The following is a 47385-nucleotide window of genomic DNA, read 5'->3' on the forward strand; positions in this document are numbered from 1 at the left end:
CGGTGAAGGTGTTGGTGATGATCGAGATGGCGACGGGGTTGAGCATCGCGGCGCCGACGGCCTGGACCATCCGGAAGGTGATGAGCCAGCCGAGGCCGGGGGCGAGCGAACACAGCAGGGAGCCCAGGGTGAACAGGATCAGACCGGCGACGAACACCTTGCGGCGCCCGATCCGGTCGGCGGTGGAGCCGGCGAGCATCAGCAGCGAGGCCATCACGAGGGTGTAGGCGTCGATGGTCCACTGCATGCCGGCGACGGAGGCGCCCAGGTCCTGGCGCATCGAGGGGAGCGCCACGTTCAGGACGGTGTTGTCGAGGCTGACGATGAGCAGGCTGATGCAGCAGACCGCCAGGACGAGCGTGCGTTGCCGGTGACTCGGCTCGATCATGGGGCCGATCGTACGTCCGCACCCGCGACCCGGCATGCGGGACAATGGGCGGATGACCACGCTTCCCCCGCCCCTCGCGATCGGCCCGCACACCGTGCAGCCCCCGGTGGTGCTCGCGCCGATGGCAGGCATCACCAACGCCCCCTTCCGTACGCTCTGCCGCGAGTTCTCCGGTGGCAAGGGGCTGTTCGTGAGCGAGATGATCACGACGCGCGCCCTGGTCGAGCGCAACGACAAGACCATGCAGCTGATCCACTTCGACGAGACGGAGAAGCCCCGCTCGATCCAGCTGTACGGGGTGGATCCCGCGACGGTCGGCAAGGCCGTCCGGATGATCGTCGAGGAGGACCGCGCCGATCACATCGACCTGAACTTCGGCTGCCCGGTCCCCAAGGTGACGCGCAAGGGCGGCGGCTCGGCCCTCCCGTACAAGCGGAACCTGCTGCGCGCCATCCTGCGCGAGGCCGTCGCGGGCGCCGGCGGCCTGCCGGTGACCATGAAGATGCGCAAGGGCATCAACGACGAGCACCTCACGTACCTCGACGCGGGCCGGATCGCCGTGGAGGAGGGCGTCACCGCCATAGCCCTGCACGGCCGCACCACCGCCCAGCACTACGGCGGCACCGCCGACTGGGACGCGATCGCGCGGCTCAAGGAGCACGTGCCGGAGATCCCGGTCCTCGGCAACGGCGACATCTGGTGCGCCGAGGACGCGCTGCGCATGGTCCGCGAGACCGGCTGCGACGGCGTCGTGGTCGGGCGCGGCTGTCTGGGGCGGCCGTGGCTGTTCAACGACCTGGTCGCGGCCTTCGAGGGCCGCCCCGAGGACTTCCACAAGCCGGCCCTGCGCGAGGTCGCGGCCACCATGCACCGCCACGCGCAACTGCTGGGGGAGTGGATCGGTGACGAGGCGCGCGGGGTGATCGACTTCCGTAAGCACGTGGCCTGGTACCTCAAGGGCTTCGCGGTCGGCTCCGAGATGCGCCAGAAGCTGGCGGTCACCTCCTCCCTGGACGAACTGGACGCTCATCTGAGCGAGCTCGATCTGGATCAGTCGTGGCCCGAGAGCGCGGACGGTCCCCGGGGCCGGACGTCCGGAAACAACCGAGTTGTCCTGCCTGAGGGCTGGCTGAAGGATCCGTACGACTGCGCGGGTGTGAGCGAGGACGCGGAGCTGGACACTTCCGGAGGCTGACAAATCGCCCTCCGTGTCGCGTGATATACGCCACGCATGGGAGAGGTTTCGCTCAGATGAGCAGAAAGGTCACGGGTAAGACTTCCAAAGGGTGGCACTGGGTGCCACCCTTTGTGCGTTCAAGACTTGAACGCAAATGTATCGATGATCGCTCATCCGAGCGTGATCTAGCCCCTGTAGGGCCCTCTGCCTTCGGGAGGTGAACGATCTAGGCGCCCTCTGACTACCGATGAGTTACTTTCGATCTGCTGGCGCACGGGTGGTTACAGCCGCATGACGACCAAGTGGACGTACCCATAAGCCTTCGATCTGGGTATGTTCCTGGCCGTCAGGGCAGCCACCCGAGTCCTCGAGGAGTCGAGACCCGTGTCGGAAAACAAAGATCAGAAGTTCGTCTACGACTTCACCGAGGGAAACCGGGACCTCAAGGACCTTCTCGGCGGCAAGGGGGCCAACCTCGCCGAGATGACCAACCTGGGTCTCCCCGTCCCTCCCGGCTTCACCATCACCACCGAGGCCTGCAAGGTCTACCTCGAAAGCGGCGAGGCTCCGGCCGAGCTGCGCGACGAGGTCAGCGCACACCTTGCCGCCCTCGAGGCGCAGATGGGCAAGAAGCTCGGCCAGTCGGACGACCCGCTGCTGGTCTCCGTGCGTTCCGGCGCCAAGTTCTCGATGCCCGGCATGATGGACACCGTCCTCAACATCGGCCTGTCGGACGAGTCGGTCGCCGGTCTCGCCGCGCAGTCCGGTGACGAGCGCTTCGCGTGGGACTCCTACCGCCGCCTCATCCAGATGTTCGGCAAGACCGTCCTCGGGGTCGAGGGCGAGCTCTTCGAGGACGCCCTCGACGACGCCAAGGCCGCCAAGAAGGTCACCGTCGACACCGACCTCGACGCCGCCGACCTCAAGAAGCTGGTCAAGGGCTTCAAGAAGATCGTCGCGAAGGAGGCCGGCCGCGAGTTCCCGCAGGACGCCCGCGAGCAGATGGACCTCGCCGTCGAGGCCGTCTTCAACTCCTGGAACACCGACCGCGCCAAGCTCTACCGCCGCCAGGAGCGCATCCCCGGCGACCTGGGCACCGCCGTCAACATCTGTTCCATGGTCTTCGGCAACCTCGGCCCCGACTCCGGCACCGGCGTCGCCTTCACCCGCGACCCCGCCAGCGGCCACCAGGGCGTCTACGGCGACTACCTGCAGAACGCCCAGGGCGAGGACGTCGTCGCGGGCATCCGCAACACCGTGCCGCTCGCGGACCTGGAGGCCATCGACAAGGCCTCGTACGACCAGCTCATGACGATCATGGAGACGCTGGAGACCCACTACAAGGATCTCTGCGACATCGAGTTCACCATCGAGCGCGGCCAGCTGTGGATGCTCCAGACCCGCGTCGGCAAGCGCACCGCCGGCGCCGCGTTCCGCATCGCCACCCAGCTCGTCGACCAGGGCCTCATCGACGAGGCGGAGGCCCTCCAGCGCGTCACCGGGCACCAGCTGGCGCAGCTGATGTTCCCGCGGTTCGACGAGGACGCCAAGACGACCCTGCTGGGCCGCGGCATCGCCGCCTCCCCGGGCGCGGCCGTCGGCAAGGCCGTCTTCGACTCCTACACGGCCGTCAAGTGGTCCCGCTCCGGCGAGAAGGTCATCCTGATCCGCCGCGAGACCAACCCCGACGACCTCGACGGCATGATCGCCTCCGAGGGCATCCTGACCTCGCGCGGCGGCAAGACCTCGCACGCCGCCGTCGTCGCCCGCGGCATGGGCAAGACCTGCGTCTGCGGCGCCGAGGAACTCGACGTCGACACCAAGCGCCGCCGCATGACGGTCGGCGAGACGGTCATCGAAGAGGGCGACGTCGTCTCCATCGACGGCTCCACCGGCAAGGTCTACCTCGGTGAGGTACCCGTCGTACCGTCCCCGGTCGTCGAGTACTTCGAGGGCCGCATGCACGCCGGCGCCGACGACGCCGACGAGCTCGTCGCCGCCGTGCACCGGATCATGGCGTACGCGGACCGCGTCCGCCGCCTGCGGGTGCGCGCCAACGCCGACAACGCCGAGGACGCGCTGCGCGCCCGCCGCTTCGGCGCCCAGGGCATCGGCCTGTGCCGCACCGAGCACATGTTCCTCGGCGAGCGCCGCGAACTGGTGGAGCGGCTGATCCTCGCGGACACCGACGAAGAGCGCGAGGCGGCACTCAGTGCCCTCCTGCCGCTGCAGAAGAAGGACTTCGTCGAGCTGTTCGAGGCGATGGACGGCCTGCCCGTCACGGTCCGCCTGCTCGACCCGCCGCTGCACGAGTTCCTGCCCGACATCACCGAGCTGTCGGTGCGCGTCGCCCTCGCCGAGTCCCGCAAGGACGCCAACGAGAACGACCTGCGCCTGCTCCAGGCCGTGCACAAGCTGCACGAGCAGAACCCGATGCTGGGTCTGCGCGGCGTCCGCCTCGGCCTGGTCATCCCCGGGCTGTTCAAGATGCAGGTCCGGGCGATCGCCGAGGCCGCGGCCGAGCGCAAGAACGCCAAGGGCGACCCGCGCGCCGAGATCATGGTCCCGCTCGTCGGTACCGTGCAGGAGCTGGAGATCGTCCGCGACGAGGCCGACCAGGTCATCGCCGAGGTCGAGGCCGCCACCGGCACGAACCTCAAGCTGACGATCGGCACGATGATCGAGCTGCCGCGCGCCGCGCTGACCGCCGGCCAGATCGCCGAGGCCGCGCAGTTCTTCTCCTTCGGCACGAACGACCTGACCCAGACGGTGTGGGGCTTCTCCCGCGACGACGTCGAGGCCAGCTTCTTCACCGCGTACCTGGAGAAGGGCATCTTCGGGGTCTCGCCGTTCGAGACCATCGACAAGGACGGCGTCGGCGCCCTCGTCCGCAGCGCCGTCCAGGCCGGCCGGGCCACCCGCCCGGACCTCAAGCTCGGCATCTGCGGCGAGCACGGCGGCGACCCGGAGTCGGTGCACTTCTTCCACGAGGTCGGCCTCGACTACGTCTCCTGCTCGCCCTTCCGGATCCCGGTGGCGCGCCTGGAGGCGGGCCGCGCGGCCGCCGAGTCGAAGGGCTCCGACAGCCGCTGATCCCGGGCCGTCACCGGCCCCCGAGACCGCGCCCTCCCCGGGTTCCCTGACTGCCCGGGGCGGGCGCGTCCTTCTATTCGAAGGTCCCGTTCCGCAAAGTATTCAACAAAGTTTTACGGCGCCAGGCGGCGGACGGATCCCCACCCGTCCGCCGCCTGGCGCCTATCTGCCAGGCACGTCGGCGCTTCCCTGTGCGACCGACCGCCAGGCCCCGCAAAGCCCCCCACGGCCTTCACGGAGCGTTTCGGTCGCACCGGAGTGTGCCTGGCGGAGTACAGGATTTCGCTTGTCACGCCCCTGCCGAAAGGGGTTTCAACTGTGGCCGAAAGGGCGTGGTGACCACGTGTGACGGCATGCATACTCATGGGGCGGGGGGATTGCGGTTGCACAGCTGGGGGTTCGGTGCTTCGTATCCATTTCACTGGAGTGGACCTGGCACGCGTACGGATGGCAGGGCGTCCCGATGCGTTGTGGGAAACGATTCTTAGTTTTCATCGCTTAAGAGACCGGCGCGATGCCCGGCTCTTCGGCGAATGGCGGACGGAAACCCGTAGCCGGTTGAATAGTGAAACAAGGCTGCTCGGTGCCTTGATACCGGCGCGCGGCTATTTCCCGGATTTCCTGACGCCCGCCGAGGGACAGTACGGCTGGGACGTCGGCCTCGACGCGCTGCGCGGGCTGCGCCCCGAACGGCTGCGGCGCGAGCTGTCCCTCGTCGGCGCGGGCGCCGGAGCGGGCTTCGGCGCCGCCTTCGGGACGCCGCCGCCGACACGGCTGCGGGAGTTCATGGACGGCGGCACCAAACACATGCCCCGGCTGCTGAACGAACTGCGCGGATACCACCGGGCGGCCGTGGAGCCCTACTGGACGCACATCCAGGCCCAGATCGAGGCCGAGCGGGCCGCACGCGGACGGGCCCTGCTCGACGGCGGCGCGGACGAACTCCTCGCCTCACTGCCGCCGATGCTGCGCTGGCGGGCGCCCGTCCTGGAATGCGAGTACCCCGTGGACCGGGACGTACGGCTGCGCGGGCGCGGGCTGCTGCTCCAGCCGTCCTTCTTCTGCCGGCGCACCGCCGTGACCCTGCACGACCCGGAGCTGCCGCCGGTGCTGGTCTACCCGGCCGCCGCCCAGCTGGCCTCCGCCTCGGGCGGGGGCGAGTCCGCCCGGCCGGAGGAACAGCGCCAGCGCACCCTGGGCAAGCTGGTGGGCCACACCCGGTCGGTGGTGCTGCGGGCCATAGGGGACGGGGCCACCACCAGCGAACTGGCCCGCCGGGCCGGGGTCTCCCTGGCCTCGGCGAGCCAGCACGCCTGCGTCATGCGCGAAGCGGGCCTGGTCACCACCCTGCGCCACGGCAACGCGGTCCTGCACACGGTGACCCCGCTGGGCGCGGCCCTCCTCAAGGGCGGCGCCGTGGCCTCCTGACGGGGCTCCCGCGCCTCCGGGGCGCCGGCGGCGCGCCCTTCGGCCCGGGAGCCCCGCGGAGGGCCCGGGCGGGGGCGTCAGGTCCGGAAGGGGCCCGTCACCTCGTAGGTGATGCCGTTGGCGGAGCTGCCGGTCGTGCCGCGCTGGCTGCTGAAGTACAGGCGGTTGCCGGCGGGGGAGAAGGCCGGGCCGGTGATCTCCGAGGAGGACTGGCCGGTGATCCGCAGGAACGGGGCCACCACGTCGTCCGGGGTGATCACGCAGATCTCCATGGTGCCGCCGTCCTCGGCGACGTACAGGTCGCCGTACGAGGACCCGGTCACGTTGTCGACCCCCGTCAGCGGGGCCGCGCCGCCGGGGACGAGGGAGTCGTCGTAGGCCAGCTCGTACGTGCTGGTGGCGAGGTTGAGCTGCCAGACCCGGTTGTCGCCCTTGGTGGTGAACCAGACGGTGTCGTTCGCGTAGTGGCAGCCCTCGCCGCCGTTGAACTTCTTCGACCCCGAGACCTGGCTGCGGGTGACCGTCGGCGAGCCGTCCGGGTCGGGCACGTTGGCCCAGGTGAAGGAGCCCGAGGAGGCCGTGCCGGCCTTGAGGACCTGGAGGGTGCCGGAGGACAGGTCGCCCCAGGTGGTGGGGACGAACCGGTAGAAGCAGCCGTTCGTCTCGTCCTCGGTCAGGTAGACCACCTTGCGCACGGGGTCGGCGGCGGCCGCCTCGTGCTTGAAGCGGCCCATCGCGGGGCGCTGGACGGAGGCGGTGATCCCGTACGGGTCCGTCTCGTAGACGAAGCCGCGGTCCACCTCCTCGCACGACAGCCAGGTGTTCCAGGGGGTCTTGCCGCCCGCGCAGTTCTGGCGGGTGTTCGACAGGATCCGGTAGGCGCCGGTGACGGTGCCGGAGGAGTTGAACTTCACCGCGCCGGCCCCGCCGGACGGGTTGACCTCCGAGTTGGATACGTAGATCCAGCCGGTGCCGTCGGGGAAGCAGGCACCGCCGTCGGGGGCGCTGTGCCAGGTGTACGAGGTGCCGGAGACGGTCTGGCCGGAGCGGGCGATCACCCGGCTGGTGAACCCGGCGGGCAGCATGATGCCGTTCGCGTCGGCCGCGCCGAGCGCCCCGTAGGGGCCGGCGCCGGGCTGGGCGGGTGCCGCGTAGGCGGCCCCCCGCATCAACGTGCCCCCGAAGGCGGCGGCGGACGAACCGATGACAGCACCGCGCAGGAAGGTACGACGTTCCACGGTCACTCCTGTGGGAGGAAGGCCCCGCGTCCGGTCGGGCGCGAGGTCGCATGCGTCGAGGAACCTAGAGGCGTCGAGTTGACGTGACGTCAATTCCTCATGACGCAGGAGCGACCGGCACGCGGTCAATCCTCCGGCGGCGACTTCCGTACACCCGGCCGTTCCCTCCGCGGCGCCCCGCGGCGGCCCCGCGGCCCCCGGAGCCGCCCGCCCCGGGCGGAAACGGCGGACAGCGCGCCCGGGCCGGAGCGCTGGGCGGGGCGGCCGGGGCAGCGCTCTGACCTGCGGTTTCGTGAAGCGGCCGGAATCGTCGAAAAAACTTCGCCGGGCGCCGATGAGTTTTCCCGGCGGCCCCCGTCTACCTCTCGAACCGCACGGAACGGCGCTGCGGGACCACACGAGAGAAGAGGGACCGAGATGTCGGCCACCGCCCGCACCATGATCTTCGTCAACCTGCCGGTCAAGGACCTGGACGCCAGCAAGGCCTTCTGGGGGAAGCTCGGCTACTCCTTCAACGCCCAGTTCAGCGACGAGAACTGCGCCTCCATGGTGATCAGCGACACGATCGTCGCGATGCTGCTGACCGAGGCCCGCTACAAGGACTTCACCCACAAGGAGATCGCCGACGCCACCCGCACCTCCGAGGTGCTGCTGTGTCTGAGCTCCCCGAGCCGCACCGCGGTCGACGAGCTCGTCGACGGGGCCGTGGCGGCCGGGGCCACCGAGCCCCGCCCGGCCCAGGACCACGGCTTCATGTACGGGCGGGCCTTCGACGACCTCGACGGCCACACCTGGGAGATCATGTGGATGGACCCGGCCGCCGTCCAGGGCTGAGCACCGCACCGCTCACGAGGTCGCGGCGGTCCGCACCGGGTAGGTCCGGACCGCCACCTCCCCGTCGTCCAGGCAGCGGCCCGACTCCAGGTCGAAGCGCTGCTTCAGCAGCGGCGAGGCCACGAACGGCCGCCCCGCCTCGCAGCCCACCAGACCCCGCGACAGCACGTGCGCCCCGGTGAAGGGGTCCCGGTTGCCGATGGCGTACGGGCGCCCCGAGCGGTCGACGAACACCGCGGCCTGGCTCCCGTCGGGCAGCAGGGCCGCGACCCCGCGCCCGGGGACCAGCGCGGACAGTTCGCACACCGTCAGCCAGCCTTCGGCCACCCGCAGTTCGACGGTCATCGGACGGCTCCTCCTATGGTCAGGACGGCCAGGTCGGGCTTGACCTGGTCGCGTTCGGGGACGAACTTCACGGTCGGGTCCGGGGCGCCGGGCGCGTTGACGAACGACACGAACCGGCTCAGCCGCACCGGATCCCGGAGCGTCTCGGCCCATTCGTCCCGGTAGTGCGCCACGTGCGCGGCCATCAGCGACTCCAGCTCGGCGCACAGTCCGAGGGAGTCGTGCACGATCACGTCCCGCAGGTGGGACAGCCCGCCCTCCAGCCGGTCCAGCCAGGTGGAGGTCCGCTCCAGCCGGTCGGCGGTGCGGATGTAGAACATCAGGAACCGGTCGATCAGCCGGACCAGTTCGGCGTCCGACAGGTCCTGGGCGAGGAGGTCCGCGTGGCGCGGGGTGGCCCCGCCGTTGCCGCCGACGTAGAGGTTCCAGCCGCTCGCCGTCGCGATGACCCCGAAGTCCTTGCTCTGCGCCTCCGCGCACTCGCGGGCGCACCCCGAGACCGCCGACTTCAGCTTGTGCGGGGCGCGCAGGCCCCGGTAGCGCAGCTCCAGGTCGATGGCCATCCGCACGCTGTCCTGGACCCCGTAGCGGCACCAGGTCTGCCCCACGCAGGACTTCACGGTCCGCAGGGCCTTCCCGTACGCGTGCCCGGACTCGAAACCGGCGTCGACGAGCCGGGCCCAGATCCGCGGCAGCTGGTCGACGCTCGCGCCGAACAGGTCGATGCGCTGCCCGCCGGTGATCTTCGTGTAGAGGCCGAAGTCGCGCGCCACCTCGCCGATCACGATCAGCTTGTCGGGGGTGATCTCGCCGCCCGGGATGCGCGGGACGACCGAGTACGAGCCGTTGCGCTGGAGGTTCGCGAGGAAGTGGTCGTTGGTGTCCTGGAGCGCGGCCTGCTCTCCGTCCAGGACGTACCCGCTGGCGCCGAGCGCGGGGGCGAGCGAGGCGATGATCGAGCCGACGGTGGGCTTGCAGACCTCGCAGCCGTCACCGCCGCGCGCCTCCGGCCGGCCGTGGCCGTCCAGGATCTCCTCGTACGAGACCAGCCGGCGGGTGCGGACGATCTCGTACAGCTCGGCCCGGGTGTACGGGAAACAGCCGCACAGCCCCTTGTCGGCGGCGGCCGGCAGCAGCTGCCCGATCACCTTGACGCAACTGCCGCAGCCGGTGCCCGCCTTGGTGCACTTCTTCACCTCGGGCAGCGTCGCGCAGGCGGTGATGGCCTGCTTCGTGACGTTGTGGCAGGAGCAGACCACCGCACTGTCGGGGAGCGCCGACGGGCCGAGCTGGGCCGCGGGGCCGAGACCGGCGGGCAGCACCAGCTGCTCGGGGGCGACGGGCGGCACGCTGCCGGTGAGCGGGCGCAGCAGGCCGTACGCGTCGGCGTCCCCCACCAGGACCCCGCCGAGCAGGACCCCCTCGGGGGAGACCACCAGCTTCTTGTAGACGCCGGAGCGGGAGTCCGACCAGACGACGTCGAGGCTGCCGGGGGCGCTGCCGTGGGCGTCGCCGAAGGAGGCCACGTCCACGCCGAGCAGCTTGAGCTTCGTGGAGAGGTCGGCGCCCGTGAACTCCTTCTCGCGGCCCAGGAGGTCCTCGGCGGCGGTCTCCGCCATCTCGTAGCCGGGCGCGACCAGTCCGTACACCCGGCCGTCGCAGGCCAGCGCGCACTCGCCGATCGCGTAGACGCGCGGGTCGGAGGTGCGGCAGCGGGAGTCGACGGCGATGCCGCCGCGTTCGCCGACGTCGAGGAGGGCCTCGCGGGCGAGCTGGTCGCGGGGGCGGACCCCGGCGGAGAAGACGACCAGGCCGGTGTCGACCGTGGAGCCGTCGGAGAGCCGCATTCCGCTGACGGAGCCGTCCTCGCCGGTGAGCACCTCCTGGGTGCCGACGCCCGTGTGCACGGTCAGGCCCATGGACTCGACGGTGCGCAGCAGGGCGGCGCCGCCGCCCTCGTCGACCTGCACGGGCATCAGGCGCGGCGCGAACTCCACGATGCGGGTGGCGAGCCCCAGCCCCTTCAGGGCGCCGGCCGCCTCCAGCCCGAGGAGGCCGCCGCCGACGACGGCTCCGCTGGTCCGGGTCCTCGCGTACTCCTCGATCGCGAGGAGGTCCTCGATGGTGCGGTAGACGAAGCAGCCGGGGGCGTCCTTGCCCGGGACGGGCGGCACGAAGGGGTAGCTGCCGGTGGCCAGGACGAGCACGTCGTACGGGAAGACCCGCCCGGAGCGGGAGGTCACGGTGCGGGCCGCGCGGTCGATGCGCTCGGCCGGGTCGCCGAGGTGCAGCTCGATGCCGTTGTCCCGGAGGAACCCGGCCGGCGTCAGGGAGAGGTCCTCGGCGCTCGACCCGGAGAAGTACGAGGTCAGGTGGACGCGGTCGTACGCGGGCCGGGGCTCCTCGCACAGCACGGTGATCCGGTGCGTGGCGGTGGCGCCGCGTTCGGCGAGCGCCTCCAGGTAGCGCTGGCCGACCATGCCGTGCCCGATGAGCACGATCGCGGGCAGGGGCTCGGTCATGTCAGTGGCCTCCGTCGTCGGTGAGCGGGCGGAACAGTTCGTGCGGGGACTCGTCGCCCTCGTACCGGCTCGCCAGCCCTCCGCCGATCACCGCCACACGCTGCTCCGAGGTCATGGCACGAGCGTGAGCGGCCGCTGTTTCCCCTCGGCATCGCCCCTGTTACCCGGACGGAACACCGGCCTCAGCGCCCGGATTAAGGGCCGGTGAGGCGTCCCTCAAGGCCGCCTTAAGGATCATCCGGAGCACCCGGACGGCGCCCGGAGGCCGCTTAGCGTGGGCGCCATGCGAGATGCGGCGGTGCGGGTCAAGGGCGGGATGCTGGGCGGAGCGGGGCTGGTGACCCTGCTCTGGGCGGCCCAGGTGCGCCCCTCGGCCCGGCTCGACGCGCTCTTCGCCACCGCCGCGCACCTGACCGGGCTGCTCGCCGGGTACGGGGTCCTCGTCCTGCTGTTCCTCATGGCCCGGGTACCGGCCGTGGAACACGGCGTCGGCGCCGACCGGCTCGCCCGCTGGCACGCGCTCGGCGGGCGCCACGTCCTGCTCCTCTGCTTCGGGCACGGGCTGTTCGCCCTGCTCGGATACGCCGTGCACGAGGGCGTCGACGTGGTCTCCGCCGTCCGGGACCTGCTCGGCTACCCCGCGCTCGCCGCCGCCGCGGCCGGGACCGCCCTGCTGGCCGCGGTCGGTGTGACCTCCGCCCGCGCCGTACGCCGCCGCGTCCCCCACGAAACCTGGCGCGGGGTGCACCTGTTCGTCTACCTCGCCGCCGCCCTGGGCTTCGTCCACCAGCTCGCCGGGCCCGACCTGGCGGTGGCCGCCTGGTTCTGGGCCCTCGCCCACGCCGTCGTCGCCGTCCTGCTGGTCTGGTACCGCGCCGTGGTCCCGGTACGGCAGGCCCTGCGGCACGCGCTGCGGGTCGCCGAGGTGCGCGTCGAGGGGCCCGGGGTGGTCTCCGTCGTCATGTACGGGCAGCACCTCGGCGAACTGCGCGCCGAGCCGGGACAGTTCCTGCGCTGGCGCTTCCTCCAGCGCAGGCTCTGGTACACGGCCCTGCCGTTCTCCCTCTCCGCACCCGTCAGCGAGGGCCGCCTGCGCATCACCGTCAAGGCGCTCGGCGGCCACTCCCGCCGCATCCGCCGGCTGCGCCCCGGTACGCGGGTCCTCGCCACCGGGCCGTTCGGGGCGCTCACCGCCGCCCGGCGGACCCGGACCAAGGTGCTGCTGATCGCCGGCGGGGTCGGGATCACCCCGATGCGGGCCCTGTTCGAGACGCTGCCCGGCGGGCCGGGGGACGTCACCCTGCTCTACCGGGCCGGCGCCGAGGAGCAGCTCGTGCTGCGGGCCGAGCTGGAGGCCATCGCCGCCGAGCGGCAGGCGGGGCTGCACTACCTGCTCGGGCCGTCCGGGGCCGCGTACGATCCGCTCGCCCCGCAGGCGCTGACCGGGCTGGTGCCGGACCTCGCGGAGCACGACGTGTACCTGTGCGGGCCGCCCGGGATGGCGGAGGCGACCCGGGCCGCGCTGCTGCGGGCCGGGGTGCCGGCCGGCCGCGTCCACTCGGAGTGCTTCAGCTTCTGACGGGCCACCCGCGCTCCGCCACCCCGCTCGCGGCCACCGGCGCCGCTGCGCCCCAACGCCCCCTTCCGTACGCCCCGTTCGGTACGCCCCCGTTCCGTACGCCCGCTCCACGAGCCCGCCGAGAGGTCACCGTCCCATGCGTCACCCCCTGCACGTCACCCTGCCGCCGTCCGCGACGGCGCCCGCGGTCCCGGTGGGGCCGGCCCGGCACCGCAAGCCGCGGCGGGAGTCCGTCCTGCGGGCCGGGCTGGACGCGCTGGCCCGGGTACCGCCCGCGCGGCGGCTGGCGGCGGGGCTCGGGCTGGCCGGGGTACTCGTCGCGACCGGGCTGACGGCCGTCGTGGATCCGGCGGCGCCGGTGGCCCCGGACCGGGTCCCGGCCCGGCAAAGCTCAACCTTTGCGCAAGTTTCCGGCGATTGATGGCCGCTGCACCGATCCGCTCCATAGGGTCGGGCCGTGCCTGACATATCGACGACGATGATCATCGTGCTGTGCGTGGCCGCCGCGGCGGCCGGCTGGATCGACGCCGTGGTGGGCGGGGGCGGACTGCTGCTCCTGCCCGCCCTGCTGCTCGGCCTGCCGAACGCCCACCCCGCGACCGTGCTCGGGACGAACAAGGCCGTGGCCATCGTCGGCACGGCCGGCGCTGCCGTCACGTACGCCCGCAAGGCCCCGGTGGACGTGAAGACCGCCGTCCGGATCGGCCTGGCCGCGCTCGCCGGGTCGATGGGCGGTGCCGCGCTCGCCGGCGGGATCAGCAAGGACGCCCTGCGGCCGCTGATCATGGTCGTCCTGGTGGTGGTCGGCGCCGTGGTGATCTTCAAGCCCGGTTTCGGTACCGCCCCCTCCGCCTCGCCCGTGTCCCGCGGCCGGATCCTGCTGACCATCGCCCTGGCGGGTCTGGGCATCGGCTTCTACGACGGCCTCATCGGACCCGGCACCGGCACCTTCCTGGTGCTCGCCCTCACCGCGCTGCTCCACCTCGACCTGGTCACGGCCTCCGCCACCGCCAAGATCGTCAATACCTGCACGAACGCCGGCGCGCTCGCGATGTTCGCCTACCAGGGCATGGTGCTCTGGCAGCTGGCCGCGCTGATGGCGGTCTTCAACCTCGCCGGCGGCATGATCGGCGCCCGGATGGCCCTCAAGAAGGGCAGCGGCTTCGTCCGCGGCGTCCTGCTGACGGTCGTGGGCGCGCTCGTCGTCAAGCTCGGCCTGGAGCAGTGGGGATGAGCGGGGATGAGCAGGGGATGAGTACGGCCTGACGGTCAGGCCAGGTCGAGCACGGCCTTGCCGTGGAGCCGGCGGTCGAGCAGGGCCCCGACCGCCTCCCCGGCCCCGTCCCAGCCGCCGCGCCAGGCGATCTGCGGGTCGAGCCCGCCGGAGGCCACCAGGGCCGCCAGGTGGGTCAGGTCCGGCGCCAGGCCGGTGCAGGCGGGCAGGAAGAACGTGGTGAGGGTCCGGTCGTGGCGCCCCTGGTCGCCGAAGAGGGCGCCGTGCGGGAACGTCTCGCCCCGGTCCGTCGCGTGTCCGACGGCGACGAGCGTGCCGTGCTCGGCCAGCCGGGCGTACGCGTCGACCAGCTGCCCGCCGCCGACCAGGTCGACGACGCCGTGCACCGGCTCGTGGACCGCGAGGGGATCCGCGACCACCTCGTGCGCGCCGAGCGCCCGCAGCCCCGGGCCGTGCGCGTCCGGGTCCCCGGTGGAGGCGATGACGTGCGCGCCGCCGAGGCGGGCGAGCTGGACGGCGTACCGGCCCACACCGCCCGTCGCGCCGGTGACCAGCACCCGCGTGCCGAGGATCGGGCCGATCCGCCGCAGCGCGCGCAGGGCGCTGGCGCCCGCCACGGGGACGGTACTGAGGGCGCCCGGATCGGCGCCGACGGGGGTGGTTCCGATCAAGCCGGTGTCCACCGCCCGCAGTTCGGCCCAGCCCCCGTCCGCGCCCAGTGTGACCACGGGAGTGCCGGCGGCCGGACCCGAGCCGTCGGCGGCGGCCCGCTCGACCACGCCGGCGGCGTCCCAGCCGAGCACCGCCCCGTCGGGGGCGTGTTCGAGGCCGTGGCGGACCTCGCCGAAGTTGAGGGAGGTGGCGCGCACCCGGACGAGGGCCTGATGTGCGGCGGGGCGGGGGGCGGGGGCCTCGCCGAGGCGCAGGCCGCCTGGCGCGGAACGGTCGACCAGCAGTGCTCGCATGGGTGGTTCGCCTCTCGTCACGGACCGGCGGCCGCATTTGTGCCACTCAGTGGCATAAACCTATAGGAGGCATTCGCGTCCTGGCTACACTGGCCCCGATGACTACCGAGCCCCTGTCGCCCGCGCCCGCCGAACGCCTGCCCCTGCGCGAACGCAAGAAGATCCGCACCCGGCAGGCGCTGATCGACACCGCCCTGGACCTGTTCACCCGACGGGGCTTCGACGGGGTGACCCTCGACGAACTGTGCGACGCGGTCGAGGTGTCCAAGCGGACGTTCTTCCGCACCTTCACCAGCAAGGAGGACGTCGCGCTGGCACCCGCCCAGGACCTGTGGGCGGCCTTCCTCGACGACCTGGAGACCCGGGAACCCGACGGCCGCCCGGTCATGGAGATGCTCCAGGACGCCCTGCTCGCCGCGCTCGGCACGATGACGGCCGACGGCTGGCCGGACCGGGTCCGGCTCGGCCGGCGGCTCGCCGCCGAGACCCCCTCGATCCGCGCCCACGGCCTGGCCTTCTGCGACCGCACCACCGGCACGGCGCTCGCGACCCTGCACCGGCGGCTCGCCTTCGCGGACCCCGCCGACCTGCGTCCACGACTGGCCCTGGACCTCCTCGTCGCGGCGTTCCACTGCGCCCTGGACACCTGGACCGCGTCCGCGGACGCCCCGTCGCGCGCCGCCCTGGCCGCCCGTCTCCGCGAGGCCTTCGCCGCGGTCCCGGGCACCCTGACCCTGACGGCCGCCCCGCGCGCCGGCTCGGCCGGTACCTCCCCTAGTACGTCCCCGTGAGGTGGGCGAAGACGACCACGTTGCCCTGGTAGCCGGTGCGCGGGGAGAAGCCGCCGCCGCAGGTGATCACGCGGAGCTCGGCGCGCGGCGATGCCCCGTACACGCGGCTGTCGGGGAAGGCCTTGGCGTCGTAGACCTCGACGGCGTGGACCGTGAAGACGGCGGTGCGTCCGTCCTCGCGCGCGACCTCGATCGCGGCTCCCCGGCGCAGCGCGCCCAGGTGGTAGAAGACGGCCGGGCCGGTGGCGTGGTCCACGTGCCCGGCGACGACGGCGGTGCCCGTGGCGCCGGGGGTGGTCCCCTCGCGGTACCAGCCCGCGAGGTCACCACGGGCCGGCGGCGGCACTTCGAGGCCGCCGTCGCGGTCCAGGCCGAGGCCGGTCAGCGGCGCGTCCACACGGATCGATGGGATCCGGATCCGGGTGGGCGGGGAGCCGGGGAGCGGGTCGATGCTCCCGGGAAAGGCCGCCTGCGCGCTCAGCGCCTCGCCGGGTGAGGGCAGCGGGGGCCCGACGGTCTCGCCGGAGCCGCTGCTGACGAGCCAGACGCCGACGCAGGCGGCGAGGGCGACGAGACCGCCGCGTCGGGAGGTCCGCCCGGAGGTGTCCATGGCTGCCCCCTCGTCTCGCCGTTCCTGTGACTGGCCGTCGCCCGGCCCCGCGAACGGGGGGGACCTCGCGGGGCGGGCGACGGGGGACGGTACCGGTCGGACCGCGGCCGGAGCCGCGGTGGGCGTCCGTCAGCTCCGCGTGCCGCTCGCCCGGCGACGCAGGAGCCAGGTACCGCCGACGGCGGCAGCGGCCAGTACGGCCACTCCCGCCGCGATCTTGGCGGGGTCGGAGGCGGTGGTCGTCCCACCGCCCACCCCGGTGCGTACGTGGCCCTGCGGGCCGCGTTCGGTGACGGCCAGGTCGCCGGTCGCGAACTTGCCGTTCGCGCAGGTCACACCGATGCCGTAGGTGCCGGACCGGGTGCCGTGGGCGACCTGGAACTGCCCCACGACCACCTCCTTGTGGGTGCCCGGCGCCAGCTTGAACCGTCCTCCGCCGACCGTGCTCGCATCGCCCTCGGCGTGGCTGCCCTTGCCGCAGGCCGTGGTGTTGACCGTGACGGTGGCGCCCGCCGCGGCCGACTTCGGCCAGACCTCCAGGACGGCGAAGTCCCCGGGCGCGAACGCGGTCATGCCGAGGTCCGCGGCGGCGACCGCTCCGGCGACCGGACCCGCGAAGGCGGCGGCGGTCAGCGCGGTGGCGGTGAGCACGTGGGCGGTGCTGCGGCGCATGGGAACTCCTGAGGGCACGGGGTCGTGTCTCGAGGAAAACCGGGGTGCCCGCCCCGCGCCTGCTGAGCCTCCGTCAGATACCCGGGCGGTCATCCGCCGGACCGGCATCCGCCCACGTCAGAGGCCCTGAACGGCCATCCGTGTCACCCCACCCCGTCCGGGTGACAACACCCCGCCCAAGCCCCGCCCAAGCCCCGCCCAAGCCCCGTCCGCGCCCCCGCACGCCCCGTCCGCGCCCCACCCGCACGCCCCGCGCGTCACGCCGCCGGCAGGGTCACCGTGGCCGCCGCGCCCGAAGGGGCCGGGTTGGAGAGGGTCACCTCGGCGCCGATCACCTGGGCCTGCCCGAAGGCGATGGTCAGCCCCAGCCCCGTGCCCTGCCCCCGCTCCGCCGCGCCCGTCACGAACCGCCGCGGCCCCTCCCGCAGCAGCGTCCCGGGGAAGCCCGGACCCCGGTCCCGGACGGTGACCGAGGTCCCGGACACCGTCACCGTCACCGGCTCGCCCCCGTGCCGGCGGGCGTTCACCAGCAGGTTCGTCAGGATCCGCTCCAGGCGCCGCACGTCGGTGCGCACCCACGCCCCGTCCCCGACGTCCGTGCCCGTCACCTCGGCCGTCACCCCGGACCGCCGCGTGATCGAGACGACCAGCGGGCGCAGCCGGTGCGCCTCCAGCCGCGGTTCCTCCCGGTCCGCGTCCAGCCGGGCCACTTCCAGCAGGTCCTCCGTCAGCGTCCGCAGCGCCGCGACCCGGTCGCGCACCAGCTCCGTCGGCCGCCCGGCCGGCAGCAGCTCGGCCGCCGTGTGCAGTCCCGTCAGCGGGGTCCGCAGCTCGTGCGCGACGTCGGCGGTGAACCGCTGCTCCGCCTCCAGCCGCCGCTGGAGGCTCGCCGCCATCGTGTCGACCGCCGAGGCCAGCTCGGTCACCTCGTTGCGGGTGCCGGGTACTCCGGACGGCCCGATCCGCGCGTCCAGGTCGCCCGCGCTGATCTTGCGCGCCGTCTCCGCCGCGGTCCGCAGGTCCTTGCTCAGCCGGCTCGCCAGCAGCGCCCCGCCGACCGCCGCCAGCGCCACGACCCCCGTCCCGGAGGCGATCAACCAGCCGTCCAGTTCCTCCAGTTCGGCCTGTTCGCCGGCCAGCGAACGCCGCACCGTCAGGACGTGCGAGCCGCCGATCGGCCGCGCCGCCCACACCGCCGGCCGCGGCCCGCCGAGGTCCAGGTAGGTGGTGCGCCGGCCGTCGAGGGCCGCCGCGCGCAGGGCCGGGGGCACGGCCGGGCAGTCGATCCGGGCGTCGGCCTCTCCGACCTTGTCGGAGTCGAGCCTGCCGGTGAGCTCGTACACCTGCCGTACGCGGACCAGCTGTTCGGTCGCGCTCTTGCGGGCGGCGTCGGCCACCTGGCGGACCCGCGCCTCGTGGATCAGGACGCCGATGGTGACCGCGACCAGCGAGCAGCCCACGGCCAGCAGGGCGGCGATCTTCCACCGCAGCCCCAGCGACCGGACCGCCCGCCGGCCGTGCCGCAGCATGGCTCTCACCGGGCGTCCCGTCCCGCGGCGGCGTCGTGCGACGGCGCGGGGGATCCGGACGCGGGGCCCGGCAGGGACTTGTTGAACCGCCGCTCGTCGCTGACGACCGTCATCCGTTCGCCGTCCCAGCGGTAGCGGACGGCCTGTTCGGAGCCGTCGTCGGCGGCCGTGCGGATCAGCAGGTCCTGTCCGACGGACTCGGCGGCCATCCGCCGCCCGAGGGTGAACAGGACGGGGACGACGCGTTTGCCCCGGGCGACGTACACGCTCAGCGCGGTGCGGCCGCTCTCCGTGTCGGCGGCGACGACGAGTTCCTTCCCGCCGTCTCCGGTCAGGTCCGCGTAGGCGGCGGGCCGTACGCCCGCGCCGCCCGGAGCGTTGATCCTCCCCTTGCCCAGGAACTGCCGCATCCGCTTGTCGGCCCGTACGACGTCCAGCGCGTTCAGCGCCGTGATGCCCCCGGGCCCCACCTCGGGCCCGTTCGGCAGCGGCGCGGGCGGTGGCATCCGGGTGGCGGTGGCGGCGCCGGGGGCCTGCGGCGACTTCCCCGCCCAGGCCGGCCACAGGGGCTCGGGCCGCGGCTGCGCCGACACCGGGGGCGCGGGTTCGCCCGCGGCGAGTCCGCCGGGTGCGGCGCAGCCCCCGACGGCCAGTGCGGCTGCCAGTACGGCTGTCACGGCGGCCGGCAGGGCTGCGGCGCGGAGCGGCGGGGCGGCGGGGGAGCGGCGCGGGGTGCGTGTCATGGGGGAGGAAGCCGTCGGGTGAGGGGGCCGCGGGGCGCGGCGCGGGGGGTGCGTACGGTGTGAGCCGAAGTCAGTGTGTGTCGAGGGAGGGCCCCGTGGCATCGGTCGATCGGCCAGAATCCGGCATCCTGCCGTTCTTCGTGTACGGGACGCTGCGGCCGGGCGAGGTCAACCACGACCTGTTCCTGCGGGGCCGTACCGCCGCCGAGGAACCGGCCCTGCTGCCGGACGCGGCCCTGTACGACGGCCCCGGCTACCCGTACGCGGTCGACCGCCCCGGCGCGGTGATCGCCGGTGAGCTGGTCACCGCGCTGCCGGACGCGTACGGGGAACTGCTGGCCGCGCTGGACCTGCTGGAGGAGTACGGGGGACCGGGCCGCCCCGGGAACCTCTACGACCGGGTCGCCCGCGAAGCGCTCCGCCCCGACGGCAGCCGGGTCCGGGCCTGAGTCTACCTGGCGGCCGCGCCGCTGGCCCGCCGCCTGGCCGGCTCGGGCACCGAGATCCCGGGCGGGGACTGGCTCCACCGCGCGTGATCCCGGGTCGTTAGAGCCCTTCCGCGCCGCGGTTGCGCAGCCGCTGCCCGTACTGCTGGAGCACCCACAGCTCTTCCTGGACGGCGGCCTGCTGCTCCGGGGGAGCGTGCGGGCCCAGCCGGGACATGGTGCCCTGGACCTCGTGGACCCGGCGGTCGACGGCGCGCAGGCGGACCTGCACCAGCTGGACCCCGGCATAGATCTCGTCGACGGTCTTGGCGTGGATGGCTTCGACGGCCAGCTCCGTCACCAGGGCGCGGACGGTGTCGTTGGGCGCCGCCTCGCGGACCCGGATCAGGTAGTCGTCCGTGCCCTGGGCGGCGCCGCCGGCGTCCTGGATGGCCTGGCGGACCGCCGCGTAGGGCGGGGCGGTGAACTCGTCGATGCCGTACGCGTCGAAGGCGGGGGAGACCAGGGCCGGCCGCTGGAGCGCGAGCTTGAGGAGCTCGCGCTCGGTGCGGTGGGCGGGGCTGCGCAGGTTCAGCGCGGGACCGCCGGCCTGGGCCGCGGCCGGGGCCGCGGGGGCGGGCTCGTGGGACCGGCCGCCGCCCCGGCCCTGCTGCTGCGGCTGGTTGCCGCGCTCGCGGGCCCAGCGGGCCAGCTGCGCGACCCGCTTGACGACGAACTGCTCGTCGCGGATGCCGAGCATGCCCGCCAGCTGGACGGCCGACTCGTGCTGGATCGCGATGTTCTTGATGTTCGCGACGACCGGGGCCGCCTCGTCCAGCGCGGCCGCCCGCCCCGCCGGGTTCTCCAGGTTGTGCCGGGCCACGATGTGCCGCAGCGCGAACTCGAACAGCGGGGTCCGCGACTCCACGAGCCCCGACACGGCGGCGTCGCCCTGCGCGAGCCGCAGGTCGCAGGGGTCCATGCCGTTCGGGGCGATGGTGATGGAGGTCTCGGCCGCGAACTTCTGGTCGTCCTCGAAGGCCCGCAGCGCCGCCTTCTGCCCGGCCGCGTCCCCGTCGAAGGTGAAGATCACCTCGGCGGTGGCGTTGTCCATCAGCAGCCGGCGCAGGATCTTGATGTGGTCCCCGCCGAAGGCCGTGCCGCAGGTGGCGATGGCCGTGGTCACGCCGGCCATGTGGCAGGCCATCACGTCGGTGTAGCCCTCGACGACCACCGCCCGGGAGGTCTTCGCGATCTCCTTCTTCGCCAGGTCGATGCCGTACAGGACCTGGGACTTCTTGTAGATCGCCGTCTCGGGGGTGTTCAGGTACTTCGGGCCGTTGTCGTCGTCGCGGAGCTTGCGCGCGCCGAAGCCCACCACCTCGCCGCTGATGTCCCGGATCGGCCACATCAGCCGGCCGCGGAAGCGGTCGATGGGCTTGCCGCTGCGGCTGTCCTGGGCGAGCCCCGAGGTGATCAGTTCCTTGTCGCTGAAGCCCTTGCCCCGCAGGAACCGGGTCAGGTGGTCCCAGCCGGCCGGGCTGTAGCCCACGCCGAAGTGCTCGGCCGCCGCCTGGTCGAAGCCCCGCTCCGCCAGGAACCTGCGGCCGATCTCCGCCTCGGCGCCGCCCAGCTGCTCCGCGTAGAAGAGGGCGGCGGCCTTGTGCGCCTCGACCAGGCGGATCCGCTCGCCGCGGCCGCTGGTGCCGGCGGTGTAGCCGCCCTCCTCGTACCGCAGGGTGATGCCGGCCTGGCCGGCCAGGCGCTCGACGGCCTCCGAGAAGGAGAGGTGGTCGATCTTCATGATGAAGTCGAGGGTGTCCCCGCCGGCCTGGCAGCCGAAGCAGTGGTAGAAGCCCTTGCTGGGACTGACCTGGAAGGACGGGGACTTCTCGTCGTGGAAGGGGCACAGGCCCTTGAGGTTGCCGCCGCCGGCGTTGCGCAGCTGGAGGTACTCGGAGACCACGGCGTCGATCGGGACCGCGTCCCGTACCGCCTTCACGTCGTCGTCGTTGATCCGTCCTGCCACCCGTGAAGTCTACGGCCGGGCGCCGACAAACCCGTCAGGCACCCTCCCCGGTGATCAGCGACGCGAGCGGAACGGACGGATCCGCCAGCTTCTCGCGGTCCACCGGGGTCTTCGACCTGATCAGGGCCTGGATGTGCTCGGTGACGTCCCACACGTTCACGTTCATCCCGGCGAGCACCCGGCCCTCCGACAGCCAGAACGCGATGAACTCCCGCTTGCCCGCGTCCCCGCGGATCAGCACCTGGTCGTAGCCGCCCGCCGGGGCGTACCCCGAGTACTCCAGGCCGACGTCGTACTGGTCGGAGAAGAAGTACGGCACCCGGTCGTAACCGACCTCCTGCCCGAGCATCGCCCGCGCCGCGGCCGGACCGCCGTTGAGCGCGTTGGCCCAGTGCTCGACCCGCAGCCGGGTCCCCAGGACGGGGTGGTGCGCGGCCGCCACGTCCCCCACGGCGAAGACGTCCGGGTCCGAGGTGCGCAGGGAGGCGTCCACGGCGATCCCCCCGCCGTGCTCACGGTCCACCAGGGCCAGCCCGGAGGTCTCGGCCAGCGCGGTCCGGGGCGCCGCCCCGATCGCGGCGAGCACCGCGTGCGCCGGGTGCTCCTCGCCGTCGTCCGTACGGGCCGCCAGCACCATTCCGTCGTGGCCGACGATCTCGGTGAGCCGCGCCCCGAAGTGGAACCGGACCCCGTGCTCGGCGTGCAGGTCCGCGAAGAGCCGGCCGATCTCCGGCCCGAGCACCGTGTACAGGGGCGTGGCCTCCGGCTCGACCACGGTGACCTCGGCGCCGTAGCCGCGGGCGGCGGCCGCGACCTCCAGCCCGATCCACCCGGCGCCCGCGATCAGCAGGTGGCCGTTGTCCCGGCCGAGGGAGGCCAGGACGTTGCGCAGCCGCTCGGCGTGCGCGAGCCGCCGCAGGTGGTGCACCCCGGCCAGACCGGTGCCCGGGATGTCGAGGCGCCGCGGCTCGGCACCGGTGGCCAGCAGCAGCTTGTCGTAGTGCAGCAGCGCCCCATCACCCAGGCGCACGGTCTTGTTCTCGCGGTCCAGGTGGACGGCCGGCTGCCCCAGGTGCAGCTCGATGTCCGAGGCCGCGTACCAGGACGGCTCGTGGACGAAGACGCTCTCGCGCTCCTCCTTGCCCGTCAGGTACCCCTTGGACAGCGGCGGCCGTTCGTACGGATGGTCGCGCTCGTCCCCGATCAGGATCACCCTGCCCGTGAACCCTTCGGACCTCAGCGTTTCGGCCGCCTTAGCCCCGGCGAGCCCTGCGCCGACGATGACGAACGTCCGGTGTGCGTCGACCACCTGATGCCTCCTCATAACCTCTCCGTCACATGCGACCACATGCGAGCGTCCCGCACTGAGCCTGTCGCGTGAAGGGGGAGTGGCCCGATCGGCTCACCCTTCGGCGCGTCGCGGGCGTCTGGTGAGGCGGGCGTGCAGCGAGCGGGCGGAAGCGTCGGTGAGCGCCGCGATCTGGTCGATGACCGCGCGTTTCCGCGCCTTGTCGTCCGGCGCCGTGTCGAAGATCGCCCGGAACTGGGGGTCGAGGCCCTCGGGAGCGCGGGCGCTCAGCGCCTCGGCGAGTTCGGCCAGGACGATGCGCTGGTCGGCGCGCAGCCGCTCCTGCTCGTCGCGCTGCATCACGTACAGGTCGGCGACGGCCTTGAGGACGGCGCACTCGTTGCGCGCCTCGCGGGGGACGACCAGCTCGGCCGCGTACCGGGTGAGGCGGCCGGAGCCGTACGCCTCGCGGGTGGCGCCCTCCGCGGCCTGGCAGAACCGGCCGATCAGCTGGCTCGTGGCGTCCTTCAGCCGGGCCTGGGCCACGGCCGAGCCGTCGTACCCGTGGGGCCACCACTCCTGTTCCATCAGCCGGTCCAGGGCCTCGCGGAGCTCCTGGGGGGCGGTGTCGGCGGGCACGTACCGGCCGATGGCGACCTCCCAGATCGCGGCGCGCTCCGGCTCCGCGAAGAGCATGTTCGGGTCGAGGTGCCCGGCGTGCAGGCCGTCCTCGAAGTCGTGCACCGAGTACGCGACGTCGTCGGCCCAGTCCATGACCTGTGCCTCGAAGCACTTGCGGTCGGCGGGCGCCCCGCGCCGCAGCCACTCGAAGACCGGCAGGTCGTCCTCGTAGGCGCCGAACTTCACCGAGTTCGGGTCGGTGGGGTGGCCGCCGCGGGCCCACGGGTACTTGGTCGCGGCGTCCAGGCAGGCGCGGGTGAGGTTGAGGCCGACGCTCACGAGCTCGCCGCTCACCGGATCGGGCACGAACCGCTTGGGCTCCAGCCGTGTCAGCAGCCGCAGTGACTGGGCGTTGCCCTCGAAGCCGCCGCAGTCCTTCGCGAACTCGTTGAGCGCCTCCTCGCCGTTGTGCCCGAAGGGCGGGTGGCCCATGTCGTGGGACAGGCAGGCCGCCTCGACCAGGTCGGGATCGCAGCCGAGGGCGGCGCCGAGCTCGCGCCCGACCTGCGCGCACTCCAGGGAGTGCGTCAGCCGGGTACGGGGGCTCGCGTCCCAGTCGTACGAGCGGGTGCCCGGGGTGACGACCTGGGTCTTCCCGGCCAGGCGGCGCAGAGCGGCGGAGTGCAGCACGCGCGCGCGGTCGCGCTGGAAGGCCGTGCGGCCGGGCTGTTTGTCGGGCTCGGGGGCCCACCGCTCGGTGGCGGCCGGATCGTAGGACGCGTAGGCGGGGGCGTGCGGGGTGCCTTCCATGCTCCGACGTTAACCGGAGTGACCGACAATCCGAGCATTCCGAACGTGCGCGGCCCTTACGCGGTGGCCAGTTCACGGGCCGGCACCCGCCGGGCGAGGGCCTCCTCGTAGCGGAGCAGGACCAGCCGGGCCAGCGCCGGATGGGCGCCGAGCGGGGCGGCGGCCGGACCCGGAGCGGCGGCCGCGCAGGCGGCGGAGAAGCGGCCCGGGGCGGCGAAGTACGAGGCGACCGCGACCCGGTGGTGGCCCCGGGCGGCCAGCGCCCGGACGGCGCCGGGCACGCCGGGCGCGGCGGCGGAGGCGTAGGCGGGGACCACGGGGACCCCGCCGAGCCGTTCCGAGAGCAGGGCGGCGCTGCGCGCGGTGTCGGCGGCGGAGTCCGGGTCGCGGGACCCGGCGGCGGCCAGCACCACCGCCGTCCCGGGGGTCCACCCGGCCTCCAGGAGCCGCTCGTACAGGGCCTCGACGAGCAGCGGGTGCGGGCCGAGCGGGGCGGCGGCCCGGATCCGCAGGTGCCCGGCGCGGGCGGCCGCCGCGGGAAGGTCACGCTTGACGTGGACCCCGCGGCCGAACAGCAGCGGCACGAGCACCGCCTCCCCGCCTGCGGGCAGCCCGCTCAGGGTGTCGGCGAGCAGCGGCCGGTTCAGCTCGACGTGCCCGAGCCGGACGTCGAGGCGGGGACGGAGCTCACGGACCCGGTCGAGGAGGGCGAGCACGGCGTGCGGGGCGCGCGGGTCACGGCTGCCGTGGGCCACGGCGACGAGGGTGGGCTGCATGCGGGGGCTCCGTAGGCGCGTGGTGGGCGCAGGCCGCTGAGCTGCGTGCCGAGTTGGGCGGTGATCCGGGTCAGCAGCTCGGCCGCGCTGCCGAAGGGGAGGGCGGTAGGTTCGGGAGGGTGCACCGGCTCCGTCATGTACCGATCCTGCGGGGTGGAGGTTGCGCGGGCGTTGCGCCGGAGTGACGGGTGTTTTCCGCGTCCTCACCGGCGGGCGTACGGCGGTGTGACGCGCCCGCTGAAACCTTCCGATCTCCCCGTACGTCCTGACCTGCGGGTGCGGCGCCGGTCGCACACCGGCCGGACGACCAGGGGGAACCGCATGCGCACACCGCGCCCGCACCGGATCGCGCGCGCCGCGCGGGGGCTGCTGCCCCGCACCGTCAGGGCCAGGCGCCGGATCGTCCAGGCGGTGATGGCGGCCTGCGTCCTCGCGCTGCTGCCCTCGGCGTGGACCCACGCGGCCGCCGCCGGCCGGCTGCGCACCACGGCCGACGCGCAGGGCGCCGAGGTGGCCGTCGTGTTCGGGGCGGGCCTGCTCTACGACGGCCGTCCCACCCCGTACCTCCGGGACCGGCTCGACGCGGCCGTGGAGCTGTACCGCGCCGGGAAGGTGAAGGTGGTCCTGGTCACGGGCGACAACAGCCGGACCGAGTACGACGAGCCGGAGTCGATGCGCACCTACCTCACGCGCCACGGGGTGCCGGACGACCGGATCGTCAGCGACTACGCCGGCTTCGACACCTGGGACTCCTGCGTGCGCGCCCGCGAGATCTTCGGCGTGCACCGTGCGGTGCTGATCAGCCAGGGCTTCCACATCCGCCGGGCCGTCGCGCTGTGCCGGGCCGCGGGCGTGGAGTCGTACGGGATCGGGGTGCAGGACGTCCACGACGCCACCTGGTACTACGGCGGGGCCCGCGAGGTCTTCGCGGCGGGCAAGGCGGCGCTGGACGCGGTGTTCCGGCCGGATCCGCAGTTCCTGGGGCCGAAGGAGGAGGGGGTGTCGCGGGTCCTGGCCGCTCTGGCAGACTGACGCCGCGATCGGCGTATGCCGATTAGTCATATACCTAGCGGTCTGTCTGGCAGGGGTGTGGAACCGTGGCTGTTGTGGATCTGAGCGGCAAGGCCGTCGTCATCACCGGCGGGGCCCGCGGACTGGGCGCGGCCGCCGCGCGGGCGGTCGTCGACGGCGGCGGCCGGGTGCTGATCACCGACGTGCTGGAGGCCGAGGGCGCCGAGACCGCCGCCGAACTCGGTGACGCGGCGCGCTTCCTGCGGCACGACGTGACGAGCGAGGCCGACTGGGACGCGGTGCTGCGGCACGCCGTCGACGCGTTCGGCCGGTTCGACGGGCTCGTGAACAACGCGGGCATCTCCACCGGCGAGTTCCTGGAACACGAGAGCGTCGACCACTTCCGCCGGGTCGTGGAGACCAACCTGGTCGGCGTGTTCATCGGCATCAAGTCCGCGATCCCGCTGATGCGGGCGAACGGCGGCGGCTCCATCGTCAACATCTCCTCCGCGGCCGGCCTGACCGGCCTCGCCCTCACCGCCGGCTACGGCGCCTCCAAGTGGGGCGTGCGCGGCCTGTCGAAGATCGGCGCCGTCGAGCTCGCCGAGGCCGGGATCCGCGTCAACTCCGTCCACCCGGGCATGACCCTCACCCCGATGACCGCCCCCATCGGCATCCGGGCCGGCGAGGGCAACTACCCCGGCGCCCCGCTGGGCCGCATCGGCCTCCCCGAGGAGATCGCCGCCGCGGTCGCGTTCCTCCTCTCCGACGCCGCCGGGTACGTGACCGGCGCCGAACTGGCCGTCGACGGCGGCTGGACGGCCGGCCTGACCGTGAAGTACCTGACGGGCCAGTGACACCGGGGGCCGGGCCGTCCTGGCAGCGGAACCTAGCCAGGCTCCGCGAAGGTCGGCCGCAGGGCCTCGGCCAGGCGCGCGACGAACGCCTCCTCGCCCGGCCCGGCCAGGTGCGGGTACTCCGCCTCGAAGTGCTCCCATTCGGCGCCGACGTAACCGTCCGGAACGAGGAACTCGATGTGCTCCGGGCCCACGTCCGCGTGCGGGTGGGGCCACTCCCCGGCCTCCCGGAACACCTGCTGCAACAGCGCGTTCGGCAGCCGGTGGTGCTCCGCCAGCAGCACCGCGTCGTACAGGTCCTTGCCCTGCGGGTGCCGGTCGCTGATCAGCCACAGCACCTTCCAGGCCAGGGACAGCGCGGGCGTCGCCGCCAGTACCACGGCCCCGCAGGCCAGTTCGGCCGGCTCCGGGGGCTCCGCGAGCCGCTCGTTGAAGACGAAGTCCAGCTGGACCTGCCCGGCCGGCAGCCCCGGCACGGCCCAGGGCAGGACCATCCGCCGCCCCGGCACCCGGTCGTAGGTCCAGATGTCCTCCGACACCGCCCCCGACGCATCGATCCCGGCCCGCCCGTCGGCCGCCGCCGCGATGCCCTCCAGCATCCTGTCGGTCCGCCCGTCGCCCATCTCCCACGTGTGCGGGACCACCACGAAGTCCAGGTCCCCCGGCTCCCGTGCCGCCTCCCCGAACCGGTCCGCCAGCAGCACGCTGCCGCGCAGCACGAGCGAGTCCGCCCACTCGCCGCGCGACACCGCCAGCAGGACCGCGTCCATCGCCGCCCGGCGCGCCGCCGCCCAGGCCACCGTCCGCTCCGGGTCGTCGAACACCGGGTCCCCGGCCCGGTAGGCCCGGAAGTTGTGCCGCAGCGACGGGTCGAAGACCGCCCGCTGCCGTACGTCGTCCCCGGCCACCGGCCGCAGCGTCCGCGGCAGGCCCCGCGCCGCCCGCGTCCCGTCGTCCAGCGGCTCCCCGGGCAGATGTCCACTGCCTGTCCCGAACTCCCGCCACGAGCTCATCGCTCCCCCTCCCCGGTGCCGGTCCCGGTCTCGATCCACCCGTCGTCCGCCGACAGGTCGCTGTCGTACAGCACGAACTCCCGCTCCTCCGAGAGGATCTCGTACCCGGCCTCCACCAGGACCGAGATCAGGGTGTCGCAGGCCGCCGCGGCCCGCGAGGCCGTGCCGCGGCAGCGCTGGGTGACGAAACGTTCGTGCATGCCGTCCGGGCCCGCCGCGGTGCGCCGGGCGTTCCAGGACAGGTGCGCCCGGTGGCCGCTCACCAGGCACTCCAGCGCCGGGCGGTCGAAGTCCGCGGGCAGCGCCAGCTTCAGGTGGTGCTCGAAGTAGCCGCCACCCGGGCCCGGTACGTCCGTGGTCCAGGGCACCGTCTCCACCTTGACCCGGACCGGGTCGAAGCCCGCCGCCCGCAGCTGCGGCACCAGCCGCTCGTGACCCGTGCGGTCCGGCAGCGTCAGCATCGGCTGCGAGAGCGTCCGGCCCCGGGCCAGCAGGATGTGCGTGACCTTCAACTCCCGTGCCGCGGCCCAGGATTCGAGCCGCTCCAGCTCCACCGCGTCCGGGCAGCGGACCGTCACGTGGGTTTCGTAGGTTCCGTGCGAAGACATGACGTCGATCATCTCGGACATGCGTCCGATCCGCATCGGGGTTCCCGCCGGGGGGTAACCATCCGGTCACGCACCGGACTCAGAAAGTGCTCGCACGCCCCTCGTGGCGGTGATGTGCCGTACCCCACACTGAGGTGCGGTGCCACCGTCCTCGGAGCCCTGGAGGTCGCCCCCGTGCAGACCCAGACCCTGACCGCGAACGTGAGCCACCCCGTTCAGCCCGCGCACCTCACCGACGACGCCGAAGCCGCCGCGGTGACAGAGCCCGACCCCGAGGCCGAAGCCGTGGACGACGAACCCGAGGCCCCGGAACCGGTCGGCCACGTGCCCGCCCCACGCGCACGCGGCAGGGACAACGGAAGCGGGGCAGGACCGTCCGCCGATCTCTTCCGGCAGTACCTCCGCGAGATCGGCAGGATCCCGCTGCTCACCGCCGCCGAGGAGGTGGACCTCGCCCGGCGGGTCGAAGCGGGCCTGTTCGCGGAGGAGAAACTGGGCAGCACCCCGGACCTCGACTCCCGGCTCGCCCACGACCTCGACAAGCTCGTGGTCATGGGCAGGATGGCCAAGCGCCGGCTCATCGAGTCCAACCTGAGGCTCGTCGTCTCCGTCGCGAAGCGGTACGTGGGCCGCGGCCTCACCATGCTCGACCTGGTCCAGGAGGGGAACCTCGGACTGATCCGGGCCGTCGAGAAGTTCGACTACGCCCGCGGCTACAAGTTCTCCACCTACGCCACCTGGTGGATCCGCCAGGCGATGTCCCGGGCCCTCGCCGACCAGGCCCGGACCATCCGCGTGCCGGTCCACGTCGTCGAACTGATCAACCGCGTCGTCCGCGTCCAGCGCCGCATGCTCCAGGAACGCGGCTACGAACCCACCGTCGAAGAGGTCGCCGTCCACCTGGAACTGACCCCCGAGCGGGTCCTGGAGGTGCTCCGCCTCGCCCAGGAACCGGTCTCCCTGCACGCCCCCGTCGGCGAGGAGGACGACGTCGCCCTCGGCGACCTCATCGAGGACGGCGACGCCGCCTCGCCCGTGGAGTCCGCCGCGTTCTTCCTGCTCCGCGAACACCTCGAAGCCGTGCTGTCGACCCTCGGCGAACGCGAGCGCAAGGTCGTCCAGCTCCGCTACGGCCTCGCCGACGGAAGGCCCCGCACCCTGGAGGAGATCGGCCGGATCTTCGGCGTGACCCGCGAGCGGATCCGCCAGATCGAGTCCAAGACCCTCGGCAAGCTGCGCGACCACGCCTTCGCCGACCAGCTCCGCGGCTACCTCGACTGACACCGGCGGCGCCCGGAACGGGCAGGGGGCGCCCCGAAGGACGCCCCCACCCGTTCGACCGGCCTCCACGGCCGTCCCCGACGACCGCCTAGTCGACCTCGGCCACCGCCTGCGCGAACTGCGCCGCGTACAGCCGCGCGTACGCGCCGTCCGCCGCCAGCAGCTCCTCGTGCGTGCCCTGCTCCACGATCGAGCCGCTCTCCATGACCAGGATCACGTCGGCGTCCCGGATCGTGGACAGCCGGTGCGCGATCACGAAGGACGTACGGCCGTGCGCCAGACGCGCCATCGCCTTCTGGATCAGCACCTCGGTACGGGTGTCCACCGAGCTCGTCGCCTCGTCGAGGACCAGGATCACCGGATCCGACAGGAACGCCCGGGCGATGGTGATCAGCTGCTTCTCGCCCGCGCTGACCCCCGAGCCCTCGTCGTCCAGCACCGTGTCGTAGCCGTCCGGCAGGGTGCGGATGAACCGGTCCGCGTGCGCGGCCCGCGCCGCCTCCCGGACCTCCTCCCGCGTGACCTCGCGGGAGGCCCCGTAGGCGATGTTCTCCGCGATGGTCCCGCCGAACAGCCAGGTGTCCTGGAGGACCATGCCGATGCCGCCGCGCAGCTCCTCGCGGGTCATCTTCGCGATGTCCACGCCGTCCAGGGCGATCTCCCCGCCCGTGACCTCGTAGAACCGCATCAGCAGGTTGACCAGCGTGGTCTTGCCGGCGCCCGTCGGACCGACGATCGCGACCGTGTGGCCCGGTTCGACCGTCAGCGACAGGTTCTCGATCAGCGGCTTGTCCGGCTCGTACCGGAACGCCACCTTGTCCAGGGTGACCTGGCCGCGCAGCGTCTCCGGACGCTCCGGAACCTCCGCGTCCGGCTCCTGCTCCGCCGCGTCCAGCAGCTCGTACACCCGCTCCGCCGAGGCGACGCCCGACTGCACCAGGTTCGCCATCGAGGCCACCTGCGTCAGCGGCATCGAGAACTGGCGCGAGTACTGGATGAACGCCTGCACGTCACCGATCGACAGGGCGCCCGTGGCCACCCGCAGACCGCCGACGACCGCGATCAGCACGTAGTTGATGTTCGATATGAAGAACATCACCGGCTGCATGATGCCGCTGACCAGCTGCGCCTTGAACGAGGCCCGGTACAGCGCCTCGTTCTCCTCGGCGAACACCGCAGCCGACTCCCGCTGCCGCCCGAACACCTTCACCAGCGTGTGGCCGGAGTACATCTCCTCGATGTGCGCGTTGAGCGTGCCCGTGGTCTTCCACTGCGCCACGAACTGCGGCTGCGACTTCTTGCCGATCTTGGCCGCGACGAACACCGACAGCGGCACGGTCGCCAGCGCGACCAGCGCCAGCAGCGGCGAGATCCAGAACATCATCACCAGCACGCCGACGATCGTCAGCAGCGAGTTCAGCAGCTGCCCCATCGTCTGCTGGAGCGTCTGCCCGATGTTGTCGATGTCGTTCGTCGCACGGCTCAGCACCTCGCCGCGCTTCTGCTGGTCGAAGTACGACAACGGCAGCCGCGACAGCTTCGCCTGGAGCTCCTCGCGCATCCGGTAGACGGTGCCGTTCATCACGTGGTTCGACAGCCGGGTCGCGACCAGCATCAGCAGACCGGCCAGCGTGAACACCACCAGCGCCCACAGCGACACGACCGCGACCCCGTCGAAGTCGATGCCCTCGCCCGGCGTGAAGTCGGTGCCGGACAGCATGTCGGCCATCCCGCCCTGACCGTCGGCGCGCATCCGCTCCAGCGCCTGGTCCTTGGTGATCCCGGCCGGCATCCGCCGGCCGACGATCCCCGCGAAGACCAGGTCCGTGGCGTTGCCGAGGATCTTCGGTCCGACGACCGCGCAGCCGACGCTGCCGACCACCGCCGCGACCATGCCCCACAGCTTGGCCCGGTCCTGCGCCAGCTGCCCCAGCAGCCGTTTGCCCGACCCCTTGAAGTCCATGGACCGCTCGCCGGGGCCCGTCATCATCCGTCCTCCGGGCCCGCTCATGCGGCCTCCGCCTCCGTCAGCTGGGAGAGCACGATCTCCCGGTAGGTCTCGTTGCCGGCCATCAGCTCGTGATGCCGTCCTTCACCCACGACCTGACCCTCGTCCAGGACGATGATCCGGTCGGCGTCGCGGATCGTGGAGACCCGCTGGGCGACGATGACCACCGTCGCGTCCTCGGTCTCCCGGGAGAGCGCCGCGCGCAGCGCCGCGTCCGTCGCGTAGTCCAGCGCCGAGAAGGAATCGTCGAAAAGGTAGATCTCCGGCCGCTGCACCAGCGTCCGGGCGATCGCCAGACGCTGTCGCTGGCCACCGGAGACGTTCGTGCCGCCCTGGGAGATCGGCGCGTCGAGCCCGCCCTCCAGCTCGGACACGAACCCCTTGGCCTGCGCCACCTCCAGGGCCTGCCACAGCTCCTCGTCACTGGCGTCGGGACGCCCGTACCGCAGGTTGGAGGCGACCGTCCCGGAGAACAGGTACGGCTTCTGCGGAACCATGCCGACCGTCTTGGCCAGCAGCTCCGGGTCGAGCCGGCGCACGTCCTCACCGTCGACGAGGACCTCGCCGCCCGTCGCGTCGAACAGCCGCGGGACCAGGCCCAGCAGCGTGGACTTCCCGCTGCCCGTCGAGCCGATCACCGCGGTGGTCTCCCCGGGGCGGGCCACCAGGTCCACCCCGCGCAGCACCGGCGCCTCGGCGCCCGGGTAGCGGAAGTCGGCGCCGCGCAGCTCCAGCTGCCCGCGCCGGGCCAGCTCGCGCACCGGGTCGGTGGGCGGCACCACGCTGGACTCGGTGTCCAGGACCTCCTGGATGCGCTCCGCGCAGATCGCGGCGCGCGGCACCATCATGAACATGAAGGTGGCCATCATCACGGACATGACGATCTGCATCAGGTAGGCGAGGAAGGCCGTCAGCTGGCCGATCTCCATGCCGCCGCTGTCGACGCGCATCGCACCGAACCAGATGACGGCCACGCTGGAGACGTTCACGACCAGGATCACGACGGGGAACATCAGCGCGAGCAGCTTGCCCGCGGCCAGCGAGACACCCGTGAGGTCCGCGTTGGCCTCGCGGAAACGCTCCTTCTCGTACGGGTCGCGGACGAAGGCGCGGATCACGCGGTTGCCGGTGATCTGCTCGCGCAGCACCCGGTTCACGGTGTCGAGGCGGTCCTGCATCTGGCGGAACAGCGGCTGCGTCTTGTAGACGATCGAGCCGACCGAGATGCCGAGCACCGGCACCACCGCGAGCAGCACGCCGGACAGCTTCACGTCCAGGGAGAGCGCCATCGCGATGCCGCCGACGCACATGATCGGCGCCGAGACCATCAGGGTGAACGTCATCAGGGCCAGCATCTGGACCTGCTGGACGTCGTTCGTCGTACGGGTGATCAGCGACGGGGCACCGAACTGGCCGAGCTCCCTGGCGGAGAAGCTCTGCACCTGGTCGAAGACCGCGGCCCGCACGTCGCGCCCCAGCGCGGCCGCGGTGCGGGCGCCGTAGTAGACGGCTCCGACGTTGCAGACCAGCTGGACGAGCGAGACGCCGAGCATCAGCGCGCCGAAGGTGAGGATGTAGCCGGTGTCCCCGTTGACGACACCGTTGTCGATGATGTCCGCGTTGAGCGTCGGCAGGTAGAGGCTCGCACTGGTCTGCAGCAGTTGCAGCAGGACCAGTACGGCGATCGGTTTCCGGTACGGACCCAGATGGGTCCGCAGAAGTCGTATGAGCACGCGCAGGCTCCGGTCGGCAAGATCGAGGGGGTTCGCTCCATCTTGTGCCAACCGGGACCCCGAACCCCACCGGATTTCGTAAAGCCCGGTCAAAAGGAGGACGGGGCCTGAGACCCGCGCCCTAGTGCCGGGACTAGAACTGGAACGCCCCCGGGTGCAGCTGCTCCCGCGTGGCGACGTACTGCTGGCGCACCGCCTGCCAGGCCGGGTACTCCTCACCCGGCTCGAAGACCTGCGCCGCCGGAGCCGGCCACAGCGGGGGAGTGTGCGGGGCCAGCGTGCCCCGGTGCGCACCGAGCGCCCACGCCGCCTGCCGGGCCGCGCCCAGCGCCGCGTAGTCCGCCGGCGCCGGGACGACCACCTGCGTCCCGAACAGCCCGGGCGCCGCCGCCTGCACAGCGGGCAGGTCGGCCGCCGCGCCCAGCAGGAACACCCGCCGGATCCCGACCCCCCGGTGCCGCAGCACGTCCAGGGCGTCGACCAGCCCGCACAGCATGCCCTCGAAGGCGGCCCGCGCCAGGTGCTCGGGCTTCATCGAGTCCCGGCGCAGCCCGGACAGGGTCCCGGCGGTGTGCGGCAGGTTCGGGGTCCGCTCCCCTTCCAGGTACGGCAGCAGCACGAGCCCGTGTGCACCGGGAGTCGACTTCAGCGCGAGCGCGCTCAGTCCCTCCAGGTCGGTGCCGAGCATGTCGGCGGTGCCGCGCAGCGCCCGTACGGCGTTGGAGGTGTTCACCACCGGCAGGTGCATGCCGCCCGCGTCGGCCAGGGAGGTGATCAGGCCGCCCGGCTCCGCGAGGGCCTCGTGGTGCACGGCCATCACCGAGCCGGAGGCGCCCAGCGAGACCACCGCGTCACCCGGGCCCAGGCCCAGGCCCAGCGCGGCGGCCATCGTCTCGCCGGTACCGGCGGATATCAGCAGCCCCTCGGGCGTCATCCCGGCGGCGTCGGCCGGGCCGAGCACCTCGGGCAGCAGCGCCTGCCGGCCGAGCGCCAGCTCGACCAGGTCCGGGCGGTACGCGCCCGTCGCCGCCGACCAGTAACCGGTCCCGGAGGCACCGGCCCGGTCGGTGGTGCGGCGCGCCGGCCGGCCGAGCAACTGCCAGACGAGCCAGTCGTGCGGGGACATGAGGACCGCCACCCGGCGGGCCGCCTCCGGCTCCGTCCGGGCCAGCCAGGCCAGCTTCGCGATCGGCTGCGCGGAGTGCGGCACCGAACCCACGGCCTGGACCCAGGCCTGGCGGCCACCGAGCGCCTCGATCAGATCCGCGGCGGCGACCTGCCCGCGCTTGTCGTTGCCGACCAGGGCGGGCCGTACGAGCCCGCCCTGCGCGTCCAGCGGCAGCACGCCCTGCTGCTGCGCGGAGACGCCGATCGCCTCGACCCCCTCCAGCAGCCCCCCGCCGGCGGCCTCGCCGAGGGACAGCAGCCACGCCTGGGGGTCGGTCTCGTGGGGGACGGTCTCACCCGCGGACTGTGGATGGGGCGCGTAGCCCTGGCGCAGCACGGCGCCCGTGTCCGCGTCGCAGACGACGATGCGAGTGAAGGTGGAAGAGCTGTCCAGCCCGGCGACTATCCCCATGCGGAGAATTCTGCCGCACGCCGCGCCGGGCTCGGCCCGGCCTTCCGCCTCCACTCGCCGACGGCGTCAGGTGTTGCTCGTACCCCACTCGTCCTCGGTGCCCGCGCCGCCCGCGCCCCGGCTCCGCAGGGTCCGCACCCGCTCGGTCAGCGAGTCCGGAACGGCGTCGCCGACCTTCTCGCTCACCGCGGCGAACGCCTTGCCCGCGAAGGCGCGCCCGCTCTGCCCGGCCGTCTCGGCCGCGTTGCGCACCGCCGGGTTCTGCGCGACCTGGCGTGCCGACTTCTTCAGCTGCTCGTACCGCTCACGCCCGGCCCGGGTCCCCAGGACGTACCCGAGGGCCAGTCCGACCACGAACGTGACCTTGTACCGCATGCCTGTCACCCTTCGTCGTGTGGTGCCCGGCCTGCTGGAGATACCGATTGGCGGAGCACCCCCCTGCTTGCGCTAATCTATGACTCGCAACGGGCGCTCGCCCCCCGGCAAGGCCGGAGGTGGGCTGTTCGGTGCACCGCAGCAATCCCCTGTAGCTCAATTGGCAGAGCAGCCGGCTGTTAACCGGCAGGTTACTGGTTCGAGTCCAGTCGGGGGAGCGCGGTCCCCTGTAGCTCAATTGGCAGAGCAGCCGGCTGTTAACCGGCAGGTTACTGGTTCGAGTCCAGTCGGGGGAGCAGGAAAGAAGAGGACCCGGGCGGGTCCTCTTTCTTTTTGCCCTGAAACGGGAACCGGGCAGCCCTCGGCGCGGTCTCTCTGAACAGGTGAAGCCGATCATGCGAGGCATCCGAGGCAGGAGATCGTATGAGCGGCTATGCTGCGGCAGACGGCGCGCACACATGTACGCGCCACGCCGTAAAGGGGCGGTAGCTCAGCCGGTTAGAGCAGCGGACTCATAATCCGTCGGCCGTGGGTTCGAGTCCCACCCGCCCCACCGCGGAGCAGGTTTGCAGAAACGATTAGGCGGTCCTTCGGGGCCGCCTTTCGCATGTCCGGGGTCCGTTGCCCGAGGGCGCGCCGCCGGGCCGCGGCCGCGGGTGCGTCCGCGGTCGCGGCCCCGGCGGCGGGGCTAGAAGTTCTCGGTCTCCTCCACCAGGTGGCGCAGTACGTCGTCCAGGTCCTCGCGGCGGGCGAAGGCCGCGCGCTGCCGGGCGGCGCCCGAGCCGTCGCGCAGCAGACCGCCCAGGGTCTTCGCGGCGTGGTCGAGGTCACCGGCGGCGGCCAGCGCCGGGGCGACCAGGTCGAGCAGGGCCTCCGCGAGGTCGGCCGCCGGTAATTCGGCGCCCGTGTACGGGTCCAGGCCGAAGCCCTCCAGACCGTCGTGCGCGGCCCGCCAGCGCGCGAGGCGCAGTACGTCGTCCCGCAGGGGCGGATCCGGGCGCTGCTCCGCGATGTCGCGCAGGGCCGTGGCCACCAGGGCACGGGCCAGCTCGGCCTGGAGGACGGCCGTGTCGATGTCCGGGGACATGTCGGGCGCCCGGATTTCGAGGGTGGGCCAGTTCCCGGACGGGCGGAGGTCCCAGTAGACCATCTTGGTGTCCAGGGCGGCCCCGGAGCCGAGCAGGGTCTGCACCGAGCGCCGGAAGTGGGCCGTGGACGTGAAGTGCGGGGGCAGCCCGGCGGAGGGCCAGCCCGACCAGGCCATCGCCCGCCAGCTGGAGTGGCCGGTGTCCCGGCCGCCCCAGAAGGGGGAGTTGGCCGCCAGCGCGATCAGCGTGGGCAGCCACGGTCTGACCCGGTTCGAGACCGCCACGGCCGTGTCCACGTCGAGGGTGCCGATGTGGATGTGGCGGCCGCAGCTGACCAGGGTGTCGGTCAGGGCGCCGAAGCGCCGGTGCTGCTCGCGCTGGCGCGGCTCGTCGTCGGTCAGGTGCAGCGGCCCGGACAGGGCCACGACGGGCGAGGGCGCGGCGAGCAGCCGGCAGCCGTGCGCGCGGGCGGCCCGGGCGAGGCTGCGCCGCAGGGCGGCGAGCTCCTCGCGCAGGGTGACCGCGGAATCGGCGACCGGGGTGGAGATCTCCACCTGGTACCGGGTCCCCTCGGGGTGGATCTCCTGGGGGAGTCCGGCGGCGGTGGCGAGGACGAGCGGAGCGGCCGGGACCACCCGCAGGGTGCGGGCGTCGACGAGGAGGAACTCCTCCTCGACCCCGACCGTGAGGGGGGAGGTGCGGCCGCTCGCGGTGCGCAGGCCGTGGCCCGTGGGGCTGGTGTGACTGGTGCTCGTGGTGCTGTTGCCAGGTTCGATCACTACGCCTCCCTGGACATACGAGTCTTTTCATCATGAGCCGAGCGGGAGGCGAGGAGGGTACGGCGATTCGGTCAAAAGTGCGGTGATAGTGGCGGGTTAGCGGCAGCCGGAGCCCCGGCCTGGGGCGGCGGATCCGCGTGGGGAGGGCGTTGCGGGTGTGTGAACAGCGGTCCGCGGCCCCGGGCCGGCCGCGAGCCGGTGGTTATCATCCGCTGTGACCGGTACCGCCTCTCCTCCGCAGCCGCGTCGACGGATATTCGCCGACCTGACCCCTTTGCGTACCTCCGCCCACTACCGGCGGCTGTGGGTCGGGGGCACCATCTCCTGGCTGGGCCAGGCGATGACCGCCCTCGCCATCTCCCTCCAGGTCTACGACATCACCGGATCCAGCTTCTCGGTCGGGCTGGTCGGGCTCTTCTCGCTGGTGCCGCTCGTCGCCTTCGGCCTCTACGGCGGCGCCATCGCCGACACCGTGGACCGGCGCAAGCTCGGCCTCTACAGCTCCCTCGGCCTCACCGTCCTGTCCGTGACCCTGGCCGGCGCCGCGCTGCTCGACTACCACCGGGTGTGGCTGCTCTACACGGTCGTCGCGCTCCAGGCGGTCTGCGGGGCGCTGAACGGACCGGCCAGATCGGCCATGATCCCCAGGCTGCTGCCGCCGGAGCAGCTGCCCGCCGCCAACGCGCTGAACTCCGTCACCATGACCTCCGGGATGATGGCCGGGCCCGTGCTGGGCGGCCTGATCGTCGGCTGGTGGGGGTACCAGGCGGCGTACCTGATCGACGCGGTCACCTTCGTCGCCGCCCTCTACGCCATGTGGCGGCTGCCGTCGATGCTGCCCGAGGGCAAGCAGGGCCGGGCCTCGGTCATGGACGGGCTGCGCTTCCTCGGGACCCGGCCCAACATCCGGATGACCTTCTTCTCCGACCTCGCCGCGATGGTGCTGGCCCATCCGCGGGCGCTGTTCCCGGCCATCGCCGTGCTCTGGTACGGCGGTGACGCCAAGACGGTCGGCCTGCTGGCCGCCGCGCCCGCCGTGGGAGCCCTGCTGGGCGGGCTGTTCTCCGGCTGGCAGGGGCGGATCCGGCGCCACGGGCTGGCCATCCTGATCTCCGTCGCCGCGTGGGGGCTGGCCGTCGCCGTCTTCGGGCTGACCCGGAACCTCTGGCTCGGGCTGTTCTTCCTGGCCCTGGCCGGCTGCGCCGACACCGTCTCGATGGTGTTCCGCACCACCATGCTCCAGGCCGCCACCCCGGACGGCATGCGCGGCCGGCTCCAGGGCGTCTTCATCGTGGTGGTCGCGGGCGGGCCCCGGCTCGGGGACTTCCTCGCCGGGACCGCCGCCGAACTCACCTCCCCCGCCGTCGCCATCACCGGCGGCGGGCTCGGTTGCGTCCTGGTGGTGGGCCTGCTCGCCGCCCGGTGGCGGGCCTTCGCCCGTTACGACGCCCGCTCGCCGCAGGCCTGAGCCCCGGCGCGGGGCGCCGCCCGGGTCGCGCCGGGGGAGACGGCCTACGCGTCCACCGGTTCGCGGGTCCGGTCCCCGCCGCGGTCGCCGGTGTTCGGGGTCCCCGCCGGCTCGAAGAGCAGTACCTCCGCCTCCTCGGCCGCCACCGGGAGGTGCTCGACGCCGCGCGGGACCACGTAGAGCTCGCCGGGGTGCAGGACGACCTCGCCGTCCCGCAGCCGGATCGTGAGGGAGCCCCTCACCACGAGGAACATCTCGTCGGTTTCCTCGTGGCTGTGCCAGACGAACTCCCCCTGGATCCGGACCGCCTTGACCTCGTAGTCGTTGACGCGGGCGATCCGGCGCGGGGCCCACCGCTCGGTGAAACCGGCCAGCTTCTCGGCGATGTTGACCTTCGTGGGGGCCTGCGCGCCGTTCCGCGCGCCGTCCTGTGCGGTGTCCTTCTGCGTCGTCGTCATGCGGACAGGCTGCCGGGGGCGGGCGCGGGCGGTCTTGTACGTTCCTGACATGGCCGCCACACCCCCGCGCAGCACCGTCTCCGCCTGGCGGCCACCCGTCGCGGGCATCGCCGAGGTCTTCCACGCCCGCTTCACCGCCCACGCCTACCCGGCCCACGTGCACGACACCTGGACCCTGATGCTCCTGGACGGCGGGCGGGTCGACTTCGCCCTCGACCGGGAGCGGTACGGTGCCGGCGCCTCCGGCCCGGTGATCCTCCTGCCGCCCGGCGTGGTCCACGACGGGCGGACCGTCACCGAGACGGGCTTCCGCAAGCGGGTCCTGTACGTCGACACCTCCGTGCTGCCGGAGCGGCTGACCGGAGCCGCCGTGGACGCGCCGCTGCTGCGCGACCCGGCGCTGCGGGACCGGCTGGACGGGCTGCACCGGGCCCTGGCCGGGCGGGAACCGCTGGAGGCCGAGGCGCGGCTGGCGTTCGTGGGGGAGCGGCTGCGGTGGTGGCTCGCCGGGCGGCGGCGGCCCGCGCCGTCCGCGACCCCGGGCGCGGGGACCGCCGTACGGCTGCGGGAGCTGCTGGACGCGCGGGTCGTCGAGGGGATCACCCTGGCCGCGGCGTCGGCCGCGCTGGGCGGCGTACACCCCACGCACCTGGTCCGGGCCTTCCGGCGGGCCTACGGGCTGCCGCCGCACGCCTACCTGACCGGGCGACGGGTGGCGCGGGCGCGGGAGCTGCTGCTGGCGGGCATGCCGGCGGCGGAGGCGGCGACGGCGGCCGGCTTCTACGACCAGGCTCACCTGACCCGGCACTTCGGCCGGCACGTCGGGATCGGACCGGCCGGATTCGCCCGGTCCGGCCGTATGTGAAGGGGAGTTGGCGGATTCGTTGCGGTGTCGTTGCCACCCCTTCCGTTTTATTTCTGATCGACATATGACAGTTCGGCAGTCTTCGCCCGCGCCGACGCGGGCGGCCCAGCCGATCCAGGAGGAAGGCCTTCATGCGCCTTCGTACGCTCGTCACCACCGCGGCGGCCACCGCCGCACTCGCCGGAGCGCTCGCCCCGCCGGCCGTCGCGGCCCCCCAGAACCGGGCCTGCTCGCCACACCTGACCGTCCGGGGCTTCTCCGACTCGCTCGACAAGAGCCTCCTCGACGGGCGCCTGGTGGGCGGCATCTCCGGCCTCGCCCTCGACCGGGACGGCTCGGTGGCCGCGGTCTCCGACAAGTCGGCGCTCTACCGCCTGAAGGTGGCCCGCGGGGACACCCCGACGGCCACGGCCACCGCGCGGCTGCCGCTCACCGACGGCGCTGGGAAGCCCCTCGACTCCGAGGGAGTGGTCGTCGACCGGGACGGGACCTACCTCGTCACCGACGAGAACGCGCCCGCCGTCCGCCGCCACGGCCGCACCGGTGAGGTCCTCGCGACCCTGCCCGTCCCGCCGGCGTTCCGGCTCGCCCCCGAGGGCCGGGCCACGGCGAACCAGACCTTCGAATCGCTCACCCTGCTCCCGGACGGACGGACCCTGGTCGCCGGAGTGGAGGGCCCCCTGGCCGGGGACGGCAAGGACGCGCAGGGCCGCACCCTCCAGCGCATCCAGACCTGGGAACGCGGCCGCGACGGGCAGTTCGCCCTCGGCCGCCAGTACGCCTACCCCGTCGACGCCGGACACGGGCTGGTCGAACTCGCGCCGACCCGCGACGGACGCCTCATCGTGCTGGAACGCGGCTTCACCCGGGAGTTCGCCATCACCGTACGGCTGTACGTCGCCGACCCGCTCGGGGCCACCGACACCTCGAAGGTCGAGACGCTGACCGAGGGGCGCGGGCTCCGGCCCGCCCGCAAGACGCCGATCGGCGACCTGAACGACTGCCCGACGCTCGGCGCGCCGTCGAAGCTGCCGCAGAACCACCCGCTGGTCGACAACGTCGAAGCCATGACCGTCCTGGACGACGACGCACGCGGACGGACCCGGCTGCTGCTGGCCAGCGACGACAACGAGTTCCCGCAGCAGATCACCCGCCTCTACACGGCCGACGTCCGCCTCCCGGCGCGGCGGTACTGAGTCCTGCCAGGGCTACCGCCCGACGACCCCGCGGGCCACGCCCAGCGCCACCAGGTCCTGCGGCCGGATGCGCAGCTGCTCCGCCGTCTCCGGGGCCCGGTCGGCGGGGCGCTTGAGGATGGCCGCCGCCAGCTCCGGGGCGATCACCGAGAAGTAGCTGTCCGGGGTGACCCAGGTGTTCCCGGGGGCGGCCAGCGCGAGGGCGCCCCCCGAACCCCCCTCGCCGATCAGGAGGGTCGTCACCGGGACCGTCGCCGAGGCGAGCGCCGCGAAGGTGTCGGCGATCGCCGCGCCGGCGCCCGCGTGCTCGGCCTCGGCGTCGTTGGCCGCGCCCGGGGTGTCCACCAGGGTCAGCACCGGGATCCCGAGCCGGTCCGCGAGACGCACGACGCGGGCGGCCGTACGGTAGCCCGCCGGGCGGGTGGCGGTGCCGCACTGGGCCGCGTACGCGACGGCCCGGCCCTCCCGCAGCCCGAACCCGCACAGCACACCCGGGTCGACGCCGCCCGCCCGGTCCCCGGAGAGCGGCAGCCGCAGCTCGAAGTACGCCTCCAGGTAGGCCTCGGCGCGCGGGCGGGCCGGATGCCGGGCCTGGAGGACGGCGTCCCAGCCGGTCGCCGGCGGCGCCACGTCGGCCAGCGCGGCCGGGGGCGCCACGGCGCCGGCCGTGCGGGGCGCGGCCAGCAGGCGCAGCCAGTCCGCGAGCACGGCCGGCAGTTCCTCGGGGGGCACCACGGCGTCGACGTGCCCGGCGGCGTACTGCCCCTCGGCGGTGTAGGCCGCCGGATCGGCGTCGGCGGGCCGCACCCGGGACCCCGCGAAGCCGACCTGCGCCCCCGGGAGGGCGAGCACGACGTCCGCGCCCGCGCCGAGGGTGGCCCACCCGCCGCCGGTCGTCGGATCGCGCAGCACGGCGATCTGCAGCAGGCCCGCGGCCCGGGTCCGTACGCACTGCGCGGCCACCCGCTGGAGCTGGGCCAGCGCGAGCATCCCCTCCTGCATGCGGGACCCGCCCGTGGCGATGAGGGACACCAGGGGCAGGCCGTGCTCCCGAGCGTGGCCGTACGCGGCTTCGAGCCGGTCTCCGGTGCGCTGCCCGAGGGAACCGCCGAGGAAGCCGAACTCGAAGGAGATCAGGGTGGCTTCGCGGCCGCCGATGCGGGCGGTGCCGGTCACGACGGACTCCCGCTCGCCGGTACGGGCCGTGGCGCGGGCCCTGGAGGCGTCGTAGCCGGTCCAGCCGAGGGGGCCGTCGTCCGGGGACTCCCGCTGCGGGGCAGGGAGTTCGGCGAAGCTGCCGGGGTCTGCGAGGGCGGCGATGGCGGCGCGGGCCGAGAGGCGGGTCGTCACGCCACCACCCTAGGTCGTGCGGCCGCCTCTGCCGTGCCCGGCGGGGTACGGGGGTCGCCGCTGCGCGGGGCCCTCCCCTCCCCACCCTTCCCCCGTTCCCGCCTCAAACGCCGCCGAGGCTGAAGCACCCCAACAGGCCCGGCGCGACCCAGCGATGGAGGCACTCCCGGGGCTCCGCCCCAGACCCCGCGCCTCAAACGCCGGCGGGGCTGGGGTGGCCCGACGGGTCCGGCGGGGCTGGCGGGGCCCAGCGGTGCGGGGATCCCTGGGCTCCGCCCCAGACCCCGCGCCTCAAACGCCGGCGAGGCTGAAGTGGCTCGGCGGGTCCGGCGGGGCTGGAGTGGCTGGACGGGGCTGGCGGGGCCCGGTGGTGCGGGGATTCCTGGGGCTCCGCCCCAGACCCCGCGCCTCAAACGCCGGCGAGGCTGGGGTGGCTTAGGTGCCGGCGGGGCTGGAGCGGCTCAAGGGTCGGCGGGGGTCGGAGCGGGTCAAGGGCCGGAGGGGCTGGGGCGCCTTAGGCGCCGGCGGGGCTGGAGTGGCCCGACGGGCTCGGCGGGCTCGATGGGTCCGGTGGGGCTGGAGGGGCCCAAGGGGGTCGGCGGGGCGGGAGCTGCGCGGTCGGGGTCGGGGTCGGGGTGGGGTGTCGGCCGGGGCTCAAACGTGATTTGTTGGCGCCCTGTGCCGACCGGCAAGGCGACTCGGACCGGGCGCCATAAATCATGCCCGCCCCGGACGACACCCCACCCCGGCCCCGGCCCCGACCCACCGCAGCCACCCCGCCCCGGGGCGAAGTTGCCGCCGCTTTCGGGTCCCGCTCAGCGCAGCCACCCCGCCCCGGGGCGAAGCTGCCGCCGCTTTCGGGTCCCGCTCAGCGCAGTTACCCCGCCCCGGGGCGAAGTTGCCGCCCCTTTCGGGTGCCGCCCAGCGCAGCCACCCAACCCCCGGGGCGAAGCTGCCACCCCTGGTGGAGGCGGGGGCATCTCGGGCCCCGTCCGGGCTGGGCTAGAGGGGGGACTCCCATCTCACCGTCGTGGTCCGCGTGTTCGTTTTCGTGTGGCCGTCGTCGGTGACGGAGAGGCGGACCCGGGTCGGGGTGGCGTCGATCGTGACCTCGATCGAGGTCACCCCGCTGCGCCGGTGGGCCGCGGCCAGCGCACCGCGCAGGGCGGAGAGGAGGCCGCCCGCCACCGGCTCGGTGAGCAGCGCGTCCACCGCGCCGGCGAAGTGCACCGACGGCTGGAAGCCGAGGAGCACCGCCGCCCCGCCCGTTTCGCGCAGGACCCGTCCCCGGAACGTCGTGGGGGCGTCGGTCGGCGGCTGCTGGAGGGCGAAGATGGCCGTCCGGACCTCCTGGATGGTGGAGTCCAGTTCGTCGACGGCCCGGCTCAGTTCCTCGCCGACCGTGTCCCCGGCCGGCGCGTTCGACGAGCGCCGCCGGGTGCTCTCCAGCATCATCTCCGTCGCGAACAGCCGCTGGACCACCAGGTCGTGCAGGTCGCGGGCGATCCGGTCGCGGTCCTCGTAGACGGCCAGCTGCTCGCGGTCGTGCTGCGCGTCCGCGAGGACGAGCGCCAGCGCGGCCTGCGAGGCGAACTGCGAGGCCAGCAGCCGGTCCACGGCGTCGTACGCGGGCCCGCCCCGGGCCCTCGGCAGGGCCAGCGTGCCGATCAGCTGCCCGCCGCTCTGGAGCGGCAGCATCATGCTCGGGCCGAAACGTTCCCGCACAGGGGTGGTCATCCGCGGGTCCGTCGCCGAGTCCTCGATGAACACCGGTTCGCCGCCCAGCAGTTGTTCCAGTACGGCCGAGCCCGGCGCGATCGCGGTGCCGATGAGGTCCCCGGGGTCGCCGTGCGTGGAGGCGGCGACGATCTCCATGCCGCCCTCCGGAGTCGGCTGGAGCACGACCCCCGCCGCCGCGTCCGCCAGCAGCCGGGCGCGCTCCGCCACGCACATCAGGGCGTCCGCGGCCGGCCGTCCCGCCAGGAGGGTGGTCGTCACCGCGGCCGCGCCCTCGATCCAGCGTTCCCGGCGGCGCGCCGTCTCGTACAGCCGGGCGTTGCCGATCGCTATCCCAGCCTGCGAGGCCAGTACGCGCAGCAGGGCGAGGTCCTCCTCGGTGAAGGGGCCGCCCCCGCGCTTCTCGGTGAGGTAGAGGTTCCCGAAGACCTCGGTGTGGACCCGGATCGGTACGCCGAGGAAGCTCCGCATCGGCGGATGGCCCGGCGGGAGTCCCGCCGAGCGGGGGTCCCGCGTCAGGTCGTCCAGCAGCAGCGGCCGCGGGTCGGTGATCAGCGCGCCGAGTACGCCGGAGCGCCCGTCGGGCAGCCGGGGGATCGCGGCCCGTTCGGCCTCGGTCAGCCCGGCGGTGAACAGCCTGGTCAGCCGGGCGCGCTCGGGGTCGACGACCCCGAGCGCCCCGTACCGCGCCGCGCACAGTTCGGCGGCGGATTCCACGATGTGCTGGAGGGTGGTGTGCAGCTCCAGTTCCGATCCGACGCTGAGGACCGCTTCCAGCAGGACCGGGAGACTGGCCGGCTCGGCGTCGGGGGCCGTCTCCGGCGTCATCCGGCCAGCGGGTTGAGAACCATGGGTGCGATCTTTCCTTCCAGCATCGCGCCGAGACCGAGCACGGCGCACACGTCCGGGCGTTCCGCGATGGCCACGGGCATTCCGGTCTGGTCCCGGAGCATCTGGTCCAGGCCCGGCAGCAGGGCGCTGCCGCCCACCATCATGATCCCCCGGTCCGTCAGGTCCGCGACCAGGTCCGGAGGGCAGTCGCGCAGCACCTTGCCGATGCCGTCGAGCACGGCGGTCAGCGGGGTGTGGATGGCGTCCCGTACGGCCGCGGTGTCCACGTGGACGGAGCGGGCGAGTCCGGTGGCCACGTCGCGGCCGTGGATCAGGGTGGAGGCCGGGCCCTCGGCGGTGAGGCCGTTGCCGTGCAGGGCCAGTTGGAGCGGCCGGACGGCCTGGCTCGGCAGCATCAGTTCGTGGGCGTGCCGCAGGTGCTGGACCACCGCGTGGTCGATGGCCTCGCCGCCGACGGGGATCCGCTGGGCGGTGACGATCGAGCCGAGGGAGAGCACCGCCACCTGGGTGGCCGCTGCCCCGCACACCATGATCATCGTCGCGGTCGGCTGCTCCACGGGCAGGCCGCAGCCGACGGCCGCCGCGATCAGGGTGTCGACGAGTTCGACGCGGCGGGCGCCGAGCCCGACGAGGGTTTCGACGGTGGCCCGCTGGGCCAGCGGGTCGGCGTCGTGGGGGGTGCAGGCGGCGGCCCGCAGCCGGGGCTTGCGGCGCAGGGCCCGGCGCAGCTTCTCGCCGAGCAGGTGACGCAGCATCCGCTGCGCCATTTCGATGTCGACGACGGTGCCGCCGGAAACGGGGCGCACGACCCGGATGTAGTCGGGCGTACGGCCGGTCATCCGTTCGGCGAAGGTGCCGACGGCGATGAGCGCACCGGTCCGCGTGTTCACGGCGGCGACGCTGGGCTCGTCGACGACCAGTCCGGCGCCCTTCACGTACACGCGGGTCCTGGCGGCTCCCAGGTCGACGGCGACGTGGCAGCGGCGCAACTGCTCAAGACTGACGGTCACGGCAGATCCTCCCGAGAGCACTGACGCAAGAGACCGGCGGGCGCCGATCGCAATTCATATCTTCTCGGGTAAATCGGGTATGGCGCCCGTTGAGATGCTCCGGGCGGGGTGTGCCGGACGGGTCCGGAGGTGCTGCACGGGGGTGGATTTCTGTACCGACAGGCAGCACGATGCGCGCACGTCCGCGCTACTGGCGCGTAACAAGGTAAAGGGGACCCGATGCTGACGCCCCGCCAGAAGATCCTGGCGTTCCTGACGCTCTCCGCCGCCCTGCTCGCGCCCCTGCCGGCCCACGCGGCCGCCGGGACCCCGGCCGGCTCCGCCGAGCGGGCCGCCGTCCGCAATCCGGTGGTCTTCGTCCACGGTTACAACGCCGACCCGGGCGTCTGGGGGTCCCTGCGCGAGGACCTGAGGGCCGACGGGTACGCCGACTCGGAGCTCTTCTCGTGGGGTTACGACACCCACCAGTCCGTCAACGAGGTCCTCTCCGGGCGGCTCGCCGCGTACGTCGACCAGGTCCGCCGTCAGACCGGCGCCGCCCGGGTCGACATCGTCGGTCACTCGTTCGGATCCCTCGTCAGCCGCTGGTACGTCAAACACGGCGGCGGCACCGCGACCGTCGGCCGCTGGGTCTCCCTGGCCGGCCCCAACCACGGCACCTCCACCGCCTGGGCCTGCGCCCTGTGGGACCAGGCGTGCCGGGACATGACCCCCGGGTCCTACGTCGTGAAGAACCTGGCGTCCGGGGACGAGACGCCGGGGGAGGTGCGGTACGCGACCTTCTGGTCGGAGTGCGACGAGGTGGTCAACCCGGACAACAGCGTCCCGCTCACCGGGGCGGCCAACACGCCGGTCGGCTGCCTGGCCCACAACGACCTGCTCGGCGACGACGCCACCTCGGCCGGCGTCCGCGCCTTCCTCGCCTCCTAGGGCCTGTCGTCAAACTCCCGTCTGCCCCGCGACGCCTGGCACGCGCTCTCGCCGCACCGGGCGAAAGCCAAGTACGTCCAGTACGCGGGC

39 protein-coding genes, 3 tRNA genes and 1 pseudogene (1 of these 43 only partly in view) are annotated in these 47385 nt (G+C 73.3%); 19 read left to right on the forward strand and 24 right to left on the reverse strand.

Annotation, left to right across the window (positions count from 1 at the left end; translation table 11 throughout):
- On the reverse strand, positions 1–388 hold the 5' end (the start) of the coding sequence (locus ABZZ17_RS10265; protein WP_356874084.1) for an MFS transporter. It extends 1064 nt beyond the left edge of the window; the window shows 388 of its 1452 coding nt (coding positions 1–388); it begins with the start codon at positions 386–388; its stop codon lies beyond the left edge, outside the window.
- Between the two features lie 34 nt (positions 389–422).
- Between ABZZ17_RS10265 and dusB the strand changes: the two genes are divergently transcribed.
- The 3 genes from dusB to ABZZ17_RS10280 all read left to right on the forward strand — a co-directional run bounded on the left by dusB (position 423) and on the right by ABZZ17_RS10280 (position 6086).
- A complete protein-coding gene (dusB, locus tag ABZZ17_RS10270; RefSeq protein WP_356874086.1) occupies positions 423–1583 on the forward strand; it encodes a tRNA dihydrouridine synthase DusB in 1161 nt (386 codons plus the stop codon).
- A gap of 366 nt (positions 1584–1949) precedes the next feature.
- Positions 1950–4658 carry a pyruvate, phosphate dikinase gene (gene ppdK / locus ABZZ17_RS10275; protein ID WP_356874088.1) on the forward strand — a complete coding sequence of 903 codons (2709 nt, stop codon included), beginning with the start codon at positions 1950–1952 and terminating at the stop codon, positions 4656–4658.
- A gap of 402 nt (positions 4659–5060) precedes the next feature.
- Complete coding sequence (locus ABZZ17_RS10280; protein ID WP_356874090.1) at positions 5061–6086, forward strand: winged helix-turn-helix domain-containing protein; 1026 nt, start codon at positions 5061–5063, stop codon at positions 6084–6086.
- Positions 6087–6163: 77 nt separating this feature from the next.
- On the opposite strand, the gene ABZZ17_RS10285 is transcribed toward ABZZ17_RS10280, so the two are convergent.
- Positions 6164–7324 (reverse strand): alkaline phosphatase PhoX, encoded by a 1161-nt coding sequence (locus ABZZ17_RS10285; protein WP_356874092.1) that lies wholly within the window; start codon positions 7322–7324, stop codon positions 6164–6166.
- Positions 7325–7741: 417 nt separating this feature from the next.
- On the opposite strand from ABZZ17_RS10285, the gene ABZZ17_RS10290 reads away from it, so the two are divergent.
- The gene (locus ABZZ17_RS10290; protein ID WP_356874094.1) at positions 7742–8158 is read left to right on the forward strand and encodes a VOC family protein; all 417 of its coding nucleotides are present in this window, start codon (positions 7742–7744) and stop codon (positions 8156–8158) included.
- Positions 8159–8170: 12 nt separating this feature from the next.
- Here the strand turns inward: ABZZ17_RS10290 and nirD are convergent, their stop codons facing one another.
- The gene (gene nirD / locus ABZZ17_RS10295) at positions 8171–8503 is read right to left on the reverse strand and encodes a nitrite reductase small subunit NirD (protein WP_356874096.1); all 333 of its coding nucleotides are present in this window, start codon (positions 8501–8503) and stop codon (positions 8171–8173) included.
- On the reverse strand, positions 8500–11025 hold the full coding sequence (gene nirB / locus ABZZ17_RS10300) for a nitrite reductase large subunit NirB (RefSeq protein WP_356874098.1): 2526 nt from the start codon (positions 11023–11025) through the stop codon (positions 8500–8502). Before nirB ends, nirD begins: the two co-directional genes overlap by 4 nt.
- Positions 11026–11308: 283 nt before the next feature.
- On the opposite strand from nirB, the gene ABZZ17_RS10305 reads away from it, so the two are divergent.
- From ABZZ17_RS10305 to ABZZ17_RS10315, 3 genes are all read left to right on the forward strand, one after another.
- On the forward strand, positions 11309–12604 hold the full coding sequence (locus ABZZ17_RS10305) for a ferredoxin reductase family protein (RefSeq protein ID WP_356874100.1): 1296 nt from the start codon (positions 11309–11311) through the stop codon (positions 12602–12604).
- Between the two features lie 136 nt (positions 12605–12740).
- Positions 12741–13025 (forward strand): hypothetical protein, encoded by a 285-nt coding sequence (locus ABZZ17_RS10310; RefSeq protein WP_356874102.1) that lies wholly within the window; start codon positions 12741–12743, stop codon positions 13023–13025.
- Positions 13026–13061: 36 nt separating this feature from the next.
- On the forward strand, positions 13062–13838 hold the full coding sequence (locus ABZZ17_RS10315) for a TSUP family transporter (protein ID WP_356874104.1): 777 nt from the start codon (positions 13062–13064) through the stop codon (positions 13836–13838).
- 35 nt (positions 13839–13873) lie between these two features.
- Here the strand turns inward: ABZZ17_RS10315 and ABZZ17_RS10320 are convergent, their stop codons facing one another.
- Positions 13874–14803 carry a zinc-binding dehydrogenase gene (locus ABZZ17_RS10320; RefSeq protein WP_356874106.1) on the reverse strand — a complete coding sequence of 310 codons (930 nt, stop codon included), beginning with the start codon at positions 14801–14803 and terminating at the stop codon, positions 13874–13876.
- Positions 14804–14901: 98 nt separating this feature from the next.
- Here ABZZ17_RS10320 and ABZZ17_RS10325 point away from each other — a divergent pair, with 98 nt between their 5' ends.
- Positions 14902–15594: a TetR family transcriptional regulator gene (locus tag ABZZ17_RS10325; protein ID WP_356874108.1), complete on the forward strand. Its 693-nt coding sequence runs from the start codon at positions 14902–14904 to the stop codon at positions 15592–15594.
- Here the strand turns inward: ABZZ17_RS10325 and ABZZ17_RS10330 are convergent.
- The 4 genes from ABZZ17_RS10330 to ABZZ17_RS10345 form a co-directional block, all read right to left on the reverse strand.
- On the reverse strand, positions 15578–16204 hold the full coding sequence (locus ABZZ17_RS10330) for a class F sortase (RefSeq protein WP_356874110.1): 627 nt from the start codon (positions 16202–16204) through the stop codon (positions 15578–15580). The genes ABZZ17_RS10325 and ABZZ17_RS10330 overlap by 17 nt on opposite strands.
- Positions 16205–16333: 129 nt before the next feature.
- Positions 16334–16876, reverse strand: coding sequence for a hypothetical protein (locus tag ABZZ17_RS10335; RefSeq protein ID WP_356874112.1), 543 nt, complete (start codon positions 16874–16876; stop codon positions 16334–16336).
- Between the two features lie 257 nt (positions 16877–17133).
- A complete protein-coding gene (locus tag ABZZ17_RS10340) occupies positions 17134–18405 on the reverse strand; it encodes a HAMP domain-containing sensor histidine kinase (RefSeq protein ID WP_356874167.1) in 1272 nt (423 codons plus the stop codon).
- A gap of 5 nt (positions 18406–18410) precedes the next feature.
- Complete coding sequence (locus tag ABZZ17_RS10345) at positions 18411–19148, reverse strand: hypothetical protein (RefSeq protein ID WP_356874114.1); 738 nt, start codon at positions 19146–19148, stop codon at positions 18411–18413.
- Positions 19149–19243: 95 nt separating this feature from the next.
- Between ABZZ17_RS10345 and ABZZ17_RS10350 the strand changes: the two are divergent.
- Positions 19244–19684: pseudogene (locus ABZZ17_RS10350) on the forward strand (gamma-glutamylcyclotransferase family protein).
- Positions 19685–19694: 10 nt separating this feature from the next.
- Here ABZZ17_RS10350 and dnaG read toward each other — a convergent pair.
- From dnaG to ABZZ17_RS10370, 4 genes are all read right to left on the reverse strand, one after another.
- Positions 19695–21602 carry a DNA primase gene (dnaG, locus tag ABZZ17_RS10355; protein ID WP_356874116.1) on the reverse strand — a complete coding sequence of 636 codons (1908 nt, stop codon included), beginning with the start codon at positions 21600–21602 and terminating at the stop codon, positions 19695–19697.
- 34 nt (positions 21603–21636) lie between these two features.
- On the reverse strand, positions 21637–22911 hold the full coding sequence (locus ABZZ17_RS10360) for an FAD-dependent oxidoreductase (protein ID WP_356874119.1): 1275 nt from the start codon (positions 22909–22911) through the stop codon (positions 21637–21639).
- Positions 22912–23004: 93 nt separating this feature from the next.
- The gene (locus ABZZ17_RS10365) at positions 23005–24321 is read right to left on the reverse strand and encodes a deoxyguanosinetriphosphate triphosphohydrolase (RefSeq protein ID WP_356874121.1); all 1317 of its coding nucleotides are present in this window, start codon (positions 24319–24321) and stop codon (positions 23005–23007) included.
- Positions 24322–24377: 56 nt separating this feature from the next.
- Entirely contained in the window at positions 24378–25097 is a 720-nt protein-coding gene (locus ABZZ17_RS10370) for a sirohydrochlorin chelatase (RefSeq protein ID WP_356874123.1), read from the reverse strand.
- 321 nt (positions 25098–25418) lie between these two features.
- Here ABZZ17_RS10370 and ABZZ17_RS10375 point away from each other — a divergent pair, with 321 nt between their 5' ends.
- A complete protein-coding gene (locus tag ABZZ17_RS10375; protein ID WP_356874125.1) occupies positions 25419–26129 on the forward strand; it encodes an ElyC/SanA/YdcF family protein in 711 nt (236 codons plus the stop codon).
- Positions 26130–26194: 65 nt separating this feature from the next.
- The gene (locus tag ABZZ17_RS10380) at positions 26195–26965 is read left to right on the forward strand and encodes a glucose 1-dehydrogenase (protein WP_356874127.1); all 771 of its coding nucleotides are present in this window, start codon (positions 26195–26197) and stop codon (positions 26963–26965) included.
- Positions 26966–26997: 32 nt separating this feature from the next.
- On the opposite strand, the gene ABZZ17_RS10385 is transcribed toward ABZZ17_RS10380, so the two are convergent.
- Positions 26998–27978, reverse strand: a complete 981-nt coding sequence (locus ABZZ17_RS10385) for a nucleotidyl transferase AbiEii/AbiGii toxin family protein (RefSeq protein ID WP_356874129.1) — start codon at positions 27976–27978, stop codon at positions 26998–27000.
- Positions 27975–28586: a hypothetical protein gene (locus ABZZ17_RS10390; RefSeq protein WP_356874131.1), complete on the reverse strand. Its 612-nt coding sequence runs from the start codon at positions 28584–28586 to the stop codon at positions 27975–27977. The genes ABZZ17_RS10385 and ABZZ17_RS10390 overlap by 4 nt, the downstream gene beginning before the upstream one ends.
- A 189-nt stretch (positions 28587–28775) precedes the next feature.
- Between ABZZ17_RS10390 and ABZZ17_RS10395 the strand changes: the two genes are divergently transcribed.
- A complete protein-coding gene (locus tag ABZZ17_RS10395; protein ID WP_356874169.1) occupies positions 28776–29867 on the forward strand; it encodes an RNA polymerase sigma factor in 1092 nt (363 codons plus the stop codon).
- Positions 29868–29955: 88 nt separating this feature from the next.
- On the opposite strand, the gene ABZZ17_RS10400 is transcribed toward ABZZ17_RS10395, so the two are convergent.
- From ABZZ17_RS10400 to ABZZ17_RS10415, 4 genes are all read right to left on the reverse strand, one after another.
- Positions 29956–31878: an ABC transporter ATP-binding protein gene (locus ABZZ17_RS10400; RefSeq protein ID WP_356874133.1), complete on the reverse strand. Its 1923-nt coding sequence runs from the start codon at positions 31876–31878 to the stop codon at positions 29956–29958.
- Positions 31875–33608, reverse strand: coding sequence for an ABC transporter ATP-binding protein (locus tag ABZZ17_RS10405; protein ID WP_356874135.1), 1734 nt, complete (start codon positions 33606–33608; stop codon positions 31875–31877). Before ABZZ17_RS10405 ends, ABZZ17_RS10400 begins: the two co-directional genes overlap by 4 nt.
- Positions 33609–33741: 133 nt before the next feature.
- Positions 33742–35187 carry an FGGY family carbohydrate kinase gene (locus ABZZ17_RS10410; RefSeq protein WP_356874137.1) on the reverse strand — a complete coding sequence of 482 codons (1446 nt, stop codon included), beginning with the start codon at positions 35185–35187 and terminating at the stop codon, positions 33742–33744.
- Between the two features lie 66 nt (positions 35188–35253).
- Entirely contained in the window at positions 35254–35562 is a 309-nt protein-coding gene (locus ABZZ17_RS10415; protein WP_356874139.1) for a YtxH domain-containing protein, read from the reverse strand.
- 145 nt (positions 35563–35707) lie between these two features.
- On the opposite strand from ABZZ17_RS10415, the gene ABZZ17_RS10420 reads away from it, so the two are divergent.
- The 3 genes from ABZZ17_RS10420 (at position 35708) to ABZZ17_RS10430 (ending at position 36115) form a co-directional block, all read left to right on the forward strand.
- Positions 35708–35780 (forward strand) — tRNA-Asn (locus ABZZ17_RS10420).
- Positions 35781–35785: 5 nt separating this feature from the next.
- Positions 35786–35858 (forward strand) — tRNA-Asn (locus tag ABZZ17_RS10425).
- A 183-nt stretch (positions 35859–36041) separates the two neighbouring features.
- Positions 36042–36115 (forward strand) — tRNA-Ile (locus ABZZ17_RS10430).
- A 135-nt stretch (positions 36116–36250) separates the two neighbouring features.
- Here ABZZ17_RS10430 and ABZZ17_RS10435 read toward each other — a convergent pair.
- On the reverse strand, positions 36251–37429 hold the full coding sequence (locus tag ABZZ17_RS10435) for a glutamate--cysteine ligase (RefSeq protein ID WP_356874141.1): 1179 nt from the start codon (positions 37427–37429) through the stop codon (positions 36251–36253).
- Positions 37430–37643: 214 nt separating this feature from the next.
- Here ABZZ17_RS10435 and ABZZ17_RS10440 point away from each other — a divergent pair, with 214 nt between their 5' ends.
- The gene (locus tag ABZZ17_RS10440) at positions 37644–38897 is read left to right on the forward strand and encodes an MFS transporter (RefSeq protein ID WP_356874143.1); all 1254 of its coding nucleotides are present in this window, start codon (positions 37644–37646) and stop codon (positions 38895–38897) included.
- A 44-nt stretch (positions 38898–38941) separates the two neighbouring features.
- Here the strand turns inward: ABZZ17_RS10440 and ABZZ17_RS10445 are convergent, their stop codons facing one another.
- A complete protein-coding gene (locus tag ABZZ17_RS10445) occupies positions 38942–39355 on the reverse strand; it encodes a cupin domain-containing protein (RefSeq protein ID WP_356874145.1) in 414 nt (137 codons plus the stop codon).
- A 49-nt stretch (positions 39356–39404) separates the two neighbouring features.
- On the opposite strand from ABZZ17_RS10445, the gene ABZZ17_RS10450 reads away from it, so the two are divergent.
- Positions 39405–40220 carry an AraC family transcriptional regulator gene (locus ABZZ17_RS10450; protein WP_356874147.1) on the forward strand — a complete coding sequence of 272 codons (816 nt, stop codon included), beginning with the start codon at positions 39405–39407 and terminating at the stop codon, positions 40218–40220.
- A 131-nt stretch (positions 40221–40351) separates the two neighbouring features.
- Positions 40352–41416 carry an esterase-like activity of phytase family protein gene (locus ABZZ17_RS10455; RefSeq protein ID WP_356874149.1) on the forward strand — a complete coding sequence of 355 codons (1065 nt, stop codon included), beginning with the start codon at positions 40352–40354 and terminating at the stop codon, positions 41414–41416.
- 12 nt (positions 41417–41428) lie between these two features.
- On the opposite strand, the gene ABZZ17_RS10460 is transcribed toward ABZZ17_RS10455, so the two are convergent.
- The 3 genes from ABZZ17_RS10460 to ABZZ17_RS10470 all read right to left on the reverse strand — a co-directional run bounded on the left by ABZZ17_RS10460 (position 41429) and on the right by ABZZ17_RS10470 (position 46365).
- On the reverse strand, positions 41429–42766 hold the full coding sequence (locus ABZZ17_RS10460) for a carboxyl transferase domain-containing protein (protein ID WP_356874151.1): 1338 nt from the start codon (positions 42764–42766) through the stop codon (positions 41429–41431).
- Positions 42767–43768: 1002 nt separating this feature from the next.
- The gene (locus ABZZ17_RS10465; RefSeq protein ID WP_356874153.1) at positions 43769–45331 is read right to left on the reverse strand and encodes a GAF domain-containing protein; all 1563 of its coding nucleotides are present in this window, start codon (positions 45329–45331) and stop codon (positions 43769–43771) included.
- Positions 45328–46365 (reverse strand): rod shape-determining protein, encoded by a 1038-nt coding sequence (locus tag ABZZ17_RS10470; protein ID WP_356874155.1) that lies wholly within the window; start codon positions 46363–46365, stop codon positions 45328–45330. The genes ABZZ17_RS10465 and ABZZ17_RS10470 overlap by 4 nt, the downstream gene beginning before the upstream one ends.
- Before the next feature lie 219 nt (positions 46366–46584).
- Here ABZZ17_RS10470 and ABZZ17_RS10475 point away from each other — a divergent pair, with 219 nt between their 5' ends.
- Positions 46585–47295, forward strand: coding sequence for a triacylglycerol lipase (locus ABZZ17_RS10475; RefSeq protein ID WP_356874157.1), 711 nt, complete (start codon positions 46585–46587; stop codon positions 47293–47295).
- Positions 47296–47385: the final 90 nt, after the last annotated feature.

Origin of the sequence: Streptomyces sp. NPDC006512 (genome assembly GCF_040611935.1) — a bacterium.
Classification (GTDB): Bacteria; Actinomycetota; Actinomycetes; order Streptomycetales; family Streptomycetaceae; genus Streptomyces.

What these genes read in the sequence shown, in the direction of transcription:
- ABZZ17_RS10370 (WP_356874123.1), bottom strand. Translation starts at nt 25,097, where the DNA reads ATGCAGCCCACCCTCGTCGCCGTGGCCCACGGCAGCCGTGACCCGCGC.
- ABZZ17_RS10320 (WP_356874106.1), bottom strand. Translation starts at nt 14,803, where the DNA reads ATGCGAGCACTGCTGGTCGACCGTTCCGCGCCAGGCGGCCTGCGCCTC.
- ABZZ17_RS10365 (WP_356874121.1), bottom strand. Translation starts at nt 24,321, where the DNA reads ATGGAAGGCACCCCGCACGCCCCCGCCTACGCGTCCTACGATCCGGCC.
- ABZZ17_RS10410 (WP_356874137.1), bottom strand. Translation starts at nt 35,187, where the DNA reads ATGGGGATAGTCGCCGGGCTGGACAGCTCTTCCACCTTCACTCGCATC.
- ABZZ17_RS10450 (WP_356874147.1), top strand. Translation starts at nt 39,405, where the DNA reads ATGGCCGCCACACCCCCGCGCAGCACCGTCTCCGCCTGGCGGCCACCC.
- ABZZ17_RS10415 (WP_356874139.1), bottom strand. Translation starts at nt 35,562, where the DNA reads ATGCGGTACAAGGTCACGTTCGTGGTCGGACTGGCCCTCGGGTACGTC.
- ABZZ17_RS10340 (WP_356874167.1), bottom strand. Translation starts at nt 18,405, where the DNA reads ATGCTGCGGCACGGCCGGCGGGCGGTCCGGTCGCTGGGGCTGCGGTGG.
- ABZZ17_RS10475 (WP_356874157.1), top strand. Translation starts at nt 46,585, where the DNA reads ATGCTGACGCCCCGCCAGAAGATCCTGGCGTTCCTGACGCTCTCCGCC.
- ABZZ17_RS10465 (WP_356874153.1), bottom strand. Translation starts at nt 45,331, where the DNA reads ATGACGCCGGAGACGGCCCCCGACGCCGAGCCGGCCAGTCTCCCGGTC.
- ABZZ17_RS10335 (WP_356874112.1), bottom strand. Translation starts at nt 16,876, where the DNA reads ATGCGCCGCAGCACCGCCCACGTGCTCACCGCCACCGCGCTGACCGCC.
- ABZZ17_RS10445 (WP_356874145.1), bottom strand. Translation starts at nt 39,355, where the DNA reads ATGACGACGACGCAGAAGGACACCGCACAGGACGGCGCGCGGAACGGC.
- ABZZ17_RS10325 (WP_356874108.1), top strand. Translation starts at nt 14,902, where the DNA reads ATGACTACCGAGCCCCTGTCGCCCGCGCCCGCCGAACGCCTGCCCCTG.
- ABZZ17_RS10455 (WP_356874149.1), top strand. Translation starts at nt 40,352, where the DNA reads ATGCGCCTTCGTACGCTCGTCACCACCGCGGCGGCCACCGCCGCACTC.
- ABZZ17_RS10345 (WP_356874114.1), bottom strand. Translation starts at nt 19,148, where the DNA reads ATGACACGCACCCCGCGCCGCTCCCCCGCCGCCCCGCCGCTCCGCGCC.
- nirB (WP_356874098.1), bottom strand. Translation starts at nt 11,025, where the DNA reads ATGACCGAGCCCCTGCCCGCGATCGTGCTCATCGGGCACGGCATGGTC.
- dusB (WP_356874086.1), top strand. Translation starts at nt 423, where the DNA reads ATGCGGGACAATGGGCGGATGACCACGCTTCCCCCGCCCCTCGCGATC.
- ABZZ17_RS10305 (WP_356874100.1), top strand. Translation starts at nt 11,309, where the DNA reads ATGCGAGATGCGGCGGTGCGGGTCAAGGGCGGGATGCTGGGCGGAGCG.
- ABZZ17_RS10390 (WP_356874131.1), bottom strand. Translation starts at nt 28,586, where the DNA reads ATGTCTTCGCACGGAACCTACGAAACCCACGTGACGGTCCGCTGCCCG.
- ABZZ17_RS10330 (WP_356874110.1), bottom strand. Translation starts at nt 16,204, where the DNA reads ATGGACACCTCCGGGCGGACCTCCCGACGCGGCGGTCTCGTCGCCCTC.
- ABZZ17_RS10385 (WP_356874129.1), bottom strand. Translation starts at nt 27,978, where the DNA reads ATGAGCTCGTGGCGGGAGTTCGGGACAGGCAGTGGACATCTGCCCGGG.
- nirD (WP_356874096.1), bottom strand. Translation starts at nt 8,503, where the DNA reads ATGACCGTCGAACTGCGGGTGGCCGAAGGCTGGCTGACGGTGTGCGAA.
- ABZZ17_RS10375 (WP_356874125.1), top strand. Translation starts at nt 25,419, where the DNA reads ATGCGCACACCGCGCCCGCACCGGATCGCGCGCGCCGCGCGGGGGCTG.
- ABZZ17_RS10400 (WP_356874133.1), bottom strand. Translation starts at nt 31,878, where the DNA reads ATGAGCGGGCCCGGAGGACGGATGATGACGGGCCCCGGCGAGCGGTCC.
- ABZZ17_RS10310 (WP_356874102.1), top strand. Translation starts at nt 12,741, where the DNA reads ATGCGTCACCCCCTGCACGTCACCCTGCCGCCGTCCGCGACGGCGCCC.
- ABZZ17_RS10290 (WP_356874094.1), top strand. Translation starts at nt 7,742, where the DNA reads ATGTCGGCCACCGCCCGCACCATGATCTTCGTCAACCTGCCGGTCAAG.